Below are 54608 nucleotides of genomic sequence, written 5' to 3' on the forward strand. Positions count from 1 at the left end.
CACAGCCGTCTCGGTCCCGGGCGGTATGTAGAGCGCCTTGCCGCCGCCCGCGTCCGACCAGGTGAACAGCAGGAGATGCCCCTCCCGGGGCAGCCCGTCGTCGAACAGCGTCCGGGGCACCGCCGCGAGGTCGAAGGAGGCGACGAAGACGTCGCCCATTTCCCACTCCATGTCCAGGGGCAGCTCCGGCGCCCCTCCGATGTAACCGATCACCCGGTCATCGGGCCGGACGCTCCCCGTGGCCTTCCAGTCGAAGTACACAGCCGTCTCCATGCTCCACAGCAGGCGGGTGATGGCGTCGTCGGAGACCCCGTGCCGCCGGGCGAAGGCCCGGAAGGCGCTGCTGCGGGACGTCTGCCCCACAGGATCTCCGGAGGGGCCGACGGTGCTGGTCCAGTTGTCCACGAAGTCGCTTTCTGATGAGGGATCGGTGACCGGCACCGTGCGGGCGGGCCCGATGCCTGATCAACACGGTAAGGCACCTCTCCGACAACATCCTTGCAGCCAAGTGCCAGCGGCCCTGCGGCTCTCCACACACAGCGTCCCCTTGGGCCATCGCCGCCCGTGGCCGAGGTCCGCTGTCCCACCAGCCGACCGCGGACCTGTATCAGCCCTGCCGCTGTGAACGCCGAGTCCCACCGCGAACAGTTGACAGTGCCCCCTGTTCTCCAAGCCGGCCATTCGGACTGTTGGGCGGGTCATGGCTGAAGCAGGCCGACGATCTCCCCCTCGGAGAGGGCACGGTCGAAGACCGTGACGTCCTTGATGCTGCCCGGGAAGTGATCGACCGGCCTCCTGCCGTAACGGCCCCGGCCGATGACGAAGGGCCCCTCGGACCAGATCAGGATCCTGTCACGGATCGCACCCTCCTGGACGCCGTTCACGAAGAGGCGCAACTCACCGGCGACGCTGTCGCAGACACCGGTCAGGTGGGTCCACGCACCGGCGACCGGTACGGACATCGACGTGACGCGCAGGTCCGGGCGGGCGAAGGCCCAGCGGCCCTCATCGGAGGAGTACTGGAGGTAGAAGCCGCTGGTTTCCTCGCCGTCCTGGCTGACCGCGGTGACGAAGTGGGGAGGGATCACACCGAGCCGGACCCACGCACCGACGGTGAAGCTGCCGCGTGCCGTGTCGATCACCGCGCCTTCGGTGGCCACTTCGCTGCTGAACCCGTTGAACTCGGCGCCCTCACCGTGGCGCGTTGCCCATCTGACCGCCGTGGCCGTGGCGTGGTGGCGTCCGGCGGCGTCCGTCGCCCGCGTTCCGGAACGTTCGTCGAGCCGCCAGGCCGCGACGGGGCGAGGCACCGCCGACACCGAACCGGGGCCGGGCACGGCTCCCGCGGAGATCGGCGAGTACCCGGACCCCGGACCGAACCCGGATGCGGGAACCGCTTCCTCCGCGTGGACGTCGGTGGCCGGAGCCATCACGTCGCGACCCATGGACCGGCGGGGGTCGCCCGGCGCGGACGCCCGCCCGCCGGACGACCCCGGCGGGGAGAGCGGCGCCCCGGCGTACTGGGTGAACATCTCCGCGAGGGTGGCGGGCCGCGTGGGCCCACCGGTCTCTCCGGTGGTGGCCGGGAGGCCGGACATCGGCATGTGCGGGGCCCAGGGAGCGGCCGGGGCCACCCGGCGGAGAATCTGCTGCGGAGTGGGGCGCAGTGCCGGTTCCTTGGCCAGGCAGTCGGTCAGCAGGGCGCGCAGCTCGGGGTCCGGGACGCCCTGAAGGTCCGGGGGCTCGTAGGCCACGCGGTAGAGCATGGCGGGCGCCGATCCCACGCCGAACGGGCCGGTCCCGGTGGCGGCGAAGGCGAGCACCGCGCCCAGGGAGAAGACGTCGCTGGCCGCGGTGATCTCGCCGCCGGCGACCTGCTCGGGGGACATGAAGCCCGCCGAGCCGATGGTGACCCCGGTCCTGGTGAGCGCGCTGGCATCGAGCGCGCGGGCGATGCCGAAGTCGATGACGCGCGGGCCGTCGTCGGTGAGCAGCACGTTGGAGGGCTTGAGGTCGCGGTGCACCAGGCCGGCCCGGTGGATGGAGACCAGGGCTTCGGCCAGACCCGCGGCCAGAGCGGCCAGCGTCACCGGGGGCAGGACCCCCTGTTCGGCGACCGCCTGGTGGAGCGAGGGGCCGGGGATGTAGCTGGAGACCATCCAGGGCTGTTCGGCCTCCGTGTCGGCGTCGATCACGGGGGCGGTGAAGGCTCCCCCGACCAGACGCGACACCTCCACCTCGCGTCGGAACCGGTCCCGGAACTCCGGCTCGTGCACCAGCGACGCGTGCACCACCTTGATCGCCACGGACCGGCCGCTCGGCGAACGCCCCAGGAAGACCCGCCCCATGCCGCCTTCACCCAGTCGACCCACCACCCGGTAGTCACCCAGGAAGTCTGGATCTCCCTGTTCCAACGGCTGCACCACGACGAACTCCTCCCGTACACACGCATCGAACCTGAGCAGCTTACGAGAGCGCAGTGGTGCCAGCGGCCTCACAACTTCCGGACAGCGACGCGGCGTTGAGCGGCAGCCACCGTCGGAGCAGCTACCGGCCGGCCGTAAGGGAGGTGCCAAAGGTGAGGGCGGCGTACTGAAGGCACTGGCCGACGACGAGACCGTCCAGGACGCGGAACTGGTGGCCGTGCTGCTGGCGTGGGAACCGCGGATCGACGTGAGTGCTCTGGCCGCGGCCTGCGGGCTGACCACCGCGCGGGTCCGGTCGGCGCTGATGCGCCTGGCGACCTCCGGCCGGGTGGGTTACGACACGGCCGAAGCAGCCTATTTCCACCGGCAGCTGCCCTACGATTCCGGTCTCGCCGAGCGCCACAACCCGAGGCTGCGGCATGCCCGTGCCCTGCTGTCGGCCAATGCTGTGACGCTGGACGGCGCGATGGGCACCGTCACGGCCGAGGACGGCCACACCCACCGGGTGCGCGAGGACGCCGGCGTCCTGAGGTGCAGTTGCCTGTGGTGGGCGAGATACGGGGGTGGACGCGGCCCCTGCAAGCACGCGTTGGCGGTACGCATGGCACGACGGGAGAGGAACAGTTGAGCAAGCTGATCGAAGCGGTGCGCGGCGGGCGGACGGACGACGTGGTGACGATCGTGAACGGCATGACGGCCGCCGAACGGCGTGGGGAACTGCCGGCGCTGAAGGCGTTGCGCAAGGAGTTCCGCGACGCCTGGGTGACGCCGCAGCTCCAAGCGGCCTCTCCTGCGCTGCTCGTGGCGGGCCTCGCCTGCCAGAGCGGAGCGGCGGCCGTCGCGTCCTGGCTCACAGCTTCCGGCTGGGAGCGCATGTGGGTGGCGGAGAAGAGATTCCTCCCCATGCTCGAGGAGCGCCCCGCCGGATTGCTGGCGGAGCTGGCGCACCGGATCGCCGACCGCAGGCCCTCCACGGACATCCGGTATCACCTTCTCGAAGCGATCGTGCAGGCGGCCCGATGCCCGATGCCGGTGACCGACGCCTCCGTGCACGCGTGGATACGCAACATCTACGGCAATGGCTGGAACACCGACGTGATCGCCGAGCGGCTGAGGCAGTCGCCCTACCTCAGGCCCATGGTGGCCGGCCTCTTCACGGCAGGGGGGACCGGCCAGGCGCTGAACAGCGGTCACTCCAACAAGGACAACCCTTGGCTTCTCGCTCTCGCGCGGCTCACCGCGGAAGGCACGCTCGACCGCGCCACCATGGTCGACGGATGTCTGGGGCGGCTGTTGCGCGGCGGCACGGCAGTGGACCAGCGGGTGTTCCACCGGCTGCTGCTCGACCTCGGTCTGTCCGCCGAGGAGCACGCCGGCCGTGTCGCCGACTGGCGGGCCCTGGCCGCCGACGCGCTCCAGCCCGTCGCCGTCCACGCCCAGTCCGTCCTCGCCGAGCTCGCCCTGACCGGCTCCCTGCCGACGCATGACCTGGCCGACATGACGCGAGCGGTGCTCACCCGGCCGGAGAAGAACCTGGTCCGAGCTCAGCTGAAACTGCTGGACACAGTGGTCACCCGCGACACCGCCACAGCCGACGCACTGCTCCCGGCCGCGTCCCACGCCCTCACCCACGAGGACACCGAAGCCCAGGAACGGGCCCTGAAGCTGATCGAGCGGCACGGGACACATCTGACCGACGCCCTCTCGCGTGAAGAGATCCTCACCTCGGCCGCGCCCATCGCCCCCGGCCTGCGCACCCGAGTGGCCGAAGCCCTGGGAACCGGAGCGGAAGAAGCTCTGCACGCGGCCGGCGAGGACACGCTGCCGCCCGTTCCGTCCCCGGTCGCGCTCGCGTCGCCGCCGGCCTCAGTGGCGGAGACGGCCGAGGAGACCGGCGCGCTGCTGGCCTCCCACGGCATCCTGCCCGTCGCCGACTTCGAGCGGACCCTGGACGGACTGGTGCGCTGGGCCCATGAGGATCGAGCAGCACTGCTGGAGGCGCTCAAGCCGGTAGCGGCGACGCGGTACTGGTCCCGCACCTGCCGCCGGCCTCTCCCCGACGACTCGGTCCCCTCCGCCTTCGCCCCCTCCCATGTCCGCTTCACCCCGCGACTCGCCCTCGACCTGGTCCTCGCCGGCCTCCACCAGCGGATCACACCGCGCACCGCGAAGGCAGTGCTCGACGGCGGGGACGCGCATGCCGGATGCCTCCCAGACGGCCCCTTCCGGGCCCGCTTCTGGGAGATCGCCCACAGGTTGCTCACCGATCCGCAGCCGTTCCTGCTGTCGACACCGAGCTGGGACAACGGGCTGCTGGAGCCCGGAGAACTGACCGACCGGCTGAAGACGTACCAGCGGCTGGGCGCCCACGTCGGAGCGTGCGACTTCGCACAGGCCCTGCTGCGGGTGCGCACCACGGACCGGGCGGCCGCCGAGGCCGCCGCCGAGCGGGCCGCGGTGCTGGGCACGCCGGAGGGACGGCGGCTCGCCGACTGGCTGCGGACCGGCGGCCTCACCGGCACGGTCCTGCACCGCACGGTGACGGACCAGACGACACCGGTCATCCGGTCCGGCGAGATCACGGCCTTGCACATGTTCCCACTCGCTTTCCGTGAGCTGGGGAGTCCGGCACTCGGTTCCCACCACCGGTGCTGGTGCGCCGCCACCGCGGCCGTCCAGCAGACCCACTGGCCCGCCCTCCTGCCGGAGCACCCCGAACTCATTGCCCTGCGGCTGATACAGCACGTCCTGCCCTGCGCGCAGTACCCCGAGAAAGATCCGGACGTCTGCTCTGTCCTGCCCTTGCTCGCGCAGTCACCCGGCGCGAGCGGGCCCGCGACGTCCCTGGTGGTGGCCGGCGGGCTCAGCGTCCAGCGCCAGGAGGACAGAATCGCCGCGGTCGACGCGCTGCTGCTGTTGGCGGCACAGAAGAAGCTGGATCCCGGTGCGCTCGCCACCGACCTCGGTGCGCTGATGCTCATCGGGATCGTCACTCCGAGCCGCCTGGCGGAGTCCCTGGGAACGGCCGCGTCCACCGGCGCGTACCGCACCGTCTGGACCGTGCTGCGTGACGCGCTGCCACCGCTCCTGTCCAAAGACCTCTCCCCCGCCGAATCCCGTGGCCTCGGCGAACTGCTCACCGTGGCCGCCGAGTGCGCCGAACGCACCGGAGCCCGGGGCGAGATACCCGGACTCGACCCGATAGCCGACCGGCGGGGCAGCTCACGGCTGGTGAGCCAGGCCCGTCGCCTACGCGCAGCACTTGCCGGCACGTAGGTCCGAAGAGGCGCGTCCGCCCGGGAGATTCTGCTGCAGGGGCACGTAACGCGGCAGGAACGGTCCGATGCCGGCCGGCTCGAGCGGGAGGGCCTCGGCGGCACGGAGTGCGGCCGAGGCCGGCGCCAGGACCTCCGAGCGCGACAACTCCTGTCGCTCGGGCAGCGGTCATGCCGAGTCGGTCTAGGGCGACGACGGCGGGGTGAGTCAGGCTGCGTTCGCCGTGGGCCCGTACCGCCGCGATCGACGAGCTCGGCCATCTTCGTTCTCAGCAGTCCCAGCTTCCCCCGCACTGTCACCTCCAGGCCGAGCTGCTGCCCTGCGTGGGCGGGGCCCCACACGCGCGCCGTTCTTCTCTCGCGCGGTTGGGTGTCAAGTGCGCAGGTGAGACGCGCCGTTGAGGTCGACGATGGTTCCCGAGGCCCATGCCGCGGCCGGGGAGGCGAGGAAATGCACCGTGGCGGCGACCTCTTCCGTGGTGCCGACGCGCCCGAAGGGACTCTCGGCGCGCAGACGTTCGCCTTCCGGGCCGGACAACTTCCCCGTCTGCCGTTCGGTGGCCACGAACCCGGGCGCGACGGAAGTGACCGCGATGCCGTGCGGAGCCAGGGCCACGGCCAGTGACTGACCGAGGGCGTGCAGCGCGGCCTTGGTGGCCCCGTAGGCGGGGAAATCGGGTTCGCCCCGGAACGCGCCGCGCGAGCCGATGTTCACGATCGCCCCGCCGGTGCCCCGGCCGACGAGGTGGCGGGCTGTGGCCCAGCACAAGTCGGCCGCGCCCAGCAGGTTGACGTCGACCATCCGCCGCCAGACCTGCTGCCAGTGCTCCAGCGGGGTCTCGGCAATGGGGTGCCGGGTGTCCGCCGCGGGTGCCACGGCCGCGTTGTTCACCAGCACGTCCACAGCGCCGAGCGCGGCCACCGCCTCGGCCACGGTCCGCTCGGCCGCACCTGGCTCGCCCAGGTCGGCCTGCAGCAGTGTGTGCCCGGTGCCGGGAAGCTCGCGCACCGTCCGTTCGGCGCCCGCACGGCGACCGGCGTACTGCACCGCGACACGGTCACCGCCGGCGGCGAAGGCCCTCGCGACGGCGCGGCCGATACCCCGCGATCCACCGGTGACGAGCACGCCCCTCACCGGGCGAACACCATCGACTCGTCACGGAAGGACTTGAACTCCAGGGCGTTGCCCGCGGGGTCGCGGAAGAACATGGTCCACTGTTCGCCGGGTTCACCGGGAAAGCGGCGATGCGGCTCGATGTCGAAGCGAACCCCCGCGGCTCGCAACCGCTCGGCGAACTGGTGGAAGGACTGTTCGGGCAGCAGGAGACCGTAGTGCGGGATCGGCACCCGGTGCTGTCCCACCACGCTGGTACCCGCCGGCTGCGGCACGGTCGGCACCAGGTGGGTCACCAACTGGTGGCCTTCGAGATTCCAGTCCACCCAGTGATCGGCGCTGCGCCCCTCGGGCAGACCCAGCACCTGTCCGTAGAAGCCGCGGGCGGCGACCAGGTCGTCGACCGGGACTGCCAGGTGGAAGGCGGGTCGGTGTGGCATCGGGGTCCCCTCTGGTGGAGTCGGCGGCCAGGGCAGCCTGACCCACCCGATGTCTTAATGTCAACATTAGGACAAGAGTCGGCTGGAAGTCCGGGGCGAGTCGCCTGGCCGGTCTGGTGGTTCCGATTGTCCGGATGTCAACATGGCGGCATGTCATCTGCACTGCCGAAGGCCGCCCGGCGCGGGCTGGCCGACGAAGCCGCCGACCTGGTGCGCGCCGCGATCTTCTCGGGTCACTTTCCGCCCGGAGCCCCACTGCGCGAAGTGGAGTTGGCCGAACGCCTCGGGGTCAGCCGTGGCTCGGTCCGGGAAGGACTGGCCCAGCTGGAGCACGAGGGGTTGGTGCGTGGCGGCTGGCACCGCGGCACCACCGTCATCAGGGTGACGGCCGAGGACGCGCAGGAGGTCTACGCGCTGCGGGCCGCGTTGGACCGCCTGGCCGCGACCACCGCGCGGCGAGCCGCGACCGCGGAGCAGCTGTCCGCGCTGGATCGGCTGGTGGCCGAGATGACGGCCGAGATCGCCGAGGGCGGTGACGCCCCCCGGCTGGTGGCGCTGGACATCGCCTTCCACGACCAGATCTACGCCGCGGCCGGGAACGGCAGGCTCACCTCCGCCTGGAAGGCGATCCGCTCTCAGGTGCACCTGTTCCAGTTGCGCCGCGTCGACGTGGCCTATGACCACTACCGCGCACGCGTGGTCGACGAGCATCGCGAGCTGGCCGCTCTCCTGCGCTCCGGCGACATCCGGACGCTGGCCCGCCGGGCCGAAAAGCATGTGGAATCCGCGCGGCGCAGTCTGCTGGCCGGTCTGCCGACCGCACCGTGACGTCAGGCACCACGTCAGGCACCGAGGCGTCCAGCCGTACCTGAGCGTGCCCGTATGCGCCAGGCAGCCGGAAAGCGGCGAGTGGCTGTGGGTGGGCTCCGGTTCCGGTTCCGGTTCGTCACCACGTCGTACCGGCTCGGATCTCCCGGCGCAGGGCGGACCGGCCAGGCAGACGCATGCCAAGACAGTGCTGAGGAGTCGCGGCGCTTCACCTGCGACGGGTGGGAAGCACTCGGCCTGTGCCGCCCTCGGAGAGCAAGGCCGTCGTCGACTCGGACAGGGGTGTGACTGTCCAGGGTGTGCTGTTCCCAGGGTAAGCGCACCCTCCCTCGCTTCTACGGCAGTGCGTCGCGCCGCTCTAGCCTCGACGTATGGACAGAGAGAAGGAGCTCGTCGACAACACGCTGGGAGGTTTCCTCCGGGCGCGGCGCGCCCGCCTGCGCCCCTGCGACGTGGGGATTCCCACCTCCGGTCGTCGCAGGGTGCCAGGTCTGCGACGTGAGGAGGTGGCCGCCCTCGCGGGGGTGAGTTCCGACTACTACACGCGTCTCGAACAGGGCCGCGAGCGGCATCCGTCCCGGCAGATCCTCGAGGCCGTGGGGCGGGCACTGCAGCTGGACGGCGAAGCGATGGCCCACCTGCACCGCGTGGCCGGCCCGACCACCCGCCGGACACGCCGAGCACCGCGCGTGGAACGAGTCGCCCCACACCTCAGGCGTCTCCTCGACACGTGGCGTGACACGCCTGCCTTCGTCATGAGCCCCGTACTGGACATCCTGGCCCGTAACCGGCTCGCGAGCGTTCTTCACGCCGACTTCACTCACAGTGACAACTTGTTGCGCATGACGTTCCTGGACCCGGTCGCGCGGCGGTTTCACCGGGACTGGGACCGTGCGGCCGAGTCGACGGTGGCCACATTGCGCCGTGCGGCCGGCATCGATCCCGAGGATCCGCGCCTGAGCCAGGTCGTAGGTGAGCTGTCCCTGAGAAGTGCGGACTTCTCCACGCTGTGGGCGCGGCATGACGTGCGCGCCAAGACGCGGGAGGCGAAACGCTTCCACCATGCTCAGGTCGGTGACCTGGAACTGCACTTCGAGTCCTTCACCGTCAACAGCGCCCCGACGCAGCAGCTCGTCGTCTACCAGGCCGAACCAGGCACGGCGTCCGCCGACGCACTGTCCCTGCTCGGCTCCCTCAGTGCCGGCGCAGTGGCCGAGGAGCCGGCGGCCAGCGCCGCGCTCGACTGAGTCGCCGCCGTTCGGGCCGGGTCCACCGGCCAGGCCCGCACGAGAGGGACGAAGGGCGGGCCGGCCTCTCCGTTAGGTTGGAACAATGAGCGACACCACTCCCTTGGGAGACTTTCTGAGAGCACGGCGCGAAGCCCTGAAACCGCTGGACGTGGGGCTTCCGGAGCACGGGCGCCGGCGGGTGCCGGGGCTGCGCCGTGAGGAGGTCGCCATGCTCGCCGGGGTGAGCGCCGACTACTACATGCGCCTGGAACAGGGACGGGAGTCCAGCCCGTCCCCGCAGGTGATCGACGCGGTCGCCGCCGCCCTGCGCCTCAGTGACGAGGCGCACGACCATCTGCGCAGGCTCACCAGGGCGCCCCAGGAACGTCGCGGTGTTCCGGCCGGCGACGACAGGGTCCACCCCCACCTTCTGCGGCTGATCGACGGCTGGCCCGACACCCCCGCCTTCGTTCTGGGCCCGGCCCTGGACATCCTGGCGCGCAATGCGCTCGCCGCGGCCCTGCACAGCGGATTCCAACGGTTCGACAACCTGGCTCGCATGGTCTTCCTCGACCCGGCGGGACGTGCCTTCTACAGGGACTGGGACGACTCCGCCCACTCGTGCGTGGCCGAACTGCGTGCGGCCTTCGGACACGACCCCGAGTCCCCGCGGATCACCGAGGTCGTCGACACGCTCCGCGGGAGGAGTCCCGAGTTCGCCGGGCTGTGGGCACGGCACGAGGTCAGGAGCAAGACGCAGCAGGAGAAGTACCTGTCGCATCCCGAGGTGGGTGCTCTGGAGATCCAGTTCTCGGCCTTCACCGTCGGGGGAGCCCCGCATCAGCAGCTGGTCGTCTACCAGGCAGAGCCGGCGAGCGCCACCGCGGCCGCCTTCGCCGTGCTCCGGTCCGGTGCCGACGGAGAGGCACCGGTGGAGATGGTGCGGGAGGTGTCGCTGTCGTTCGACGGCAGCTGACTGTGGTGTGAGCCCGCTCGTGGAGGGGCCCTGAACGAGAAGGAGGGCCCGTCGGCCGGCGACGGGCCCTCGCTGTGACAGCGGGCATGTCAGAGCCTGTGAGGCCGACGGTGCCCCACACCGTCGGCCGCCCGCTCTCGGAGTCGCAGCCCGAAGCCGACGGCCCGACGGGAGTCCAGGAGGGGGTCCTCAGCCGCGCGACCCCGTACCGTCCCGCCGGATGCGGTGATCGCCCTCACGGTAGAGCACCAGATGCTCATGGAAGAGAACCCCGTCACGAACGTCCCCCGTGGCGGTGAAGCCGGTGTCGTCGACGTAGTCGATGTGGTTGCCGCTGACGGTGTACCGGCCGGTGTAGGCACTCCGGCGCCGTCCACGGGCCTCGTCGTAGCGGCCGTTCGGCAGTAGTTCCTGGCGGATGAATCCGTCCGCGGTCACCCACATCCCGACGTACGGGTGCGGAGCGCGAGGCGTGTCGTTGCTGGTCATGGCCTCACTCTCGGGCCCGTCACGGGAAGTGGCCAGGCCGCCGTACCCCCGGGTACGGGCTTCCTGGGAGCCGTGCACCCAGAATGCGGGCCGGAACGCAGCGGGAGTGCCGTGCCGGGACGGACCGACGTCTCGGACGCGGTGCACCGGGCCTGTGCCGGACTCGCCATCTCTTCGCCGGCCATCGTGCCGGCTCCCCCGCCGCTCTCCTCCGGCCGGGCATGGCTGGGTGCCGTGCACCCGGGTGCACGGCGGCCTGGTTCCGCTTGTCCGGCCGGACGAACCTGGTGGTCGTGCGGCTGCCGTGACGCCGAGCAGCCGCGACCCGCCCGTGAGGAAGCCCGCTTCGTTCGCCGGGCGGACCGAAGAGCCGAACCCCTGAGGAAAACGATGACCACCAACGACACCCACGCCCACACCGGCGCCCTGAGCTGGCACCCGGAGGCGCTCGCCGAGATCCTCTCGAACGACGGGGGCCGCCCCGTCCTGTTCACCAACGCCCGGATCGTGACGATGGACCCGCTGATCGGGACCATGACCGGTGCCGACATCCTGTTCGTCGGCGACCTGATCGTCGGCGTCGGCCCCGGCATCATCACCGCGGCGCAGGACGACAACGCCATCGTCGTCGACTGCACGGGCACGACCATCGTCCCCGCCGTAGTGGACACCGTCGCCCTGGTCGGCGGCCGCGGCCGGCGCTCGGAGTACGTCGCGACGCTGACGCCCGGCAACAACACCGACTTCCTGGTGGTGCCCGACGAACTCGCCGCCGACGTGCCGAGCGCGGTGGCCACCCTCGTGTCCCATCCGGAGCAGGTCCGCGCACTGGTCGCGGCCGGCCGTCCCGTCCGGTGGTCGGGCACGGAGATTCCCGGCGGGCCCACAACCCCCCAGGCCGGTATCCCCGCCGCTCCGGACCTGACCGGCAGCCCGCGGCTCGGCGTCTGGATCGACCGGCAGGACTTCCTGCACCAGGAACTCACCGCGGACGGCCTTTACGACGAGACACGGGGCGGCCGCCCCCACGCCTACCAGGGGCGGTTCTGGATCGACGGCGACCGCATCGACTACCTGGACGACCTCGGCTTCTGGGCCTACGGAGAGTTCAGGGGCGACGAGCTGCACCACGCGGGCTACGTCATGAAGCTGGGCTGAGCCGCCCGGCCGGCAACGGCCGAGCCGCCCGCACACACGGCGACAACACCGGGTCCGGACCGTGCCTCCGCAGCCTTTCGGTCCTGGACGCGCGACGCCCGGGTGAACGGCGCCCTGGCTGCCGGGGCCGGCCCCGCCAGAACCGGAAACCGGGCTGCCGGGCGTTCCCGGCAGCCCTCCCCCTCCCCGAAGTACTGAAAGCAGCTTTTCCATGACCCACGTCAACGCCATCGCCGCCCTCGAACAGCTCCGCCGTCGCCCCGCGGCCGAACGGCGCATCCTGTTCACCGGCGCGACCGTCGTCACCATGGACGCCGACCTCGGTGTCCTGCCCAACGCCGACCTGCTCGTCGAGGGCGACACCATCACCGCCGTCGGTCCCGGTCTCGAGGCCGGTGACGCCGTGGTCGTCGACGCCACCGGCGCCGTCCTCAGTCCCGGCTTCGTCGACACCCACCGGCACGCCTGGGAGGCCCAGCTGCGCCGGATCATGCCGGACGTCGACGACCTCGGCGCCTACGTCATGTCCACCCTGGCCGGCTACGCCACCGTCTACCGGCCTCAGGACATGTACACCGGCACGAAGCTCGCCGCCCTCACCGCGATCGACAGCGGCATCACGACCATGCTCGACTTCTCCCACAACTCCCGCACCCCCGAACACTCCGACGCCGCCGTCGAGGCTCTCCGCGACACCGGCATCCGCGGTGTACACGCCTCCATGGGCCCGCACTTCGGTGACTGGGACAAGCAGTGGCCCGGCGACCTGACACGCCTCAGGGAGAAGTACTTCCACAGTGACGACCAGCTGCTGACCCTGCGCCTGGCGACGCTCGCCACCGACGAGATCGCCGGCACGGCCCTCGCCTACGGCCCCGAACTCGCCCGCGTCGCCAAGGACCTGGGCATCGGGGTGAGCGTGGACGCGGTCTTCGGGACAGCCTCCTCCGAGGTGATTCTGAACTGGGCGAAGGACGGCATCCTCGGCAGCGACGTCACCCTGATCCACGCCACCGGACTGAGCCCCGAAGCATGGAAGGCGATGGGGGAAAGCGGCACCACCGTGGCCCTCGCCCCCACCTCCGACGCCCAGATCGGCCTGGAGACCGCGATCCCCGCCGTCGACGAGGCTTTGTCCGTCGGCATCCGTCCCGGGCTGAGCATCGACGTCGAAGTCGCCCTGGCCAGCGACATGTTCACCCAGATGCGGGCCCTGCACGCCATCCAGCGGATGCGGGCCGTCAACGCCGCCCACGGCACCGGCCGGCAGCCGGTCCGCATCACCACCCACGACGTCCTGGACTTCGCCACCCTCCAGGGCGCCCGCACCAACGGCCTCGCCGGCGTCACCGGCTCACTCACCCCCGGCAAGAAGGCCGACCTGCTGGTCATCCAGGCCGAGGACCTCAACAACATGCCGCTCAACGACCCGATCGGCACCCTCGTACTGGGCTCCGACGCCCGCAACATCAGCACCGTCCTCATCAACGGCGAGCCCCGCAAGTGGGACGGACAGGTCCTCGACGTCGACCTGCCCGCCCTGCGCAGCGAGGTCCGCGCCTCGCGCGAGTACGTGCTGAACACCCACGCAGCCTGATCATCCCGTCACCGCCCCCGGCCGGTCCCTCGCCGGCCGGGGGCGACCCGGTCCCCGGCGCCTGCCATCGGCCGGTCATGCCGCACACGGGGCCACCAGACGTTCCTTCGGAGTCCCCATGTCCCACCCCACCAGCGCACTCGATCGCACGACCGGGAGCGGAACGCCCGGTCGGCCACCAGGCTGGGCCCCGGCCGCCAGGACCACAGCGGCTGCTCACCACGCTGGGCATGCTGATGGTCGGTCAGATGTACACCGTCCTGGCACTGCTGCACCCCATGGCCACCGAGTTCGGCACCACACCCGGTCAGGTCACGTGGACGGCGACGGCGTTCGGTTTCGCCTACGCAGCCGGGTTCCTCTTCGCCGGCCCGCTCTGCGACCGTTACGGACCACGCGCCGTGATCACCGTGAGGCTCGCGGCCGCCACGGCGTCCACCGCGGCGGTCAGCGCGGTCTCCGACCTTCCCACCGCCGTCGTGCTGCGCAGCCTGCAGGGACTGACCGCCGCGACCTTCGCCCCTGCCGCGCTCTCCTACGTCGTCCGGCACATCGCGCCTCGACACCGCGGCACCTCCCTCACCTGCATCACCAGTGGCATGCTCGCCGCCGCCGTCGTTGTTCAGGTCGGCGCGCAGGCCGTTGCGGCCGGAATCGGCTGGCGTGCGGTCTTCTGGATCAGTGCCGTGCTGATGGCCCTGAACCTGTTCCCGGTGCGCCGGGTCCTGCGACCCACTCCGCGTGGAGGCACCGACGGCGGACTGCTGCAGGCGTTCGCGGCGATGCCGCGGCTGCTGCGACAGCCGCGGCTGGGCGCCCTGTGCCTGTCCACCGTCGCCCTGATGACGGCTTTCGTCTCCCTCTACACGGCGGTGGCCATCGCGGGCCCACCGGCCGTCACCGGCGATGCCACCGCGATCCTCGCCCTGCGGGCCAGCGCGCTCCCCGCCCTGATCGCCGTACCCCTGCTGGTCCCCGTGCTCGGGCGGCTGCCCGCGCCCCTGCGCGCGGCCCTCGCCTTCGCTCTGGCCTCTCTCACCGTCGCCACCGGTTCCTTCCTCGGTGGTCACACGGCGCTGCTCGCCCTGGCCCTGCTGCTGTTCGTGGCCGCCGTCGCGGTAGCGGCGCCCGCGGTCGTCGAAACCATCAACGCCAACGCCCCGCAGGCACGTGGTGCGGCGGTCGCCCTCTACGGGTGCAGCATGTTCATCGGCGCCAGCCTGGGCCCACAGCTCGCCGGTGCGCTCACGGGACTGAACTTCGACGGCATTCTGCTCGTCGTCGCCGGGGTGCTCCTTCTGGGCGCCTTCCTGATCGTGCCGGCCATGCGCTACTCCACCCCGTGACCCCCGCCATCGGCCCGGCACACAACGCATCGGCCCCCGCAAGGACCTCCCCCGACAGCCGTACGCCGACCGCTGCTCCCCTGGCGTACCACGGGCCCGCCCGCGAGAGCCGGAACCGCCGCCGGCCGAACGCCCCGGGCTCGGCAGCGGAGTCCGTCCGGTGCGGATGCCGGTCATCGAGGCGCATCGGACGGAGCAGAAGCGTTGTCCGGGCGGTCAGCGGAAACGGTCTGCCGGAACCCGGGGGCGACGATCTCTGGCCCGCTCCCCTCCTGACCGCTGATCAGAAACCCGTCCGTGACGAGACCGTCGTCCTTAGTACGATGGGCGGTCTCCGGACCCGCCGCCTCACCGGACCGGATACCGCCCCTGAACGGCGCCCTCGGGGCCCGAACCCGGTGGTACCGCACCCAGCCGGGTCTCCGTCCGAGCCCCGGCTGTCATCGGCACCGATGTAGTGGTCGGACCGTCGCGTCGCACGGGATGGTCAACGGTGAGCGGACACTGTCCGCGCTGTGCCATCCGCCCCCAACCGTTCAGCGCCTACGGAACCTCGGCAGGGGCGCGCCCACAGCACGAGGAGCACCGGGGCGGGTGGGACGTCGTGGCCGCCGGGGGACCGCGCCGGGCTCCAGGCGGCCCGGTCCCTGAGCCGTGCGGGCGGCGACCCGCCGGACGCAGACCTTGGTGATCCGGCGGGCCTGAGGCCGGGCGGGTTCACCTCACCGTCCACGCCGGCGGGCAGCGGACCTGCCCGCAGCCGGGGACGGTGGCTCCGGGAAGCCTCGGGACGCAACGTCACGAGCAGACGGTGCCATTCGCCGGGACCGTCCCGTCGAGCAGATACGCGTCGACCAGCTCGGTCAGGCAGTCGTTGACAGCGTAGGTGCCGTGCCCCTCACCGTCCACGGTGAGGTGGACGCCGACCTTCTCTCCCAGTTCGTTCGCCATCTTCTTGGCACCCTCGTAGGGAGTGGCCGGATCACCGGTGTTGCCGATGACGAGGACTGGGTTCGCGCCGTCGGCCGACACCTCGACGGTGGATGCGTGGCCGTCAGCGGGCCAGCCGGTGCACTGGAGCAGCCCCCAGGCCATCCAGTCGCCGAACACCGAAGATGCCGTGCGGAATCGGGGCAGGTGGCGGTGTACGTCCTCAAGGGTGAAGCGGTCCTTGTAGTCCGCGCAGTTCACCGCGGTGTTGGCTGCGTTGATGTTGGCGTATCCGTCGTCGTCGATCCGTTCGTTGAGGAGGTCGGAGAGCAGCAGCAGTGCGCTGCCGTCGCCGTCCATGGCGGCGGCCAGTCCGCCCCTGAGCAGCAGCCAGCTCTCCTGGTCGTAGAGGGCGGCGGCGATGCCGTTGAGGGCGTGGCTCTGAGTCAGGGGACGCCCGAACTCCGTGGGCAGGGGGTCGGTGTCCAGGCGCTCGAGCAGCGCGATGATGTCCTTCTCGCCCTGCTGCGGGTTCGTGCCTTCGAAGAAGCAGGAGTCCTGCCGTGCGCAGTCCTCCAGGAAGTTGCGCAGTGCGCCCTGGAACCCCTTCGCCTGGCCGAGGGCACCGTGCAGGGCGTCCTCGGTGGGGTCGACCACGGCGTCGAAGACGAAGCGCCCGACACGCTTCGGGAAGAGATGTGCGTAGACGCCGCCGAGCTGTGTGCCGTAGGAGATGCCGAAGTAGTTGAGTTTCTCGTCGCCCAGGACGTGGCGCATCAGGTCGAGGTCACGTGCGGCCTCCTGGGTGCCGACGTGATCCAGCACCGCGCCCGACTCGCTCTGGCAGGCCCGGGCGAACGCGCGTACCCCACGCTCGCGGGCCTTCTCCTCCGTGGCGTCGTCAGGGGTGGCGTCCGCGGCCAGCCAGGCGTCCATGGCCTTCGTGTCCAGGCAGTGCACGCCGGCACTGTCCCCGACCCCGCGAGGGTCGAAACTGACCAGGTCATAGCGCTTGTGAAGCGTCATGTACTCGTCGCCGGCGGCGAGGGGAAGGGTGAGCACCCCGGAGCCGCCGGGGCCGCCGAAGTTGAAGACCAGGGACCCGAGGCGCTTCTCGCCGGAGTCCGGGGACGCCTTCGCCCGGATCAGGGCCAGATCGATGGTTTCGCCGTCGGGGTCCGCGTAGTCCAGCGGAGCCTTCATGGTGCTGCACTGCCACGTCGTTCCGTCCGGCAGCTTCTCGGGCCTGTCTCCGCCGCCCTGGGCCGTGGACGGAGCGGAGCACGTGCTCCACTTCAGTTCCTGCTCGCTGAGAGCGGTGGGCACCGCGGGTATCGCGGCATCGCCGCGAGCGTCGTCGGCGGTCTCGGGGTTGCAGGCTGTCACCGCGGTGGCCGCCAGCACGGCGAGCGACGCCAGGGCGACAGCGGTCCGGGACATGCGAGGTTGTGCGGGCATGCTTGTGCCGGTCTCCAGTTGGTGTGGGTGATACGGGCGCAGTGGACAGCCGCTCACACGAAGTCGTGGTGGTGGGCGTACCGGTCGGTGCGTGTGCCCTGGAAGGACCTGATCCCCCCGGAGGCTCGACGCGACGACGCGATCCATGTGCCGATCCTTTCGCGCTGAACGTGCCGCCCCGTCGCCCGCCGGAAGGATCGTCGCCTAGTCCGCGGGACATAGAGCGGTGGCGCGACCGCAGGGCCGGCACCGCGTGACCCCTTGAACCCCGCGGTGTCGGGGAGGGCGACGCCCGGCCATACACTTGCGCCAATGGGGAAAGGACGTCGGGTCAGGCCACTGCCGGTACTGTTCATGGGAGCGCAACTGCTGCTGTGGTTCAGTGTCGTTGCGTCTTCGAAGGAGCCGCCGGACACCGTTGAGTGGATCACCGCCTTCTGTGCCACGGCGCTCGCTGTGGTGGCGCTCGATCGGCGTCACCGGGCACCGCTCGCCGCCCTGGGCGTCATCGTCGCGGTGTCCGTGGTGGGACAGATCCTGGCGCCACCTGACCTGCTGGGCCTGGTACCGGGGCTGGCGGTCATGGTGGCGCTGTTCACCGTCACCGTTCTGTGCAGCTGGCCCGTCGGCCTGGGCGCGACCGCGGCTGTCGCCGTCGTCCAGCTCCTGCAGGCGGCCGCACGGCACGGCGTCGGCGGTCTTCTCCTCTCCGACTGGCTCACTGGTGTCGGCCCTTTTCTGCTGGTGTCCGCTCTCGGCACCGGCCGCCGGCACTGGCTGCGGGAACGGCAGGCCACGGCGGAGCGGCTGGCCGGTGCCGAGCAGCAGCAGGCGCAGGCCGCCGAGGCGGAACGGGAACGGCTGGCCGGTGAGTTGCACGACATCAGCGCGCACCACCTCACCTCCGTCGTGGTATCCGTCGAGGCCGCCCGCAGGCTCGGTGACAGCAGGCCCGACCTGGCCGCGGAGGCACTCGCGTTCGCGCGCCGCACCGCACGGGAGACCCAGTCCGCACTGCGGCGTCTCGTAGCGGTCATGCAGGTGGACGACCCACCGGCTCCCCAGGCGATGACCGCTCCGATCGAGACGCTGATCGCCGGATTCGGCAGGCTGGGCCGCCCCGTCTCCGTCTCCCTGCCCGCTGATCTCACCGGACCCGCGGCGGAAGCGGCCCACGGCATCATCCGGGAGGCCCTGACCAACGCCCTTCGCTACGCGCCGGGCGCCGCGGTCAGCGTGCGGGTGCAACGGGCCGGGGACACTTTGCATCTGACCGTCGACAACGGCAGGCCGCCCGGCGGCACGGACACCGGCACGGCGGGGATCGGCTCCGGCCGGGGGGTGGAAGGAATGCATCGGCGTGCCGCCGTCCTCGGCGGGAGGCTGTCCGCGGGACCCCGCCCCGACGGAGGCTGGCGCGTACACGCCGTGCTCCCCGACGCCGCGTCCGGCCCTCGGCCGAGCCCAGGGCGTCGGCGCGACTTTCCTCGCGAACAGCGGATCGCGGACAGGGCGGTCTTCGGCTCGGCCGCCGCGGTGGCGTCGGGCGTCGCCCTGACGAAGGCGGAGGACGCCGGCTACGGGGCCGGCACATGCCTGCTACTCGTGTCGGTGCTGACCCTCCACGCACTGCCGTTGCTGTGGCGCCGCCACGCGCCCTGGGCGGTCCTGGCGGTGACCGGGGCCGCCGCCCTCCTGTGGCCGGTTCTGCTCCGCGGTGGTGCGCTGCCGCCGTCCTCCGCGATCTGCTTCCTCGGCGGCGGCATCGTCGCACCGGCCGCGGTCTACGCGGTCGCGGCGTACGGCCGGGTCCTGAGAACCGCGCCCGTGCCCTCCGGCCGACACGTCCCGCCGCCGACGGCGCATCCACTGACATCTCCGGCGGGCTCACGGCTGTCGTTTCTGTCCGTGCCCGCCGCGGTTCTCCCGTCGGCGATCTCCTTCACGTCCGCCTTCGCCGCCGACGGGACGCTGCTCGGAGACCCGGCCGGGCCTTTTCTCGTGCTGTTTCTCGCCTGCTGGACGCTGTTCCTGTCCGGCCTGGGATGCACGGCCGCCTGGGGGGCGGGATGGCTGATGCACAGGCGTCGCAGGCGGGAACTGGGCCGGGAGGACACGGCCCTCACCACTGTGCTGTCGAGCACGAGGGCCATGGTCCACGGCGAACGGCAGCGAGTCGCCGTCGGTCTGCGGGAGACGGTGCTCCGGCAGACGGACCGGATGATCTCCTCGGCTGAGGAGGGCAGCCTGGAGCAGGTGGCCGCGGCTACGCGGGCGACACTGAGCGCCATGCGCCAGTTGCTCGGAAGCCTGGACGCCGGCAGAGCGCCGAAAGCGCCTCGAAGAGCCGTCGTGACGAACACCCCTCGCATGTAGAAGTGTCCGTGCCGACAGGTCGGCGACTGCGTGGCGGCCTCTGGATGCGCACGCCGACCTGGTGGGTCCCGCGCACCGCCTCCATGGGAGGATGCGGCGCAGACAGTGGCCCGGGTGCGGGCGAAGAGAGGAGCAGGACCATCGGTATCCGTGTGCTGGTCGTGGACGATCAGGCGATCGTCCGCGCGGGTTTCGTGGCGATCCTGACGGCCGAAACCGACATGACCGTGGTCGGCGAGGCAGCGGACGGTGACGCGGCTGTGGCGATGTCGGCACAGCTCGCGCCCGACCTGGTGCTCATGGACATCCGCATGCCGGGTATGGACGGACTGACGGCGACCCGGCTGATCACCAGTCACGGCAGCGGCTCTCGGGTTCTCGTGCTCACCACGTTCGACCTCGACGCCTATGTCTACGAAGCTCTGCGCGCCGGGGCCTCCGGCTTTCTGCTCAAGGATTCCGAGCCGGAGGACCTCCTGGCCGCGATACGGGTGGTCGCCTCCGGTGACGGCGTCCTCGCGCCCGCGGTCACGGGGCGTCTGATAGCAGCCTTCGCTCGGGGGGCCTCCTTCGCTCCGGAGATCACAGGGGCGCTGGAGAGCCTCACCAGCCGCGAACGCGAGATCCTCGTCCTCGTCGCCACGGGCCTGAGCAACGCGGAGATCGGCGCGCGTCTGGAAGTAGCCGTGGGAACGGTGAAGGTGCACGTGAGCTCAGTGCTCAACAAGCTGAGCCTACGGGATCGTGTGCAGGCGACCATTTTCGCCTACGAGAGTGGGCTGGTCCGCCCGTCGGTGACGCCGGCTCTCTGAGCGGCCCTCCGCTTGCCTGCCACCAGAGCGATCAGAGGGAGAGTTGGCCGCGAAGCCGGCAGGCGCTATCGCGGACCCGCGGACGACTGCGCCGGCGCTGCCCTGCGCGGGCCGACTCCGCCCAGCCTTTTTCGCCTGCCGTCCAAGACCCCGAAAGCAAGGCCGCCCAGCGCGGAAGGGCCGGGCCCCGGAACAGTCACCGCCGGGCCTTTGTCCGCTCCCCGTGCGCTGCTGCTCGGCAGGTACGACCACGAAGACCACCGGCAGCGAAGGTCACGAAACCCGCACGGGTCGTTCCGTGATCTCACTGCGACGATCCGTGCCGTCGAGACACGGGGTTCTCGGACGGATGAGACGGCGCGTTGCTCCTGCCGGCGATCGACGAGTCGCGTCGCATCAGTTACTGAAGCAACGCCAAGGTCACTTGTACGGCATCTTCCATGCATGATTCCTGGCTTCTCCTGCCCATGAAGCTCCCCTCACGCCCTTCGCGGAAGTGAACCTCGCCGGCGGTCGAGACAATCGGCACTGCTGGGAGTGCGTCGTTCGACGGTCGGCGAGACGGCCGCCGACCCTGCGGCTCATTCCTCACAAGAGGGACACAAGGCGCCATGTTGCTGTCACTCGTCCAGCCGCCACATCGCGGCATCGTGTGCTCGGATATGTCCCGCAGCCCCGACGAGAGGCTCGATACACGAGGAGGAAGGGACCCACCGTGCCCGCACACACCGTCTGGGAAGGAACCCGCTCGAGGGCGAGCGCGCCGTCGCCTTCGTTTCCTCCGGCATCGGCGAGCAGACGAGCGGCAGCAGGGCTCCCGAGGAGCTGACCGCGGCCGCCCGCTTCTGCCGCTCCTTCATGCTGTTGGCGGACGGACCCACCGAGGCGGGAACTACCCGGCTCCCACGGCGGGCAGACAATTCTCCGGCGACTCCTGGGAGACCACACGCTCCGCAGTCGTCGACGTAACGGGCCGCTCCGGCGAGCCGCCGTCACTGCCCCGGCGACACCCCCGCGACACCCCCGAGAACGCCACGCCCTCCACGAGCGGCGCTGTTCTCGCCACCCGTCCGGCGAGCATCTTCGCCGACCGCTCTTCGACCGTTCCCGGCACCGGATGGGCGCGAGGTGGCGGCCGACGTGCCCGTGGTTCGGGCACAGGCCACGCCTCTTCCCGCAAGCAAGGCGCAACACAGCACTTCCCGCACCCGCAAGAAAGTACGATCCATGTCTTTGCCCCCACTGCACATACCGCCGGACGGCGGCTCCCCGGTGTTCCTCGTAGGGGACACCTACACCACCTTGCTCAGCGCCGCTGACACCGGCGGTGAGCTGTCCCTGGCCGAGGCCGTCGTTCCGGCCGATGCCGGCCCCCCGCCGCACACCCACCATGGCGAGTCCGAGACGTTCGTTCTTCTTGACGGAACACTTCGGGTGACCGTCGGTGACGAGCAGTTCGACGTCGAGCCCGGAGGGGTTGTGTACGTCCCCAAGGGAGTTCGTCACTCTTTCAAGAACACCAGCCCGGGCCACCCCGCCCGCATGTACTTCCTCTATGTGCCTGGCGGCATGGACGGCATGTTCCAGGAGATCGGCCGCCCCGGTGTCCGGGGCCAGGTCGGCCCTCCCCTCGACCCGGCCGATGTGGTCGCCATGGGTGAGGTTGCCGAGAAGTACGGCTACACCCTCGGCTGAACGACCGCCCCTCCGCGACGCCGCCGCAACCGCCGTACCCGGTGCTCGGGCGGACGTTCACCAGACGCATACCGGCCACCGGCCACGGTGCACCGAAACCCGATGCTGCTCCCACCATGTGAAGGAAACCCGTCATGAAGCGTGTCACTCAGCGAACGACGCTGGTCATGGCTGCTGCCGCAGCCGTGGCAGTCCTCATACCCGCAGGCCCTGCCGCTGCCATGAACAGGACCGACTGCGGCAACCGAACCGACTTCGTGAAGGTCTGGTACAACGGCGGCAAGAACACCGCCTGTTTCGCCAACGCGGGTGTCCAGGACGTTGACCTGCCCAACGCGGTAAAGGTCTCGTCCGGCAACAACCGCATCCGCTTCGTCGTGGGCGGGGACATCTACACGATGGACAAGTGGGCGACCAAGGTGGATGTCGAAGGCCAGAGCAAGAAGCTGACTCGCCTGCGGATCTTCTGAACCGCGAGTCCGGGGCGGTGCCTTGACCCCTCTGACCGGCCGCCACCACGACTGAGCCCAGTCAGCCGCTGCGGTAACACAAGGCAGTGTCGGGCAGTTGCCCGACGACGAAGCCGCGAGGGTCGTCGAACACCGCGTCGCGTCAAGCTCGCAGGTGCCTTCCACCCAGGCTGCCTGGGTGCCCAGGCCCTGTTGCAGAGTCCACGAAGTCGTTCGGGAAGCCCGGCGGCGGACGGTGCCCCTGCTGGGCAGGCAATCCGTGGCACACCAAGTTGATCAGCGACCTCCTCAACCGGAAGAGTTGACAGCACAGCCGGACCAACGGCCGACTGATCTTGATGGAAGTGCCTGGCCGTCTGGCTGAACGACCCGCAGACAGGGGCACACGGCGCTGTCAGCCCTCCCCTGTATGTTCGGCCCATGAACTCTGCGAAGCGGACCCGCCTGCACCCCTTCCGGGACAAAGCAATGGCGCGTGGCATTTCGGCGGAAGACGTGGAGCAATGGCTGGGCCTGGCCCGCCCTTGCGCAATGCTGACACCGGCCAAGGAGGGAGCGGGGGCCGTCGTGGGCCGGTTCGGCGGCCCTCTGATGCTTCCCGTCGATGTCTCCGTCCCTGATGATCCCTTCGTTGCTTCCGTCGATCTCTCTGCGTTGCCGGCCGACGCCTCTGACCTGCCGCTGCCGAAGGACGGACGCCTGCTCTTCTTCGCCTGGCCCGAGAGCGACTACCCCAGTCCCGCCGGCCAAGTGATCTACGTTCCTGCAGGCACTACGGTGACGGAGCGGGACAGCCACGCTTGGAACCCAAGGGGCATAGAGCAGTACCGTGCCATGTTCGACAGCTACCCTCAGGGACCCATGCGATGGAGAGCTGACCTGTCGCTCCCCTGCCATTGGGCAATCGAGATTCCCCACGAGCCATGGAGCGCAGCTCTCCCCGGCCATCCCCGCGCCAAGGAACTTGTCCAGGTATGGAGGGAGACACAGGACGACATCGCACCTTCGGAGCTGTTCCAGCTCGGCGGGTACGCGGATGAGGAGGTGGTCCATCTCGATCCGGTCGACATCGCCGTCGCAACGGTCACCGACGCGGTGAAGGCGGGGTCATGGGAGGGCCCGGTCTCGGCCGACTCCGCTGACTGGGTGCTGCTCGCCGACTGGCATGCCGGCCGGGACGTGACGGGTTACGAAGGCTCCACCGTCCACTGGGTGATCCAACGCGACGATCTGGCAGCACGACACTTCGAACGCGCCTTCACGACCGTCTACTGGAACCCCTGACCGAAGCCAGGCCGGGGAACTCTCTCGCGGTAGCCGCGAGGGCAGACATGCGGTGCCGCAGCCTGCCGGTCCGAGGTGCGGTCGGCCGACCAGCGGCGGAAGCGCTCGTAGACCGGTTTCCACGGCCCGCACCGGTCGTACAGCTCCCGCCGTGCGGCGCCGGTGGACATTTCCACAGGACCCCGTTTTCCTTGGCGAACGTCAGGATAAGCGGGAGGGCAGCGAAAATGGGACTGATGAGCGGCGGCGGTGAGACCGACAAAGAGACCCCGGGGCGCTGGCCTCAAGCGTGCCCTGCACAGTGGGGTTTGGGCTTACACGGCGGGAAGCGTGGCTGAGCTCATGGTCAGGACGATTCTGTGGCGGCTCCCGCGGTGCTCCCGGGTGAGTGGCCGCTGGGCGTCAGTCGCACTCCGGCACGTTGAAATCCGTGTGGTGGTTGTCTTCACCGGGTTTGTCGCCGTTCATAAACGAATTGGCGGGTGCGTAGTACTGGCTGTTCCACGGCTGTGAAGCGATGAGGTACCAGTTGCCGTCGGGCAACACACTGTCCATGCTGGGCGCGTGCCTGCGACACACGACGTCAACTTCCTGCCAGGCTCCCACCCTCGGGCCGGTGATCGACAGCCGTGTTGGGTCTTTGAAGGTTCGCGCGCCATTGCTGCCGGCCTGCTCGCTGAAGGTCGTCCCTTCGACGGCGGAGGCAGTCGCCGTGATGCCCGATGACTCGCCTGTCTTAACCGGCGCGCTCGTGACCGTCTTGGTTCCCTTGGAGTCATCCTCGGGGTGATCATCGCCAAGCAGACCGAAGACGCCTGTCACTGCCGCAGCGATGACAGTCGCCACCCCTGCGATCACGGCCGCAACGATGACGACCTGGTTCGCTGTCAGAGACGAGCCCGGCCCTGGCGGCGGCTGTGGGTCGGGAGGAGGGTTCTGACCGGAGCTCGAGGAAGTGCCGATCGGGTTCGCCGGGTACTGGGTCTCATCTGCCGTGAGAATGCTGCCCCGACCGTCGGCCATAACGCCGGACTCGATCTCCTGATTGACCTCGTACCAGAACGAGCTGGCGTCAGTGAATTCAGGCACACGGTCCCTCGGGTATCCTGCCCGTCCGAGTAATTGCCGAGCCTTGCGGGACTCGTAGTAGCGCTGCGCAAGCGCCTGGAGTTCCTCATCGGTGAACCCTGTCAACGTCCCTCCCTCTACGGACAGTCATCGCCGGCGTGCCGCCCTCACTGCACTGCGGGCGATCACCGTGGGCGAACACACGCCTCCGAAAGCAGTGACCAACTTACACGGCGTCAGGGACGGTCACCGACCGTTTACTCGCAAGTCGACATCGGCATCAAACATGCCGGCCTGCCTGGTTGCGCGCGCCTTCGGGCCGTCTGCGTGCCAGGAACACCGGCAGCGCACCATCTCTTCGCCGGCCGGCCTTTTCTTGATGTCGCCGACTGTCCGCTCCAGGTGGGTGTCGGCCAGGTCGCCCATCACGCATACCTCGTCCAGCGTGGGCAGAGGCATTGCGGTGGTGCCCGGCCACCTGTCGGCCGCCCAAGCTGGATCGCCAGGTCGAGCAGGGGCGGACTACGTCGGAGCAGGGCGCCCAGGCAGACGGGTTCGAGGCGGATCTGTGGACGCCGGAACGGGGCGGCGTGGCGGTTGAGCGGGTGACCGAGGTGACACCGGCCCGGGCCTCGGTATGGCGCCTGCTGACCGGGCGGCTGGGATGGAGTCTGCAGCGGTCTAGGCGCCGGCCTCGCGGCCTGTCTGATCAGCCTGATGTACGAAGGCGACCAACAGTTCTGCGGCAGTGCTGCCTTGCGCGGGTGGGGAGGAAGCGGCGCTGCCGCCCCACCCGTCCGGTCAGGACGTGCAACCACAGTCGCAGGTCTGTCGGTTGCCACAAGCATTGGGCCGAGTCCCCGGGCGGCGGCGCATGGTCGGCTGGTGACGCCATGCACGGTGTGCGGCAATAAGCGCGGACCGCTCGTCGGGCGCGGTGCCGCGCAGGATCATGCGCAACGTGATCAGGTCACGGACGATGCCCGCGAGATCGGCAAGCATGTGACGCGGTCGTCGGATGAGGCGGATCAGGAGCCCTACCGCCACAGGGGTGACGATGAACAGGACGTGCTCGGGCATGGCTTCTCTCCTGTGGGTGGTGGCGAATGTGGCAAGAACCCTCGGTGGGCTCATCAGCAGAGATAGCCTCGATTGCCGTTCAAGGGTGTGAAGTGAACAAGATTGAAGGGCCGGTTCAGGAGGTTCGGTGGGGGGCGCGGGCGAGCCTTCGGGCGAAGCGGCGAACACGGAGTTCAGACGGCTGCTCGCCGAGGCAAAAGCCGCGACCGGTATGACACAGAGCCAGCTGGCCAAAGCAGCAGGCGTCTCCAACGCGACCGTCAGCAACGCCTTGAACCGCTCTTCGGGGATGCCCTCGGCAGACACGCTGGACCGGCTCGCCACCGCCTTACGCATCCCAGGTGAGGCCCTGACGGTGTTGCACCGGCTGCGTCAGCAGGCCGACCGGCGCACTCGCCATCTGGACAACTACCTGGATGCGGCCCGTCGATCAGCGCAGGAGCATCCCTACCCCGGCGTCCTGCCGGGGATGATGCCCCCGCTGGCCTCGGTGTACTTGCGGCAGGTGGTCGACGCGAGAGGCGACCAGGCCGACGGGCCCTCTCAGCTGCTGCCCGCAGACCAGGTCCTGCTGGACGGCGAGATGTGCATGGTGCTGGCCGGGCCCGGCGGAGGCAAGTCCAGTCTGCTGCGCACCCGCCTGGCCGCGGGCATTCAACACTGGCAGCAGGGCACCGGAGAGGCAACGGTCCCGGTCCTCGTTCAGGCTGCGGCTCTCACCGGCCGGCGGCCACTGACCGACGCGCTGGCCGCGGCAGTCACGGAGGATCTGTCCACGTACGGCCTGTCTCAAGCTCTGCCCGCGGAGTTCTTTGCCGCTCCGCCGTACAAAGACGTCCCCTGGTTGGTGCTGGTCGACGGGCTCGACGAGGTGGCCGACCCCGCTGCGCGGCGTGCTGTGATCAGCACCATCACAGAGGTGCGTGACGACCACAAAGCCAGTCACTACCGCTTCGCCGTGGCGACGCGTCCCCTGCCTTTCGGCGAGCTCGATGCTTTCGACCGGGCCCCCGGTCCCGAAACCGGCGCTCGCGGCAACACGGAGCGCCCGCGGCGGTACACACTGCAGCCCTTCGCGGCCGATGATCTCCCGCACATCGCCCGTTCATGGTTCGAAGTCTTTCAACTCTCCGACGTCGACTCAGCCGTGGCGCGTTTCCTCGAATCCCTGGCCGGCACCGGACTGAACGATCTGGCACGCACGCCGCTGATGGCCTCCATGTTGTGCCAGCTACACGCCACTCACCCGGACACCCCCCTGCCCACCAACCGGGGAGCGGTCTACCGGGCATTCACCGATCTGCTCAATGAGCGCCAGCACCTCGGCGCCGGAGGCGTCCGCACCCAGACGCGCCTGCTGTTCGACCGCTATGGCAAGACCGCCCTGGCCCACGCCGAAGCAGCCTTGGACCGCATGCCGGCGCTGATCGCACAGCACGCCGCACGGCGTCTGGTGGGCCACTGGTCCGACCCCGTCGACGCCATCTCGACGGATCCCGACGCTCAGCCCGCGCCCGTCGTATCGGCGTCGGTGTGGCGGGCATTCCTCGAGGGAAGCCTGAGGCGCAGCGGTCTCATGACCACCCGTGGCGGCCGGCTGGACTTCCTGCACCAGACCATGCTGGAGTACCAGGCAGCCCAGCACGCGACCCGCACACCCGAAGCGGCGTCACGTTCCTTGCGGACCCTCTTCCGGCCGCAGCATCGCCTTCTGCCCGGATGGGCTACTCGCTACCGGGTCCCCCGGCATGTCGACGCCTCTTACATCGGGTTCCTCCTGGATGCGGCGCCACCCGCTTCCGCCGGAGACATCGCTTCGATCCTCACCCATCTGGTTTCCCGCTCCGACATGGACGGCTGCATCCTCATCTCCGATCTCGCCCTGCTCAGTACGTCACTCCCCGAGCATGCGGTCGGCCTCGCCTCTGCACGGTTCCGCTCGGTGGCCGGCGACCCCACGGCACCTGCGTCCCGGCGAGTCGCAGCCGCCGAGGCCCTCATCGGCCTGGCCGGCCATGTCGGCACAGATCTACTGCACAGCCTGGCAAGCGATCCAGCGCTGCGGAGCAGCGCCCGCACCAACGCCGCGCAAGCGCTGGTCGACCGCAGCGACGATCGGTGCAGCACGCTGCTTGAGACGCTGACCACCAGTCCTGACCTCGAGCCGGACGCCCGCGTGTGGGCCGCGGAGAAGCTCCTGGCCGTGGACAGAACGCGTGGGATCGCCGGACTCGGCGCGCTCGGCCGCGACATCTCTCTTCCCGGACGGACCCGCAGATGGGCAGCCGGAAGGCTGTGCGAGTACGACCGCGCAGGCGGGATTCGCTTGCTGCTGCTCCTGGCGTGTGACCCTGCCCTGGGTCCCGCAGATCGCCTGCACGCCGCAAACGATCTGCTCGAGGTGGACGGCTCGGCCGCCGCGGACCTGCTCGAGGCGTTCGCCCTCGACCCAGCACTCGACCGCACGCACCGCGTCAGCGCAGCCCACTCGTGCGTCCGGCTGCTGGGCTCCGGCGCGGCCGGCCTCCTCCGCGTACTCGCGCTTGACGCCTCGTTGATCGGCTACGACAGAGTGTGGGCCGCCGACACGCTGCTGGCCATCGATGGCGTGACCGGCTCGGAGATCCTCGAAGCTCTCAGTCAGGCCGACGGTCTGCACGAGGATGACCGCAGATGGGTACGGGACAGTCTCAGGCACCTGACCCCTGAAGCCGGCGACACCCCCAGGGGGACGACGCAGGACCCGGACAGTGCCTGTGACGGCGACGGACCGTCGCCGTCAACGGAGGCTCCCCCCTGACCACGTTCCTGGCAGCCTGCCAAGCGCTCAGGCGCCGTCGCCCGAGCTGGAGCGTGTCTCCCTGACCTGCTTGTCGGTCGATCGTGATGTGTCTGTCCGGTGGATGATCACGGATGCGAGGTGCGACCGGAGCGAGCCGTTGACTCCGGCCGAGCCGGTCCGAGGTCGGCATGGCCCGACCACCGGCGAACCTTGGAGGTCTCGCGTGGACGTGCCATGCAGGCTCGCCCTGGCGGACCTGCCGGATGAGTTGGCCTCCTTCCGGACCGCTCACAAGCGGCTGCTCAGACGGGCCATGGACGGCACTGGGGAACGGATCCTCGACGTCCTGGCAGCGGCCGGGCGCTGACGACATCGGCTGGACCGAGTCGGTGGACTCGACTTGTCTGCCGAGTTCACCAGCACGCCGCCGGAGCCAGGAAACAAGGGGGCCGTTTCCGGCCGTCCCGTTGACAGGGCTCGGACTTCCGTCGTCCAGCAGGGGACTCGTCATCCGATGACGGCGTGCGGCTCACGAAGGCTGAGCACGCCGGAATCGGCGCGCTCGGAACTCGTCACACGATCTTGGCTACGCGTCCGGGCGCTTTCCGCAGTAGGCACTCACGGTCCCGGCCGGCTTTCGCTGGAAGGCCCGGAGGATCAGAAGTGTGGCCTCATCGATGAGCCCCGTGGTCGTTAGCCACTCGACGCCCCAGCCGACGAGGTCGAGCAGATCTCGAGCGCCCACAAACCCCATACCGCGGTGAGTTGCTCGCTGCACCGAGCCGGCGCAGCCCCTTCACACGGCGGAGGCTTACCGGCCGTGAGTCGGCACCATGCACCGTCCGGTCGCATCAGTGGAGAGGATGTGCTGCCTCGGTCAGCTCCATCGGGGCTGCTCGACGGAGACTGTGAGGTCGGCGGTCGAGCGGTGAACGGCGGGCCGGGAGGCACCGAGCGTCCTCAGGATTCTCAGCATGCGCACGTTGTCCAAGCCGGTCACGACACTCATGGAGCAGCAGCCGAAGGTGCGGGCCTGCTCCCGGGCGTACTGCGCCAGCGTGGTGCCCAGGCCACGGCTCTGCCACGGGTCCTCGATCATGATGCCGAGTTCGGCGGTGCTGGGCTCGGTCGTGCGGACCAGGTTGGTGGTCGCGATGAGTCGCTGTGGATCGTCCTCCGGGTGGGTGACCCAGGTGAGGCCCAGGCCGGGGCGGGTCAGGTGGTGGAACTCGCCCCGGCGCAGGGAACGCCGGGCGGCCTGGTAGCGCGCGAAGCGCGTCTCGAGCGAGCAGCGGTTGTGCAGCGCGTTCACCGCGTCGAAGTCATCGAGCGTAGCGGGACGGGTGAGGGTGCGGGTCCCGGTGTGCGGCAGGCAGGGGCGATGGGGTGCGGTGGTCGTCGGAGCGGGGGCGGGCATAGTGGTCCTCGGCTTGGAGTCAGGGAAGGCGGGGGCAGGGCACGGTGCAGGAGTGCGGCAACCGCCGACAGCCGTTGCGGGGCCACCGACCGGGGCTCGTCACCGTCAGTTGCAGTGTCGTCCCCCGTGACAGGATCCCGGCCCCTTGGAAGGGAGTCGTTCCCGTGCGGGCCCGGCCGGAGCGGGAGGCTGTCGTCCATGACGAAGCTGACCGTCGAAGCATGGTGCTCAACAGCCGTGTCGGCGACACTGCCGAACGACACGGACTGTTCGGAACACGCGCCCCGCGCCCCGCTCACCGACACGACCTCTCGGTCCGGGGCCGCAGCAGCGTTCCGAACTCAGGGGAACCCCGGGCCGTCACAGATCAAGGTTCACCGGACTACGGGAGAGGGACACTCACGCGTCGGGGTCCTGGTGGTAGGCGTGACGGTCGGTGTGTGGGCCTCGGGAGGACGTGAGGAACCGGAGGGCCGACGCGACGAGCACGGTGATCAGAAGGGCGACGCTGAGCAGGAAGGTCCATTCGACCCACGCACCGCCGGACCGCCCCTCCTCGAACGCTGAGAACAGCCGTGCGCCCACGGGGTAGGAGATCATGCAGACGATGACGAGGGGCCAGAAGGACAACACCTTCAGAGGCTTGGTCCATGCGGTGAGGGCAAGGGCCACAACAGCGACCAGGGCGACGAGAACATGCATGCGATCCATGAGCCGATCCTTTCGCGCGGAATCCGCTGCGATCTCGGCCACCAGGAGGAATTGCACCTAGTCCGCGAAGCATAGACCCGCACGAGGGTGCCGCCCTCGTGCGTCAGCAATCCACGCGGCTCTGTTCCCGGTCGCCCACGGAGGAGGTGTACCCGTCCGGCACACCGGACGCGTACACCTCCTCATGCCACAGACGAGCCGAGACGCGCTCGACCGCAGTCCTGAGATGACGGCGGTAGGTGCTCAGTGACACACCCAGTCGTTCGGCCGCTGCCCGGTGCGTGGTCGTCCCTTCGACGAACGCGGTCACCGCGGCCTGGTGCGGTCCGTGCCCGCCTTGCTCCTCGGCCAGCTCGTAGACGGCCTGTTGAAGCACGGCCGCCAGGTCTTCACCGCCTACGGCAGCCACCCGGCTACGCCGCAACGGATTCAGCGCGAGCTCCGACGGCCGCCGCAACGCCCGCAGTCCCGCGTGCACGGCGTCGGCGAACTCCCGCTCGGACAGTACCCCCGTCGGCGTCCGCGCCTCATCCGTGCGGACGAGGCCGGCACCGTTCACCCGATGACAGGGGTCGCGGCCGTCGCCCTCACCCGACACGGAGCGCAGCAGCCCGCGCCGCCAGTCGGAAGCGGGAAAGACCCGCACGTCACGGGCGAACAGACGCTGGGGAACGCCACCGACGTCCCAGCGGTGCTCCGTGGGAAGCAGCCCGTGCCGGCGCAGCGCCCCGTCCCAGACGCCGTCGTCCCGGAGCACGAAGAACACCCAGGCCGGTCCGCCGGTCCGCACGGTCTCCGCGACGAGGCACCGCAGCGACAGCGCCAAGGCCGATGAGGCGTCCCGTCGCTCTCGCGAGCCGGCGTGGAAGCGGGCCACCGAGATCCGCTCGTCCGCCCGCAGCGGCCCGTGCCGCCGGACGTGGTCCCAGACGGCGGCGACCACGGGATCCGCTGTCTCCCCTTCGTACGCCGTCAGCCTCAGCCAGGCCGAACAGGCTCGCGGTGGGCCGTACGGGACTGGCCGTCGGACCCTGAACGCCTCCGGCTGGTGACGCAGCCAGAACCGTGCGTTCTCCGCGGACTCCGGCCCTTCGCAGTCCGCGATCAGGCCGAGCACGGTGGCCTCGTCCACAGGTCTGCACGCCTCGTCCTCGTGGCTGCCCCGCGCGGTCCACTCATGGGCGGGTGGCAGCACCGTGATGTCCCGGTACAGGCGGTGCAGGGCTGCCGCAGCGTCCAGGGCGCGGTCGAAAGGCACGGTGCGTATCTGCTCCACCAGGTGGTCGTGCAGGCGCTCGTGCAGAGCGGTGAACCCGTCGGGGTCGTTCCATCTGGCGTCGTGCTCGACCGTGTTGCGTACCGCCTCGTCCAGCAGCAGGCCGCATCCGACGGCCGTCACCCAGGGCTGCGCGCGCAGCCACGCGAACGACTGGGCCGCCGCGCCGGCGCCGAGTTCGGCGCGCAGCAACTCCTCCGTGACGGTCCCCGCCCGGGCGGTCACCTGCAGAGTCCGTCGGTGCTGCTCGGTGGGAAGGCCGCCGACGAGACGGTGGAACAGGACCGCGGTCAGCCGTCGGGAGACGCCCCCGTCCATGGACCACCCTGCTTCCCCACCTGTGCGGGCGGCGGCCGCGACCAGGGACAGAGCCAGGGGATTGCCGCCCGCGAACTCCCGCACGGAGACGTTCAAAGGTGGCGGCACGTCCTGGTCGCCCAGGACCCTCTTGGTCTCCTCCGCACTGAGCGCGGGCAACTTCATCGACCGAGCGCAGGCGGCCCAGCCGGGATCGGTTCTCCAGCCGGGCTGCGGCGGGGTCCTGGACGCCATGACCACGACCGCATCACCCGGCACGTCGGGCAGGAAGCTCTCGCGCAGCCACGCCTCCAGCCCGGTGCACCGCTCCAGGCTGTCGACCAACAGGACGGGTGCGGGATCGTCAAGAACATCACGGAACGCATCCAGGCGACCGCAGGCGTCCGCCGGCGTCCTCGCACCGTCCACCCACACCACCGACCGGCCGGCGGCGGTCGCGTCCAAGGACAGGCGGTGCAGCAGGGCGGACTTACCGATACCGCCGGGCCCGTGCACGAAGAGGACGGGACGGGCTTCGGCTTCTCCCGCCAGCGCCGCTCGGAACGCTTTCCGCTCGGCCGCCCTGCCGACGAAGGCCCGGGCACGTGCGGCGGCCACGTGCTCGCCGAGCAGACCGCCACCACAGGAGCCGACGGGGTCCGTGGCGTTGCTGCCGCTCACCGGGTCGGCTCGGGTAGGGACTGGTCCCGGACTCACCGGAACTCCTCTGCGAAGGGATCGGTCAACCCCTCCAGTCCAACCGTCCCGGTCGTCCGCGAGCTCCGCATTCGAGGCGAACTCGGGGATCAGCCGACCGGACGAGGTCGCTCTCCTGCTCGTCCTGGAGAACGAGTACGTGCACCCGGAAGCTCCTGCACAGACATCGGACTGTCCGCGCTCGCGCTGACCCACGGACGAGGGGTACGCCGTCTTCCGGTGTCCCGGCGGGCCGCTGTCGGCCGGCGCGGTCTACCGTGGACCGTCATGAGCGCACTGAACTCGTGGCCGCGCCGCCGTCTGCCCCCCGCCCTGACCGACCTGGCCCTGGGCGTTCTCCTGACGGGCTGGTGCCTGGCCCTGCCCTCCCTGGTCCCTGCGAGCGAGGCCCTGCACAACGCGCCGGGCGGCTGGTGGGTCGCGCTCATCCTGGTCTGCGGTGCGCCCATTACCGTTCATCACCGGTTCCCGCTGGCGAGCCTCGTGGTTGTCGCGGTCACCTGCAGCATCCTCCAGGCGTTGGGTTACGTCCCTCACCTCGTGGGGCCGCAGGGGACCGCGATCAGCCCCACCTACCTGTGCGCCGCGACTGCCCTGTTCCTGACCGCCGTGCGGACCGAGCGCCGCACCGCCGCTCTTGTGGCGCTCCTCCACGTTCCGGCACTGTCCGTGACGGAAGCCGTGCTGGCGCCCGCGGGTCACTGGCTTGCCGCGGGCATGACCGAGGCGGTGCTGACGGCCGCGGCCTGGTCCCTCGGCCGGCTGGTACGAACCCGGACCGCCATGCAGGATCAGGCGCTGGAGCGCGCCAAGGCGCTGGAGGGTGAACAGCTCGCCAAAGCCCGTGCCGCCGTCATGGAGGAACGCGCGCGCATCGCCCGGGAACTGCACGACATCGTCGCCCACAACGTCAGCCTCATGATCGTGCAGACCATCGCCGCCGACCGGGTCCAGGCCCGCGACCCGGAGAAGGCCCACGAACTGCACCGCACCATCGAGGAGACCGGCCGGGCCACCGTCGCCGAGCTACGGCAACTGCTGGACGTGCTCCGCACCGACGACGAGGACGACACCGACCCCAGCAAGCAGCCACCGCAGCCCACCATCGACGCCATCCCGGCGCTGCTGGAGTCGGTACGTGCCGCCGGTCTCCAGGTCCACTGCGCCATCAGCGGGGAACCGGCCGACCTGTCGGCCGGATCGCAACTGGCGGTCTACCGGATCGTGCAGGAAGCCCTCACCAACACGCTCAAGCACGCGGGCCGCACCCGCACCGCCGTCACGCTGGCGTGGGAGCACGACCGTCGCATGCTCTCCTTGAGGATCTGCGACGCGGGCCCCGGCGAGCAGGCCGCGCCTTCACCGGCCCACGTCTTCGACCGGGGGGCGGGGCACGGGCTGGTCGGGATCCGGGAACGGGTCGCGGCCATGGGCGGCACACTGCACACCGGTCACCGGCCCGGAGGCGGTTACTGTGTGCATGCCGCCCTCCCCCTTCCGTCCGTGTACGGCCCGCCCCCGCCGGACGACCGGAGCTCCTGCGTCCTCGCCGATCCCGTTGGCCACGAGGACGGCACCGGGTCCCACGACGACGGCACCGGGTCCCACGACGACGAGGCCGGGACCGTCCTCGCTCTCCCGGTCACCTGAGTCAACGCCGCGGCCGGTCCGCGGGTGACAGCAGCGGGGTTCCGGACAGTTCGTGCTCCCACATGATCCGCGTGATCCGGTGTGTCGCCCACGCCAGGTGGCGGCGGTAGGTGCTGAGGGGAAGCCCCAGGCGCCGAGCGGCGGCCGCCTGCGTCGAGGCCCCTTCGACGTAGGCGGCGGTCGCCGCCCGGTAGCCCTTGTCACCACCGCGCTCGAGCGGCAGGCTGCCGATCGCGCTGGTGACCACGTCCTTGAGACCCATGCCGTGCGCCAGGACGAGACGACTGCGCTGGAGCGGGTTGAGCGCCAGCTCACGTGGCCGGTGCAAGGCTCGCAGAGCGGCCTTCACGGCGACGGCGAACTCCTCCTCGCCCAGCACCAGGATCTCCGCCGCCGTGCACGATTCCTTCCCGGAGCGGGCTGGACCAGGAGCGGCGCCGGTGAGCAAGGGAGCGTTCGCCGCACCCCCCAACACCGCGGGCAGGGCACGCCGGTCGCAGGCGAAGAGACGGTGACGGTGGCCGTCGACGGTCACCGTGCCGGCCGTCGGTTCCATGGCGTGGTGGCGCAGATGAGAGTCCCAGAAGCCGTCGTCGCGCAGGACGGCGAACGCCCAGGCCAGTCTGTCGTCGCGGATGATGTCCCCCACCATGCGCCCGAGGGACGCGTCCATCACGGGGGAGGGACGGTGATCGCCGTACTCGCCGACGTGGAACCGCGCCAGCGCGATGTGCTCGCCGGCCCGCACCGGACCGTGCTTCCTGGTGTGCGCCCAGGCGGCGGCGACGACCGGGTCCTCCGCCTCCCCTTCGAAGGGCATGAGCCTCAACCACGCCGAACCTCCGACGTCCTCCTCACCAGGTCCGAGGCGTTGCAGAAGGAAGGACTCGGGCTGCTTGCGCAGCCAGTGCGCGGCCATGCGCGCCGACTCCGGTCCCTCCTGGCGGCGTATCCGGCGGATCAGCGTCGCCTCGTGCCCGACCGCGCGGGGCAGCTCTTCGGCCCGGCCGCCCGACGCCCGGCCGTGCGCATCTGCCAGAAAGCGCCCGGAGCGGTGGAGGAACCGCAGGTCCCCCACGGTCTCGAGGACGCGGGAAGCGGGCCCGAGCCTCGTCCGTTCGAGCAGGTGGCCCCGGATCCTCCGGTGCAGTTCTGCGAATCCGGCCGGATCACGCCAGCGTAGATCGGCTCTCAGCGCCTCGCGTACGACGGCGTGGGGGGCCACACCGAGCCGGGTGGTCTGGACGAACGGCTGGTCGCGCAGCCAGAGGAAGAGATCCTCGCCCTGGTCACCGAGGACCGCCCGCAGCAACGCCACCGAAGTGACACGGGCCTGGGCGCACACGTCCAGGGCTGCCTGGTGAGCCTCGTCGGGCGGGGTACCGACGAGGCGGCGCAGCAGAGTGGCGACGGCGTCCTGGCCCAGCGGAGGATCCGCGTGATCGGCACCGCCATCGGTCTCCGTGCGCACCGCCGCCTCCGCAGCCAGGGCGAGAGCCAGGGGGTGCCCTCCGGTGAACTCCAGCAGGGCGTCGTGCAGGTGAGGGAGCACGCCTCGCTGCCGGAGGAACGCCGCTGCGTCGGGCTTGCTCAGACCGCCGAGGGGCAGTACACGCAGCAGCCCCGTCCAGCCCGGGTCGGCCGGCCAGTGAGGGTCAGGCTCGTGGCGGCTCGCCACGACGACCACGGTGCCCCAGGGGAGGCGGGGTAGGCACTCCTCACGCAACCAGTCCTCCAAGGACCGGCAGTGCTCGAAGGAATCGACGAGCAGAACGGCTCCAGGCTCCCGCGTGACGGGACGTACGGCACGCGTGAACGCATCGGCGGTCGCCGGCGTGGTCCGCCCGTCGACCCGTACGACGGTGCGGCCTGCGGCACGGGCCTCCAGCGCGAACCGGCGCAAGAGCATCGACTTGCCCGTGCCCTCCGGACCGTGCAGGTAGAGAACGCAGGCGGCGCCGGATGCTCCGTGCAACGCTGCGCGGAAGAAGTGGAGCTCATGCCTGCGTCCGAGGAATGAACGCTCCCGGACTCGTTCCAACCGCCGGCCCAGGCTGCCGCCGCGCGTGCTCACTCACTCCGCCTCTCCGTCTCGCCCGACGCGCCCGGGCCGCTGACCGCGACAGCGCGGAGCGCGGCCGCGACGGGAGTACTCCGAGAGGAGCATATGCGTCCGTGGATCACCAAGAGCGGCCGCCCACGAGGGGCGGAGAGTTCGTCGCCCCTGCACCCTCGGCGGCCGCCGTTGAGCACAGGTGAGCACATGACGACCACCGCTTGAGCAGCCGGTGGCGCGCGGGGGTGCCGAGCATGGAACGGACCCGCCACACGAGTACCACCCCCCGCCACACGAGTACCACCCCCACCCCACCCCCATGCCCATGCCCATGCCCACAACTGCGATGTCCTCCTCCTGCCCCGTCGATGTCGTCCTCTCACTGCGCCGGCAGAAGACAGCCCGTCTGCTGCGCACCATGCGCCCGTACCACGTGCTGCCGGCCCTGTCCCACTCATGGGGTTCCGCACCGGCCTACATGTCGCTGCTGCGCAGGCCCGACGGACTGACCGTCCTCGATGTGTCAGAGGACGGCGGAACGGACCGACTTGAGCAGCGCGTGCGCGTGCTCAGCACGATCTCCTCGGTCGTGGTGCTGGCCCCCCGGGACGTGGACGTGGTCGCCACGCTGCGTGCGGGGGCCGTCAACGTGCTCCCCCGGGACACCCCTCCTAGGGAGTTGGCCGGACGGATCGTCGCCGAACGCAGGTGGATCGATCTCTCTTCGAGGCGTCAACGCCTGCGGGCACCGTCCCGGAGTCGTCCGCAGGTCGTGCCTCACCAGGCTTCTCAACAGGTGTTGTTGGAACTTCTGAGCCTGCCTTCCCGTGAGTGGTGTTGTCACGATCTGGGTCTGCTGCTCGGCACCGCCGGGGAGCCGGTGAGCAAACGGGCGCTGCAAGCCCGTGTGATGCGTCTGAACGGACGTCTGACGCCGTACGGGGTCTCTGTCGACGCCGTACATCGGTGGGGCCGGACCAGGTACACGGGTATGCGCGAGGTCGTTCCGTACGAAGTGCCGCCCGCGCAGTTGCCGTTGCGCCTCTGATCTCGCGCCCCGCGCTGACGACTCGTTCGTGGGAGGCCGTCAGGGAGGAGCAGCCTGTCAGCGGACGGTGGAAGCGTGCCCGACCGGTGTGACCAGGCCGGCGTCGTAGGCCAGGATCACCGCTTGCACCCGGTCACGCAGGTGGTACTTCTCCAGGATATGAGCGATGTGTGTCCTGACCGTGTTCTTGCTGACGTCCAACTCCTGAGCGATCTCCTCGTTGGACAGCCCCCGACTCAGCGCACGCAACACGTCGACCTCGCGGGCCGTGAGATGCTCCAGCCGCCTGGACGCGGCCCCGACGGCCGGCTGAGGCAGACGGGCGAAGCGGTCCAGAAGCCGCCGAGTGACACGGGGGGACAGGACCGCGTCACCGGCGGCCACCATCCTTACCGCCTCCACCAGAGACTGTGCGGGCCCGTCCTTGAGCAGGAAACCGACGGCCCCAGCCCTGAGAGCGTCCAGGACGTGCCGATCCAGGTCGAAGGTGGTCAACATCACGACCTGGGCTTCCGCACCGGACTCCACGATGCGCCGGGTGGCCTCGACACCGTCCGTGCCGGGCATGCGGACGTCCATCAGGACGACGTCCGGCCGCACGGCGAAGACCTGCTCAACAGCGGAGTCGCCGTCGGACGCCTCGCCGACAACGGCGATGTCCGGTTCGCATTCGAGGATGAGACGGAAACCGGTGCGGATCATCTGCTGGTCGTCGACCAGCAGAACGCGGACGGACTCCATGGAAGAGGCTTCCTTCGTGCGGTGCACCGGCGTGCGGTGCGGGTGAAACGGGCGGCCGTCGACTGCCGCCCCGAGCAATGCGCCGATGACGAGCATGTGTACCGGCTCTCGATGACGACAGATCACGATATCTGCACGGGTCGTCCGGGACGCGCTGGGTCGATGCGTGCAGCGTGACGCAGCCGACGTGGAGAGACGAGATGGCACGCTGCTCCGGCCTGGCGACTGATCAAGCCGACCCGAGAGGGTTGCTCCAGCAACTGAGGAATCATCTGTCGGAGCTCTTACCATTCTCCTTACTGCCTCACATGCCCCTACAGCATGCAGTACACGCTTACGCAGAAGTAAACCACGATCAACTTCGTGAAGCGTGCCGCCCGGGCGAGGGCCTGCGTTCGCGGGCGGTGCTGACACCGCACGACCGCCGGTATCGCCGTGGGACACCGTGCCGCCGTGCCACGTCCTCCTGTGATCCGATGGGCTCGCTGCCCCGATCAGGGGCCGAAGGCTCAACGAAGGGAACCACCGTGGCAACCACGCGCTCCGCGCACACCGTCTGGGAAGGCAACCTGCTCGAGGGCAACGGCGTCGTCACCTTCGACTCGTCCGGCATCGGCGAGCAGCCGGTGTCGTGGCCGTCGCGCGCCGAGCAGGCGAACGGCGGGACCAGCCCGGAGGAGCTGATCGCCGCCGCCCACTCCAGTTGCTTCTCCATGGCACTGTCGCACGGCCTGACCGGCGCCGGCACCCCGCCCACCAAGCTCACGACCTCCGCCGACGTCACCTTCCAGCCCGGCGAGGGCATCAAGGGCATCCACCTCACGGTGGAGGGCACCGTCCCCGGCCTCGGCAACGACACCTTCGTCGCCGCCGCCGAGGACGCCAAGAAGAACTGCCCGGTCAGCCAGGCCCTGACCGGCACGACCATCACCCTGACCGCGAAGCTGGCCTGAAACAGGGGCGGGGACCGGCCACATGACGCGTCGGGCGGAGCCGGTTCTGCAACGGAACTGCGGTGCAGTCCCCCAGAGGTCTGACTCACGCACCCGCTGAAGACGCGTAGTGGCGATTCGAAGTGGGCAGGCCACGGCGTTGCCACCGGAAGCCGGCGCGGCCTCGCCGGCCTGCCACCCTCACGGGCGGCGGGCCGGCCCCGTCTTATCGTCCCTTGTCTGCTCGGCGCAGGGGACGTGCCGTCTTCCGGCCGTATGCTCGTGCCGAGGTCGTCCAGCGGGCCGTCGGCGGTCATCACCACGATCGCAGCCGTCACCGTGGCCAACCCGACCGGCAGCATGACCACACGCGGCCAGCTCAGCGGCCCACGACGCGGTCGGCACCAACGGGCTCGACATCCTGCCTGCCCTCGCGGCAATCACCGCTGACGTCGTCCAACCAGTAGGCGCCCGTCAGTTGAGCGAACGTCACACCATCTCCGTCATCTCCCAGAAGGCTCATACCTGAGACAACGACGCACCCCCACATGGGCTACCGCCCTCCACGACTCGGCTGACCGTGACCACACAGACCAGCGACCTCGAGCTCGCGATCCCGACACTGCGGGCCGGAAGCTTCCTCCCCAGCCTGCTGGAACGCCGGCGGCGCATCGACCAGGCCCTCTACGCGGTCATCATGGCGGCCTACGTTCACGGCGTCTCCACTCGCTCGGTCGACGACCTGGTCAAAACCCTCGGCTCCGATACCGGGATATCGAAAGACGAGGTCTCCAGAATCTGCGTCGAGCTCGGCAAACAGCTCGACGCCTTCCACACCCGGCCGCTGGACCCCATCCGGTTCCCCTACCTGTTCCTCGACGCCACCTACGTCAAGGCCCGCGTCGACCACCGCATCGTCTTCCAGGCCGTCGTCATCGCCACCGGCGTCACCCCGGACGGCGGCCGCGAAGTCGTCGGCGTCACGGTCGGCGACAGCGAGAGCGAAGATTTCTGGGCCCAGTTCCTGCGTCACCTGCAAGAACGCCGCGTGAGTGGCGTCCGCCTGGTCATCTCCGACAGCGACAGCGGTCTGGTCAAAGCGATCCGCAAGGTCATGCTCGGCGCCGCCTGGCAGCGCTGCCGGGTCCACTTCGTCCGCAACGTCTTCGCCGTCATACCGAAAGGCTCGGCGGAGATGGTCGCCGCGTGCGATCCGCACAATCTTCGCCCAGCCCACTGCGGACGCCGGCCGCACCCAGCTCGCCACCGTCGCCGACATGCTCCGCCGACCGTTCCCCAAAGTCAGAGAGATGCTGCTGGAGGCCAAGGCAGATCTGACCGCGTTTGCAGACTTTCCCGCGCTCTTCGACGAGCCGTAGGCGGCGAGCGGACACTGCGACTCGACCCGCCCCGGGTCGTGGGTCAGCGTGAACGACCCCAGACCGCTGGTGACGTTGACGACGGACGGGGTAATTGCCTTACGCAGCAGGGGCAGCAATGCGTGCGTGACGCGCACCAGGCCGAAGCCGTTGGTTTCGTAGACGTGGCGGACTGGTCGGCCGTCATGTCCTTGGGCGTGGTCACTTCGCCGAGGCTCCCGGCGTTGTTGACGAGCATATCCAGGTGGCCCCGCCCGAGCGCGCAGCGCCTCGACCGCCGCGCCGAGCCGGTCGGCGGGCTAGCGTCCGTTTCCGGCGTCCCGGGCGCCGATCCAGACCCTCTGGCCCGCCTGTACGAGTCGGCGCGCGATCTCGTGGCCGAGGCCCCTGTTGCCGCCGGTGATCAATGTGGTGGTCGCGTCGTGTCCCTCCTGTGCGTGTCGTCGGAGCGGGTGCTCCCGGTAAGCGGTCACCGGAAACACCCGAGGGATTGGTTCCGCGGCGGTGTGCTCCGGCGGCGTCGATCCCGACCTCGGCCGGCGCCCTGCTCTAGTGGGCGGGGCGGAACGGGCGCAGCAGGCGGATGCCGTCCTCGATGGATCCGTCGATGAGTTCGAGCATCTGCGGGACGAGTTCCTGCATCCGGGGCGCGGCGAGGTGGGCGTCGAGGTGGGCGCGGGTCTCCCAGCGTTCGTAGATGACGAATTCGCCAAGTCGGCCCTCGACTTCGTGGGCTTCGTAGTCGATGTTGCCGGGGTCGTTGCGCGAGGGGGTGACGGCGGCGGTGATGAACGCCTTGAGGTCGTCCTCCCTGCCCGCCTTCGCCTTCGCGTCCCAGACGACGGTCACGTAGCCGGTGGGTGTTGCGGTCATGGTGATTCCTTCTCTGTTCCGTGTTGTGTTCCGTGCTGACGGGCTGTGTGTCGGTACCGGGCCGGGTCAGCTCTCGATGAAGTCGAGGAGGTCGGCGTTGACGGTGTCGGCATTGACGGTGCATATGCCGTGCGACAGCCCCGGGTAGACCTTCAGGCGTGCGTTCTTGACCAACGTGACCGCCACCTCGGCGGAGTTGGCGATCGGGACGATCTGGTCGTCGTCGCCGTGCACGATGAGCGTGGGCACGTCGATCGCCCGGAGGTCGTCGGTGAAGTCGGTCTCCGAGAACGCCTTGACCCCCTCGTGGTGCGCCTGCGCACTGCCGGTCATTCCCTGGCGCCACCAGTTCTGGATGACGCCCTGGGAGATGTCCGCGCCCGGGCGATTGAACCCGTAGAACGGCCCGGAGGCGAGGTCGAGGTAGAACTGGGAGCGGTTGGTGGCCACGGCCTCGCGGAAGCCGTCGAAGACCTCGACCGGCAGCCCTCCCGGGTTCGATTCCGTCTGGACCATGAGCGGCGGGACCGCTCCGACGAGGACGGCCTTGGCGACCCGCCCGGCACCGTGCCTGGCGACGTACCGGACGACCTCTCCCCCACCGGTGGAGTGACCGATGTGGACGACGTCGCGCAGGCCGAGGTGCGCCACCACGGCGGCGGCGTCCGCCGCGTAGTGGTCCATGTCGTGCCCGTGGCCGACCTGGGCGGAACGCCCGTGCCCTCGGCGGTCGTGGGCGATGACACGGTAGCCCCGCTGGACGAGGAACAGCATCTGCGCGTCCCAGTCGTCCGAGCTCAACGGCCAGCCGTGGTGGAACATGACCGGCCGGCCCGAGCCCCAGTCCTTGTAGAAGATCTCGGTTCCGTCGCCGGCGGTGACGAACGGCATGGTCTGCTCCTCGTGGTCTCGCCCGGGTAGCGGGCGGTTTCGATGTCTCCACGAGAATGGCTCGGGCACCATACCGACAGCCTCCGTCAGCTGACTGACATCCGGCCGACGGCTCGCCTACGTCAGTACCGGGGCAGTGCTGGGGACCCGACCGGCAGCTCTCACAGCCGGGTGGCCGAAGGCTCGGAAGGCAGCGCCTCCAGAGCGTCGCGGAGCTCGGCCCGCGACGTGATCCCCAGCTTCGGGAACACACGGTAGAGATGCGACGACACGGTCCGCGGCGAAAGGAACAGACGCGACGCGATCTGCGGGTTGGACAGCCCCGTCGCCGCCAGCCTGGCGACCTCCAGCTCCTGCGGGGTGAGGGCCTCACCGGCCTTGCCCCGCCCGGTCCGCGTCATGCCGGTGGCGCGAAGCTCCGCAGCGGCCCGGGCCTCCCACGAACGGGCCCCGAGCTCCTCGAAGCGGTCGCGGGCGGCGGCCAGCTGCACCCGGGCCTCGCGGTTGAGTCCTTGCCGGCGAAGCGCTTCGCCGTACGCCAGACGAGCACGGCCCACCTCGAAGGGCCACTGCTCGACGCCCGGCAGTCCGAGCGCCTCCTCGAAGCACCGGACCATGTCCTCGGCAGCCGATGTCATCGCCGTGACCGTGGCCGAGCTCAGCGCGAGCCGCGACGAGAGGCGGCCGACACCGGCGTCGCGCAGCGCGTCCGCGTGCCGTCGCGCCTCCGCGTGCCGCCCGGTGCGCACGGCGGCCTCGACGAGGTCCGGCGCGGACCACACGGCCTCGGGGTTGAACGCCGGCAGCACACCCGGGGCGCAGATCGCCGTGGCATGCCGGAACGCCGTCTCGAAGTCGGCGGCGCCCACGGCCGCCCGGGCCGCCGCCTGGTGGGCGCAGTTCTCCAGCCGCCGCAGCCCCCTGGGCCCCGACCACACCCAGACGGCCTCACAGTGGCGGCGGCACGCGTCGAGATCGCCGCGCTGGGCCGCGGCCATCGCGGCGACGTAGTGCCCCACCCGGGCGAACAAGTGGTATCCCGTCTCCTCGGACAGTGCGATGAGCTCGTCCGCGGCGCCGGCCGACGCCTGCCACCGGCCGGCGTGCACGTCGTCCAGGGCGACGAACATCAGGGCCGGCATGCTCGACCCCACCGCGCCGCCGTCGCGTATGACCCGGGACACGGCCTCGCGACAGCCCGGAAGCCGGTCGAGGTACGAGGCGGTCAGGGCGGTGCGGATGACCACGTCGGCGTCACTCTGGTCCCTCAGCCGCGCGATCTCCTCGTCCAGGCGGCGCAGCATCCCGTCGGTGACGGAGCCGAGGTCATGGTGGACGCGCCCCAGCGACGCCGCGGCGGCGGGCGCCGCCTCGGGGAACCGGTCGAGCAAATCGACCAGAGGCTGCCAGTGCTCGGGCCGACCCGAGTACTGGCTGGCGAGGGTGAGGGTGAACAGCGCGGTCTCCAGCTCGCCGGACGGCGAACCGGGCGTCACCGACGCCTGCCCGACCGCCTCCGTCAGCAGCGCGTGGGCGGTGTCGGCGTCGCCTTCCGTGACGAGTACGAGGAAGCCGGCCGTCGCGGCGGCCGAGAGCGAGCGGGCCGCCGGATCGCCCTTGACCTCACGCATGATCTCGTGGCTGACCTCAAGATGGCCCGCAACCCAGGCGGCGGCGTAGGCGGCCTGCGACAGGCGGCGCCTGCGGTCCGCGCGGTCGGTGCTCAGCTCGGCCGCGCGCCGCAGCCTCGCGATGGCGCCGTCGGTGTCACCGCGCCGCAGGCTGCTGCGGGCCGCCGACTCCACGACGGCGGCGACCGCCTCGTCGGGCGCTGTCGTCGCTCTCGCGAGGTGATCACCGCGGCGCTCGGGCTGGTCGGCCAGCGCGTCGGCCAGTCGGCGGTGGGCGCCGCGCCGCTGTTCGCCGGTGGAACCGTCGACCACCGCGGACCTGACCAGCGGATGCCTGAAGCGCAGCGCGCGGCCGTTCTCCGTGACCATGACCAGGTGGTCACGCTCCGCGGGAGCGAGTTCCTCGAGGCTGCCCGGCCCGCCGGCCGCCTCGAGGACGCCGATGTCGCCGGAGCCCTCGAGCGCCGCGAGCAGCAGTACCTCGCGCGTTTTCCGCGGCAGTCTTCCGACACGGGCGCCGTACAGGGCGCGCACGTTCCGCCCCGGGCCGCTCGACTGCCCCGCCCCTGAGCCGTGCTGGTCGCCGGACGTCCCGGTGGAACCGGCGAACTCGAGCAGCGCCAGGGGATTTCCCTGTGCCTCGTGGGCCACGGTCGACAGGACCCGGCGGGGAAGGTGGGCGAAGCGCCGGGACAGCAGCCGCAGGGCGTCCGCGTCGCCCAGCGGTGCGACGTCGAGCTCCGGCAGTCCGGTGGACGGGAAAGGCGCGACGGACTCCGCCCGCTGCGCTCCGAGCAGCCCGATGCGGCGGCCCCCCAGTCTTCTGGCGACGAAACCCACCGCGGCCCGGCTCGCCTGGTCGACGACGTGCAGGTCGTCGACCACGAGGAGCAGCGGCCGGTCCTTCGCGGCCTCGTCGAACAGGGACAGTGCCGCGTTCAGGACGGCGATCCGGCTCGGCGCGGGACCGACGCCGAGACCGAGGGCGACCTCGAGGGCCTCCCGCAGGGCACGCGGCAGACGACCGAGCTCGTCCGGCAGCGAGCCGACGAGCTGATGGAGTCCCGCGAAGCTGATGTCCGTCTCGTACTCGACACCGCTCCCGCGGACGACCCGTACCCCCTTCGCCACCGCCAGTTCGGCGGTCGCGTCGAGGAGCGCCGTCTTCCCCACCCCCGGATCACCGGTGAGCAGCAGGACGGCTCCGTCCGTCCCGGCCGTGTCCAGGAACGCCGCGAGCTCGGTGAGCTCGCCCTCCCGGCCGACCAGCCCGGTCGGGCCGACACCCGTGCCTGTATGTGACTTCGCCCACATCCGCCGCGTCCCTCGCCGTACCTCGCGAGGCAGTCGAACCACCAGCCACGCGCTTGACCAGCGATTGTCGCACTTCGTCTCAGGTTGCCTGCCCGGCCAGCCTGCGCAAGGCCCGCACGGCGGGTGATCCCGGGTCGGCCGTCATCAGGACGACCTCCTGGTCGTCCTCGGGCACGAGCAGGACGTCGCAGTTCACCCGCAGCCTGCCGGCCTCTGGATGGTCCAGGGTCTTGGTGCGGTGCCCGGGGGCGTGGACCGGATGTGTCTGCCAGATCTGCCGGAACTCCTCACTGCCGTCGTGCAGTTCGGCCAGCAGGGCGGCCAGCCGCGGGTCGTGCGGGTAGCGGTCGGCGGCCCGGCGCAGCCGCGCCACCGCGATGTGCCCGAATTCCTCGGCGCCGGAGCTCTCGTACATCCGCCCTTGGTCCAGGAAGCGGCGGCGGGCCAGGTTCGTCGTCCCGTCTCCGAGGTCGGCGCCGAGCAGTGCCTGGGCCAAAGAATTCCAGGCGACGACGTGGTACGCCGCGTCGGTGACGACGGCACCGGTCTCCGGCAGCCGGTCCAGCATCCGGGCCACGTGCGGGCGCACCCGCCGCACGGCGCTGGTGCCGGGCGGCGCGCTCGAACCCGCCAGGCGGAACAGGTGGCTGCGTTCGGCCGGCGTGAGCCGCAGCGTGCGGGCCAGCGCGTCCAGGATCCGGGCCGACGGCCGCGGTCCCCGCGCTTGCTCCAGCCGCGTGTAGTAGTCGACCGACATGTGGGCGAGCTCCGCCACCTCTTCGCGGCGCAGGCCCGGTGTGCGGCGGGCGGTGCCCGTCTCCGTCAGGCCGATCTCGTGCGGACGCAGGGCCGCCCGGCGGGCCCGCAGGTAGTGGGCCAGCTCCTGCCGTGCCATACCGCCTCCTGTCCTCCCCCTGCCTGGTACGGACTGTCCCTGGCCTGGCGCCCGCGACCAGGGAAGCGTGGTTGCCATGAACGAACGCACAGCTCTGGTCACCGGTGCCAACAAGGGCATCGGCAAGCATATTGCCCGGCTGCTCGCCGCCGAGGGCCTCACCGTGTACGCGGGCTCCCGCGACCCCGGGCGCGGGCGGCGGGCCGTCGAGGAGATCGGCGCCGGGGCCCGCCTGCTGGTCCTCGACGTGAGTGATCCCGAAGGCATCGCCCAGGCCGCGGCTCAGGTGGACCGCTTGGACGTGCTGGTCAACAATGCCGGCGTCTCCTTGTCACTCGACCCGCCGGCCGGCACCGGCGTCGAGGAGTTCCGGCGCACGTACGAGACCAATGTGTTCGGGGTGGTGGCGGTGACCAATGCCTTCCTGCCCGCCCTGCGCCGGTCGCCGCGCCCGCGTATCGTCAACGTCTCCAGCGGCACGGCGTCGCTGACCTGGAGCACGAACCCCAACCCCCAGTTCACCCCGGGGAACGGCGGCGCCGCGGCCTACCGGTCGTCCAAGGCCGCCCTCAACGCCCTCACCGTCCTGTACGCCCAGACGCTGGCCGACGACGGCTTCAAGGTGAACGCGCTCGCTCCCGGCCTGCGGGCCACTGATCTCACTCCCGGGGCCGCCGCTGCCGGCGGCGACCCTGCCGAGGCCGCCCGGGGTGCCCTCCGCCTGGCCCTGCTGCCGGACGACGGCCCCACCGGCGGGTTCTTCTCCTGGGACGGAACTCCCGTGCCCTGGTGAGGAGTCGGGGGAGGCGTCGGGGACGGGTGCACCGGGCGCTCCGCACGGGCGCCGTCGTACGCCGTGCCGGCCGGGTTCCCGGGGCGGCGAGGGGCGTTCACGGAACTGCCACCGCGGCGCCTTCCCCGCCCGTCCCGCGCTCCGGGCTCGCCCCGAGCGCCGTCAGCGTCACCCCGGCCGCCACCGCCAGCGCCGCCACCAGCCCTGCCGCGAGCACCGCCCAGTGGCCCAGGAACGTGCAGACGACCACCAGCAGCGCCGTGACCGGCAGTACCGACTGCTGGGCGATCCCCACCTTGTAGAAGCGCGAGTGCAGCGCCCAGACCATGAGCAGGAACAGCGCTGTCGGCAGCGTCACCGCCGCCGACGCCGACAGCGCCGAAAGGTGCGCCTTGCCCACCGCCTGCTCCACCGCCACCTCCAGGCCGGCCCCGATCGCGGCACCCGAGACGAGGATCAGGTAATGGCCGTAGCCCCAGAGGAAGGACTGCCGGTTGGACCGGAGGTGCCCGTGGATGGGGACCGCGAAGTACACCCACCAGGCGGCGAAGATGATCAGCAGTCCGCCGGCGGCGATGGGCAGCAACTCACCCAGGGCCTCGTGCTCGTCGATCCCCGACTTCACGGCGACGGTGGCCGCTGCGATGGTCTCGCCGAGCACGATGAGCGTGAGCAGCCCGTACCGTTCGGCGATGTGGTGGGGGTGCCAGGGCGTGGGGTGGGCCCGCTCCGCATACAGCGGTACGGCCATCTCCAGTAGCGCCATCACCAGGAAGACCCACGGGCGGCCGGCCTCCGGCAGAGCCAGTAGCCCCAGCCAGCCGATCTGGCACAGCCCGATGGCGTACCGCAGCGCCATCGTCCGCTCGGGGCCCCAGCTCGACCGCGCCACGCGCAGCCACTGCGCCGTCATGGCGAGCCGCATGATCACATAGCCCAGGATGACGACCAGGTACGCGTGTTCCTCGAACGCCGGGGAGACGCCTGCCGTCAGGACGAGCACGCCGGCTATCTGGATCAGCGTGACGATCCGGTACAGCACGTCGTCGTTGTCGTAGGCCGAGGCGAACCACGTGAAGTTCATCCACGCCCACCAGATGGCGAAGAAGATCATCAAGTAGTTGAGGATCCCCTCGCCCGTGTGTCCCTCGACCATGGCGTGCACCAACTGGGCGCCTGCCTGGGCTATGGCCACGATGAAGCACAGGTCGAAGAAGAGCTCCAGTGAGGAGACGCCGCGGTGGGTCTCGTCGCGGTCTCGCGCCGTGAGCCTGCGCAGTGGTCTGTGGTGTGCGGGCGCCGCGGAGCACACCGGCGGCGGAGCCGGGCTGCTTGTCATCTGGTGAGCCAAGCTCCGAAATGCCGCTGCAGTCGGGGATTGATCTGCCAGACCATCGCTGCTGCCGCCGCCGGGACGAGTACAGCGAGTCGCACCGGCAGGTACAGATCCTCCAGAACGGGGTTCGTGGCCAGGCCCAGCAGGACGATGGTGGGGTAGATGGCGCACACGGTGAGGAGCCACAGTTTCCAACGCCGGACGGCGGCCGGAACGGTGGGGCCGAGCCGGGGCTCGGCGTTCGCGGACGCGTCCCGGCTCTGCTCCCGGAGCGTGTGCCGGATGTCTGTCACTGCCGGTGGGCTTGGCAGTCCAGGATCGTCGGCACCGTAGGCATGGGAAACAATTCTCTCGTTCATGGACCACTCCAAATCGAAATGCTGCGTGTCGTTGTGATTCCATCGGTTCCTGCTCGACCGAGGCGATGTTGGCGCTGCGTGATGGGCTGCCCGCGCAACAGCGGCAGCAGTTGCCGTGAGCAGCACAGGGCTCAGATGGTTTCGCTGGGTCTCGGCCAGAGCGGACAGGTCGGCGATGTATTGCCCGGCCCCGAAACGCTGCGCGATCGGCACCGGTCGCTGCGGGGCACGACCGTGCAGAAGTAACTGGCGCACGACTTCCGCAAGCTCCTCAGCCAGAGCGAGACCAAGACCGTTCGTCGCTCCGGTGATCAGAATCGACGCCTGGTGCAACCTTCCCGTGCAGGGGTCAAGGCCGACGGCCCGGCGCCCAGGTGGGCGCCGGGCCAGGTCATGATCTGGTCAGTGAGCAGACTGGGCGTGGTCCTGCTCCACGTACACCTTGAGGGCCTGGAACTCCTCGATCGCTCGCGGGCCGCACAGATAGCCGTAACCGCTTCCCTTGACGCCGCCCTCCTCGAAGTCCTCGCTGATGGCGCCCCAGGTGTTGATCCACACAGTGCCGGTGCGGATGCGTCGGGCGATCCGGCGGGCCTTCATCGAGTCCGAGCTGAACACCGAGGCGGCCAGGCCGTAGATGGTGGCGTTCGCCTTGGTCACCGCGTCGTCCTCGTCGTCGAAGATCTCGAACGTCTGGACCGGGCCGAAGACCTCTTCCTGCACGATCCGGACGTCGGTGCGGTCCACCTCGATCAAGCTCGGCCGGTAGAACGCACCGGCGGCCAGGGGGCCGTCGGTGACCACACCGCCGCGCAGCAGCACCGTGCCGTACGAGGCGGCTTCCTCGACGATCGCGTCCACCCGCTGGGCGGACGCCCGGTCGATCACCGGGCCGAGCTGGGCCTTCTCGTCGTCGCCCGAGCCCAGCCGCACCTGCGCGAGCGCGCTGGTGAGCCGGGTACGCACCTGGTCGGCGATGTCCCGGTGAACCAGTACGCGGGAGCCGGTGCAGCAGAACTGCCCGTTCATCAGCACCAGCGACTGCACCACAGTCGGGATCACCATGTCCAGATCGGCGTCGGGAAAGATCACCATCGGCGCCTTGCCGCCCAGTTCCAGACCGAGCCGCTTGAGCGTGGCGGAGGCCGCGGCCGCGATGCTGCGCCCGACCGGCGTACTGCCGGTGTAGTTGATCACGGCGACCTTGTCCGAGGAGACCAGGAACGGGGCCCCGGTGTTGCCGGACTCGGTGAACACGCTCACCACGCCCGCCGGGATCTCCGAGACCGAGGCCAGGACCTGCGCGAAAAGCTCATTGGTCAGCGCCGTCTGAGCCGGAAGCTTGACCACGACGGTGCAGCCGGCGGCCAGCGCCGGGCCCAGTGCCCGCACGGTCAGCATGATGGGGGAGTTCCAGGGAGAAATGATCCCGGCGACACCGAGCGGCTCGGGCACCGAGTGGGTGTACTGGCCGGGTGCCGTCTCGGCGGCGCGCCCGGCGGTCTGGGTGCGCACAGAGGCCGCCGCGTACCGCAGCCACCCGACCGCACCGCTGACCTCCCACGTGGTCTCACCCAGCAGCTTGCCGTTCTCCCGGGACAACATGGCCGCAACCTCCGGTACCCGGGCCTCGAGGGCGTCGGCCAGCCGGCTGAGCGCGGTCGCCCGGAGCGAGGGAGTGCGCGCCCATTCGGTGGTCTCGAACGCGGCGGCGGCGGCGTCCACGGCGGCCGAAGCCTCCACCTCGCCACCGTCGTAGAACGAGCCGACGACGGTGCCGTCGGCCGGATTGATCGATTCCAGGACCGAGCCGGAGCCGGTCCACTGTCCGTTGATCCAGTGCTGCGCGATGGTGTTCATGGTCCGCTCCTCGTGGTCTCGCCCGGGTACCGGGCGGTTTCGATGTCTCCACGAGAATGGCTCGGCCACCGTACCGACAGCCTCCGTCAGCTGACTGACATCCGGCCGACGACTCGCTCACGTCAGTACCGGGACAGTGCTGAGACCCGACCGGTGGCTCTCAGTGGACGCCAAGTCCGCTTCTGGTAGCGGCCTCGTCCCGGCTGCTCGAGGAATCCTTGGCGAGCGAGTCGTCCCAGGCGGGAGCAGGTGACGTTGATCGAGGGCTCGTCGGTGGGCAGGTCAAGGTACTCGTGCAGATCGCGGACACGGAACATTCCGGGGTGCTCGTTGAACATGGTCACGATGCCCTGGTAGACGGTGGCAGTGGCGGTCTCCGCGGGGGCCGTTGTGTGGTGGGGAGGGGTGAGGCCGTCGATGACTTTGCGGGTGGCGGCGAGCTCGGCCAGGCGGGCTTCTGTCTCGGCAAGGTCGGTGGTAAGCCACTCGATCTACTCGCGCAGGTGGTCAGCGCGAGCTGCGGTTTCATCGTGTTCGGTCTGCAGCAGCCGCAGGAGTTCGCAGACGTTCACGCGGCCAGCTCCACGTCGTCCCGCCAGGTGGAAGTAGGGGCGGTGAGGCGGCGGAGCATGCCGGCGGTGGAGGCCCAGTAGACGCGGGAGGTCGCGTTGTCGGGCCGGTGATCGTAGTTTCGGGCCAGGCGCCGCTGCAGTATGAGGGTGCCGTTGACCTGCTCGACCACCCACCGCTTCGGTTGCGGGACGAAGCCTTTCCCCTCGTCGTCGAGGTTGCGGCGAACCACCTCGACGGTGATGCCCTTCACCGCCCCGTGGATGATCACGGCGTCCTTGAAACCCTGGTCGACCAGGACCTTCTCCAGGCGCATCCCGCACCGCTCGGCCGCTTGGTCCAGCAGGGCGATGCCGGCCTCGTTGTCGTGTGCGCTCGCGGCCAGGACCACCACGCTGATGATCAGGCCCAGCACGTCGACGGCGAGCCCCCGCTTCCTGCCGGGCGTCTTCTTGTTCGCGTCCAGTCCCGTCGTCTCCTTCGGCACCCCGGCCGCCACGCGGACGGACTGGGTGTCGATGATCACCAGGGACGGGTCCTCTAATCGTCTGGGCCGCTCCCGCACCTGGCAGCGCAGGATCTCCTGGATCCGCTGGGCGAGGCCGTCCTGGCGCCACAGGGTGAAGTAGTAGAACACCGCCGACCAGGCCGGGAGGTCGTGCGGCAGTAGCCGCCACTGGCAGCCCGTCCGGTTCTGGTAGAGCAGCGCGTTCACGACCTCGCGCAGGTCGCAGGAGCCCGGGTTCCCGGTCGCCGACCGTGCCACCCGCTCCTGCTTCCACGCGGTGACCAGCGGCTCGATCAGCGCCCACTGCTCGTCGGACAAGTCGGTTGCGTACGGCATCCGCTCCATGCCCGAGACCCCACCATGTACACGCCATGGCACGAGGACGGTACCGCCCCATCACCCACGAACGGGCGACACCACATCATCAGGAACGGGACTTAACGCCCTCTGAGTACGTGTTCGCGGCCGTCGCTGACTTCGATGAGGCGGATGACCACGCTGTCCTGGCTGCCGTACAGCCCGACCCAGCCGCGGTACGTGCGCAGGGCGGGGGCATCGTCGGTCCATTCGCCGATGACGGCCGGGCCGCCCTCTTCGAACCGGAGGACCGCGAGGTACCGGGTGGGCTCCGACTGGTCCGCCGTACGCGGGGCGGGAACGTCCCTGGCCTTCAGGGCGGCGAAGTCGGCGTGCGCGGCCTCGACGGCTTCGGGGTACGCCTCGCGCTTGGCGTGTTCGGCGAGCGCCCGGTAGATGCTGGTGACGGAGGAGTTGTGTCCCTTGCGCTTGCTGGTGGGGGTGATCAGGTCGGGCTGGATCTGCTCGACGGACTCGCCGCCCGCGCGGCACCGGAACACGGTGTGGAGCATGTCGGCGGTGATGACCGGGGGTCGGCCGCCGTGCTTGCCTTTGCGGGCCGCGGTGTCGAGCCCCTCCAGCGTCGACTCCGGGATGTTCTCCCGTTCGGTCTCCGCCATCGCCGCGAAGAACGCGAACAGCAGCTTGCCGGGGCCGGTGGGGTCGTAGATGCCGGGCGGGGGCCCGGCGAGCATCTCCAGGACCAGGCCGTGGGCGGTGAGGTGGTCGGCGAGCACGGTGAGTTCGGCGGCGTCGCGGCCGAGCCGCTTCATCTCGTACACGGTAAAGATGACGCGGCAGTGCGGGGCGTGGGCCTTGACCTCCCGCGCCGTACGAGCGCCTCCTCGAACTGGGCCCTCCGCGGACGCGGGTGCTGATCTTCTCGCTGAAGATCTTGTCCCTCGGGATGCCGTGGCCCGCAAGGCGTCGAGCTGGGAGTCGTCGTCCTGCCCAAGGGCGGAGCAAGGGGCGCGGGTGGTGCCGTCTCTTACGCCGGCCTCCGCGCCGGTTCTCGTGATCGTCACGGACTCATGGCAGGCCGAGCCCTCCACGGTCCGCGCACGCGTGGAACTCGTCCACGATCAGCGTCGGATGCGCAGGGCTTGACGGCATGGGGAAGGGCAGTCCGGCACCGCGTACCTCGATGATCTTCGGGATGGGGTCTCGTCGCAGCCGTGTGTCTCGTGGAGGCGGGCCCGGAGAACGTCACTCGATGCGGGTCGTTGCCCTACCTGCCGGCCAGGCTGCTGATACTCGATGAGTCGGCCTGCCGGGTCGTGTCGGCGGTTGGGTGCGAACAACAACTTTGTCCAAGAAGCAGCGCCGGGTATGCGGCCCGAAGAAGGGAGTGTCTTGTCGCATACTCGGCGCTGACCGGCAGAGTTACGCCGTCGTGGCTGCTGTCTCGGTGGCTTCGACTGCGGACTTGAAGTCAGGGTGAACCCCGATTTGATCAAGCCACACGCTCATCGAGTTGTAGCAATTGAACCTTTCGATCTTTCCGTCACGGAGGTACCAGAGGTCCGCCGCCGGCACGTCGATCCGGTTCCCGGTCGGTGGGATCTCGCCGACCGGAGTCGGAAACCCTCCGAGATGCGTGCCCTGGATTCGCAACTCGACGGCGACGACATCACCGAACGCATGTACCTCGAGCAGCTCACGGTGTACATCGGGGAACGAGCGGGCGAGGCCCGCGATCACCTGAGGAATCTGCTCTCCGCGGAAACTCTGCGAGGTCGACATGTCGTTGAACGACCCGTCCTCGGTGAACAAGGCCAGGAAACCGTCACCGTCGAGAACGCTCCCTTCCGCGAGCCGGTAAGCCTCGCGAATGGTCTTTTCGTTACTTTCCATTCCTGTTCTCCTTTGAGTTCGCAACACGCTCACGATCCGCGCTTGTCTTTGATTGACCCTTCCCGGCTGTCGTAACGGTAATCGTTACGACAGATTGTCGCAACCTTCCCTGTTGCGACTGAGCTGTCGTAACATGAAGCGTTGCGGCCGGAGGAGGGAGCATGAGCGCCAACAGCAGGCTGACCATTGCCGCCCATGCGCTGGCCTGGATCGGCCTCTACCAGCGCCAGGGCCATGAGGTCGCCACCTCCGAGCAGATCGCGACCAGCGCGAACACCAACCCCGTGGTGATCAGGCGGCTGCTCGGCGA

The 54608-nt window shown here is 70.1% G+C and carries 40 protein-coding genes and 6 pseudogenes; 21 read left to right on the forward strand and 25 right to left on the reverse strand.

From position 1 onward, the window contains the following. Positions 1–363, reverse strand: a pseudogene (locus tag IE172_RS14450) (hypothetical protein); the annotation flags it as partial. Positions 364–698: 335 nt separating this feature from the next. After that, positions 699–2426, reverse strand: coding sequence for a protein kinase domain-containing protein (locus tag IE172_RS14455; protein ID WP_306432790.1), 1728 nt, complete (start codon positions 2424–2426; stop codon positions 699–701). A 142-nt stretch (positions 2427–2568) separates the two neighbouring features. On the opposite strand from IE172_RS14455, the pseudogene IE172_RS14460 reads away from it, so the two are divergent. Further along, positions 2569–3054, forward strand: a pseudogene (locus IE172_RS14460) (SWIM zinc finger family protein); the annotation flags it as partial. Then, entirely contained in the window at positions 3051–5702 is a 2652-nt protein-coding gene (locus tag IE172_RS14465) for a DUF7825 domain-containing protein (protein ID WP_190097632.1), read from the forward strand. The pseudogene IE172_RS14460 and the gene IE172_RS14465, both read left to right, overlap by 4 nt. A gap of 372 nt (positions 5703–6074) precedes the next feature. On the opposite strand, the gene IE172_RS14470 is transcribed toward IE172_RS14465, so the two are convergent. Both IE172_RS14470 and IE172_RS14475 read right to left on the reverse strand, forming a co-directional pair. Further along, positions 6075–6836, reverse strand: a complete 762-nt coding sequence (locus IE172_RS14470) for an SDR family NAD(P)-dependent oxidoreductase (protein ID WP_190097633.1) — start codon at positions 6834–6836, stop codon at positions 6075–6077. Continuing rightward, positions 6833–7255 (reverse strand): VOC family protein, encoded by a 423-nt coding sequence (locus IE172_RS14475; RefSeq protein ID WP_055469143.1) that lies wholly within the window; start codon positions 7253–7255, stop codon positions 6833–6835. Before IE172_RS14475 ends, IE172_RS14470 begins: the two co-directional genes overlap by 4 nt. Before the next feature lie 150 nt (positions 7256–7405). On the opposite strand from IE172_RS14475, the gene IE172_RS14480 reads away from it, so the two are divergent. From IE172_RS14480 to IE172_RS14490, 3 genes are all read left to right on the forward strand, one after another. Beyond that, complete coding sequence (locus IE172_RS14480; protein WP_190097634.1) at positions 7406–8083, forward strand: GntR family transcriptional regulator; 678 nt, start codon at positions 7406–7408, stop codon at positions 8081–8083. Positions 8084–8454: 371 nt separating this feature from the next. Further along, positions 8455–9330 carry a helix-turn-helix transcriptional regulator gene (locus IE172_RS14485; RefSeq protein WP_190097635.1) on the forward strand — a complete coding sequence of 292 codons (876 nt, stop codon included), beginning with the start codon at positions 8455–8457 and terminating at the stop codon, positions 9328–9330. Positions 9331–9415: 85 nt separating this feature from the next. Next, entirely contained in the window at positions 9416–10288 is an 873-nt protein-coding gene (locus IE172_RS14490) for a helix-turn-helix transcriptional regulator (protein ID WP_190097636.1), read from the forward strand. 189 nt (positions 10289–10477) lie between these two features. On the opposite strand, the gene IE172_RS14495 is transcribed toward IE172_RS14490, so the two are convergent. Then, positions 10478–10777: an Atu4866 domain-containing protein gene (locus IE172_RS14495; RefSeq protein ID WP_190097637.1), complete on the reverse strand. Its 300-nt coding sequence runs from the start codon at positions 10775–10777 to the stop codon at positions 10478–10480. Positions 10778–11167: 390 nt separating this feature from the next. On the opposite strand from IE172_RS14495, the gene IE172_RS14500 reads away from it, so the two are divergent. The 3 genes from IE172_RS14500 to IE172_RS14510 all read left to right on the forward strand — a co-directional run bounded on the left by IE172_RS14500 (position 11168) and on the right by IE172_RS14510 (position 14878). After that, a complete protein-coding gene (locus IE172_RS14500) occupies positions 11168–11935 on the forward strand; it encodes an Atu4866 domain-containing protein (RefSeq protein ID WP_190097638.1) in 768 nt (255 codons plus the stop codon). 211 nt (positions 11936–12146) lie between these two features. Then, entirely contained in the window at positions 12147–13532 is a 1386-nt protein-coding gene (locus IE172_RS14505; RefSeq protein ID WP_190097639.1) for an amidohydrolase family protein, read from the forward strand. 230 nt (positions 13533–13762) lie between these two features. Next, positions 13763–14878, forward strand: a complete 1116-nt coding sequence (locus IE172_RS14510; protein WP_229886063.1) for an MFS transporter — start codon at positions 13763–13765, stop codon at positions 14876–14878. Positions 14879–15676: 798 nt separating this feature from the next. Here the strand turns inward: IE172_RS14510 and IE172_RS14515 are convergent. Further along, on the reverse strand, positions 15677–17266 hold the full coding sequence (locus IE172_RS14515) for an alpha/beta hydrolase (RefSeq protein ID WP_190097640.1): 1590 nt from the start codon (positions 17264–17266) through the stop codon (positions 15677–15679). Positions 17267–17578: 312 nt separating this feature from the next. Here IE172_RS14515 and IE172_RS14520 point away from each other — a divergent pair, with 312 nt between their 5' ends. The 5 genes from IE172_RS14520 to IE172_RS14540 all read left to right on the forward strand — a co-directional run bounded on the left by IE172_RS14520 (position 17579) and on the right by IE172_RS14540 (position 23903). Further along, on the forward strand, positions 17579–19642 hold the full coding sequence (locus IE172_RS14520) for a sensor histidine kinase (protein WP_190097641.1): 2064 nt from the start codon (positions 17579–17581) through the stop codon (positions 19640–19642). Positions 19643–19782: 140 nt separating this feature from the next. Further along, positions 19783–20454 carry a response regulator gene (locus IE172_RS14525; protein ID WP_190097911.1) on the forward strand — a complete coding sequence of 224 codons (672 nt, stop codon included), beginning with the start codon at positions 19783–19785 and terminating at the stop codon, positions 20452–20454. A 1227-nt stretch (positions 20455–21681) separates the two neighbouring features. Then, the gene (locus IE172_RS14530) at positions 21682–22149 is read left to right on the forward strand and encodes a cupin domain-containing protein (protein WP_190097642.1); all 468 of its coding nucleotides are present in this window, start codon (positions 21682–21684) and stop codon (positions 22147–22149) included. Positions 22150–22283: 134 nt separating this feature from the next. Beyond that, the gene (locus IE172_RS14535) at positions 22284–22619 is read left to right on the forward strand and encodes a beta/gamma crystallin domain-containing protein (protein ID WP_190097643.1); all 336 of its coding nucleotides are present in this window, start codon (positions 22284–22286) and stop codon (positions 22617–22619) included. Between the two features lie 420 nt (positions 22620–23039). After that, positions 23040–23903 carry a DUF1963 domain-containing protein gene (locus IE172_RS14540; protein WP_190097644.1) on the forward strand — a complete coding sequence of 288 codons (864 nt, stop codon included), beginning with the start codon at positions 23040–23042 and terminating at the stop codon, positions 23901–23903. Between the two features lie 56 nt (positions 23904–23959). Here the strand turns inward: IE172_RS14540 and IE172_RS34500 are convergent. From IE172_RS34500 to IE172_RS14560, 4 genes and pseudogenes are all read right to left on the reverse strand, one after another. Further along, a pseudogene (locus tag IE172_RS34500) lies at positions 23960–24090 on the reverse strand (transposase); the annotation flags it as partial. Positions 24091–24305: 215 nt separating this feature from the next. Next, entirely contained in the window at positions 24306–25097 is a 792-nt protein-coding gene (locus IE172_RS14545) for an effector-associated domain EAD1-containing protein (RefSeq protein WP_190097645.1), read from the reverse strand. A gap of 120 nt (positions 25098–25217) precedes the next feature. Further along, complete coding sequence (locus tag IE172_RS14550) at positions 25218–25397, reverse strand: hypothetical protein (protein ID WP_190097646.1); 180 nt, start codon at positions 25395–25397, stop codon at positions 25218–25220. Between the two features lie 375 nt (positions 25398–25772). Continuing rightward, on the reverse strand, positions 25773–26051 hold the full coding sequence (locus tag IE172_RS14560) for a hypothetical protein (RefSeq protein WP_190097930.1): 279 nt from the start codon (positions 26049–26051) through the stop codon (positions 25773–25775). A gap of 127 nt (positions 26052–26178) precedes the next feature. Here IE172_RS14560 and IE172_RS14565 point away from each other — a divergent pair, with 127 nt between their 5' ends. Next, a complete protein-coding gene (locus IE172_RS14565) occupies positions 26179–28851 on the forward strand; it encodes an NACHT domain-containing protein (RefSeq protein ID WP_190097648.1) in 2673 nt (890 codons plus the stop codon). Between the two features lie 88 nt (positions 28852–28939). Next, a pseudogene (locus IE172_RS34505) lies at positions 28940–29280 on the forward strand (transposase); the annotation flags it as partial. A 430-nt stretch (positions 29281–29710) separates the two neighbouring features. Here the strand turns inward: IE172_RS34505 and IE172_RS14570 are convergent. The 3 genes from IE172_RS14570 to IE172_RS14580 all read right to left on the reverse strand — a co-directional run bounded on the left by IE172_RS14570 (position 29711) and on the right by IE172_RS14580 (position 33215). After that, the gene (locus IE172_RS14570) at positions 29711–30250 is read right to left on the reverse strand and encodes a GNAT family N-acetyltransferase (RefSeq protein WP_190097649.1); all 540 of its coding nucleotides are present in this window, start codon (positions 30248–30250) and stop codon (positions 29711–29713) included. A gap of 399 nt (positions 30251–30649) precedes the next feature. Continuing rightward, positions 30650–31003 (reverse strand): hypothetical protein, encoded by a 354-nt coding sequence (locus tag IE172_RS14575; RefSeq protein ID WP_125537126.1) that lies wholly within the window; start codon positions 31001–31003, stop codon positions 30650–30652. A gap of 61 nt (positions 31004–31064) precedes the next feature. Continuing rightward, a complete protein-coding gene (locus IE172_RS14580; protein ID WP_190097650.1) occupies positions 31065–33215 on the reverse strand; it encodes an AAA family ATPase in 2151 nt (716 codons plus the stop codon). Between the two features lie 303 nt (positions 33216–33518). On the opposite strand from IE172_RS14580, the gene IE172_RS14585 reads away from it, so the two are divergent. Further along, complete coding sequence (locus IE172_RS14585; protein WP_190097651.1) at positions 33519–34901, forward strand: sensor histidine kinase; 1383 nt, start codon at positions 33519–33521, stop codon at positions 34899–34901. A gap of 1 nt (position 34902) precedes the next feature. Here the strand turns inward: IE172_RS14585 and IE172_RS14590 are convergent, their stop codons facing one another. After that, complete coding sequence (locus IE172_RS14590; protein ID WP_190097652.1) at positions 34903–36876, reverse strand: P-loop NTPase family protein; 1974 nt, start codon at positions 36874–36876, stop codon at positions 34903–34905. Positions 36877–37282: 406 nt separating this feature from the next. On the opposite strand from IE172_RS14590, the gene IE172_RS14595 reads away from it, so the two are divergent. Beyond that, positions 37283–38005, forward strand: coding sequence for a hypothetical protein (locus IE172_RS14595; RefSeq protein WP_229886065.1), 723 nt, complete (start codon positions 37283–37285; stop codon positions 38003–38005). A 57-nt stretch (positions 38006–38062) separates the two neighbouring features. Here the strand turns inward: IE172_RS14595 and IE172_RS14600 are convergent, their stop codons facing one another. After that, complete coding sequence (locus IE172_RS14600; protein ID WP_190097654.1) at positions 38063–38746, reverse strand: response regulator; 684 nt, start codon at positions 38744–38746, stop codon at positions 38063–38065. Between the two features lie 527 nt (positions 38747–39273). On the opposite strand from IE172_RS14600, the gene IE172_RS14605 reads away from it, so the two are divergent. Both IE172_RS14605 and IE172_RS14610 read left to right on the forward strand, forming a co-directional pair. Beyond that, positions 39274–39699 carry an OsmC family protein gene (locus IE172_RS14605; protein WP_190097655.1) on the forward strand — a complete coding sequence of 142 codons (426 nt, stop codon included), beginning with the start codon at positions 39274–39276 and terminating at the stop codon, positions 39697–39699. Between the two features lie 559 nt (positions 39700–40258). Continuing rightward, positions 40259–41036, forward strand: a pseudogene (locus IE172_RS14610) (IS256 family transposase); the annotation flags it as partial. Between the two features lie 570 nt (positions 41037–41606). Here IE172_RS14610 and IE172_RS14620 read toward each other — a convergent pair. From IE172_RS14620 to IE172_RS14635, 4 genes are all read right to left on the reverse strand, one after another. Further along, entirely contained in the window at positions 41607–41930 is a 324-nt protein-coding gene (locus tag IE172_RS14620; protein ID WP_190097656.1) for a putative quinol monooxygenase, read from the reverse strand. Positions 41931–41996: 66 nt separating this feature from the next. Then, positions 41997–42821: an alpha/beta fold hydrolase gene (locus IE172_RS14625; RefSeq protein ID WP_190097657.1), complete on the reverse strand. Its 825-nt coding sequence runs from the start codon at positions 42819–42821 to the stop codon at positions 41997–41999. Between the two features lie 161 nt (positions 42822–42982). Next, positions 42983–45766: an ATP-binding protein gene (locus tag IE172_RS14630; RefSeq protein WP_190097658.1), complete on the reverse strand. Its 2784-nt coding sequence runs from the start codon at positions 45764–45766 to the stop codon at positions 42983–42985. 79 nt (positions 45767–45845) lie between these two features. Next, the gene (locus tag IE172_RS14635) at positions 45846–46661 is read right to left on the reverse strand and encodes a helix-turn-helix transcriptional regulator (protein WP_190097659.1); all 816 of its coding nucleotides are present in this window, start codon (positions 46659–46661) and stop codon (positions 45846–45848) included. 76 nt (positions 46662–46737) lie between these two features. Between IE172_RS14635 and IE172_RS14640 the strand changes: the two genes are divergently transcribed. After that, positions 46738–47454 carry an SDR family oxidoreductase gene (locus tag IE172_RS14640; RefSeq protein ID WP_190097660.1) on the forward strand — a complete coding sequence of 239 codons (717 nt, stop codon included), beginning with the start codon at positions 46738–46740 and terminating at the stop codon, positions 47452–47454. Positions 47455–47551: 97 nt separating this feature from the next. Here the strand turns inward: IE172_RS14640 and IE172_RS14645 are convergent, their stop codons facing one another. The 6 genes from IE172_RS14645 to IE172_RS14675 form a co-directional block, all read right to left on the reverse strand. Beyond that, positions 47552–48793 (reverse strand): low temperature requirement protein A, encoded by a 1242-nt coding sequence (locus IE172_RS14645; RefSeq protein WP_190097661.1) that lies wholly within the window; start codon positions 48791–48793, stop codon positions 47552–47554. Continuing rightward, positions 48790–49482, reverse strand: coding sequence for a hypothetical protein (locus IE172_RS34515; protein WP_202306303.1), 693 nt, complete (start codon positions 49480–49482; stop codon positions 48790–48792). The genes IE172_RS14645 and IE172_RS34515 overlap by 4 nt, the downstream gene beginning before the upstream one ends. Positions 49483–49551: 69 nt before the next feature. Then, positions 49552–51009, reverse strand: coding sequence for an aldehyde dehydrogenase family protein (locus IE172_RS14660; protein ID WP_190097663.1), 1458 nt, complete (start codon positions 51007–51009; stop codon positions 49552–49554). Between the two features lie 568 nt (positions 51010–51577). Continuing rightward, positions 51578–52432 carry an IS5 family transposase gene (locus tag IE172_RS14665; RefSeq protein WP_190097664.1) on the reverse strand — a complete coding sequence of 285 codons (855 nt, stop codon included), beginning with the start codon at positions 52430–52432 and terminating at the stop codon, positions 51578–51580. Between the two features lie 92 nt (positions 52433–52524). Then, positions 52525–53496, reverse strand: a complete 972-nt coding sequence (locus IE172_RS14670; RefSeq protein WP_306432791.1) for a recombinase family protein — start codon at positions 53494–53496, stop codon at positions 52525–52527. A 331-nt stretch (positions 53497–53827) separates the two neighbouring features. Further along, positions 53828–54298: a nuclear transport factor 2 family protein gene (locus tag IE172_RS14675; protein WP_164420001.1), complete on the reverse strand. Its 471-nt coding sequence runs from the start codon at positions 54296–54298 to the stop codon at positions 53828–53830. A gap of 161 nt (positions 54299–54459) precedes the next feature. Here IE172_RS14675 and IE172_RS34520 point away from each other — a divergent pair. Continuing rightward, positions 54460–54608: pseudogene (locus IE172_RS34520) on the forward strand (Rrf2 family transcriptional regulator); the annotation flags it as partial.

The organism is Streptomyces griseoflavus (genome assembly GCF_014649995.1).
Lineage (GTDB): Bacteria > Actinomycetota > Actinomycetes > Streptomycetales > Streptomycetaceae > Streptomyces > Streptomyces griseoflavus.

What these genes read in the sequence shown, in the direction of transcription:
- IE172_RS14475 (WP_055469143.1), bottom strand. Translation starts at nt 7,255, where the DNA reads ATGCCACACCGACCCGCCTTCCACCTGGCAGTCCCGGTCGACGACCTG.
- IE172_RS14480 (WP_190097634.1), top strand. Translation starts at nt 7,406, where the DNA reads ATGTCATCTGCACTGCCGAAGGCCGCCCGGCGCGGGCTGGCCGACGAA.
- IE172_RS14485 (WP_190097635.1), top strand. Translation starts at nt 8,455, where the DNA reads ATGGACAGAGAGAAGGAGCTCGTCGACAACACGCTGGGAGGTTTCCTC.
- IE172_RS14490 (WP_190097636.1), top strand. Translation starts at nt 9,416, where the DNA reads ATGAGCGACACCACTCCCTTGGGAGACTTTCTGAGAGCACGGCGCGAA.
- IE172_RS14495 (WP_190097637.1), bottom strand. Translation starts at nt 10,777, where the DNA reads ATGACCAGCAACGACACGCCTCGCGCTCCGCACCCGTACGTCGGGATG.
- IE172_RS14500 (WP_190097638.1), top strand. Translation starts at nt 11,168, where the DNA reads ATGACCACCAACGACACCCACGCCCACACCGGCGCCCTGAGCTGGCAC.
- IE172_RS14505 (WP_190097639.1), top strand. Translation starts at nt 12,147, where the DNA reads ATGACCCACGTCAACGCCATCGCCGCCCTCGAACAGCTCCGCCGTCGC.
- IE172_RS14510 (WP_229886063.1), top strand. Translation starts at nt 13,763, where the DNA reads ATGCTGATGGTCGGTCAGATGTACACCGTCCTGGCACTGCTGCACCCC.
- IE172_RS14515 (WP_190097640.1), bottom strand. Translation starts at nt 17,266, where the DNA reads ATGCCCGCACAACCTCGCATGTCCCGGACCGCTGTCGCCCTGGCGTCG.
- IE172_RS14520 (WP_190097641.1), top strand. Translation starts at nt 17,579, where the DNA reads ATGGGGAAAGGACGTCGGGTCAGGCCACTGCCGGTACTGTTCATGGGA.
- IE172_RS14530 (WP_190097642.1), top strand. Translation starts at nt 21,682, where the DNA reads ATGTCTTTGCCCCCACTGCACATACCGCCGGACGGCGGCTCCCCGGTG.
- IE172_RS14535 (WP_190097643.1), top strand. Translation starts at nt 22,284, where the DNA reads ATGAAGCGTGTCACTCAGCGAACGACGCTGGTCATGGCTGCTGCCGCA.
- IE172_RS14540 (WP_190097644.1), top strand. Translation starts at nt 23,040, where the DNA reads ATGAACTCTGCGAAGCGGACCCGCCTGCACCCCTTCCGGGACAAAGCA.
- IE172_RS14550 (WP_190097646.1), bottom strand. Translation starts at nt 25,397, where the DNA reads ATGGGCGACCTGGCCGACACCCACCTGGAGCGGACAGTCGGCGACATC.
- IE172_RS14560 (WP_190097930.1), bottom strand. Translation starts at nt 26,051, where the DNA reads ATGCCCGAGCACGTCCTGTTCATCGTCACCCCTGTGGCGGTAGGGCTC.
- IE172_RS14570 (WP_190097649.1), bottom strand. Translation starts at nt 30,250, where the DNA reads ATGCCCGCCCCCGCTCCGACGACCACCGCACCCCATCGCCCCTGCCTG.
- IE172_RS14585 (WP_190097651.1), top strand. Translation starts at nt 33,519, where the DNA reads ATGAGCGCACTGAACTCGTGGCCGCGCCGCCGTCTGCCCCCCGCCCTG.
- IE172_RS14595 (WP_229886065.1), top strand. Translation starts at nt 37,283, where the DNA reads ATGCCCATGCCCACAACTGCGATGTCCTCCTCCTGCCCCGTCGATGTC.
- IE172_RS14600 (WP_190097654.1), bottom strand. Translation starts at nt 38,746, where the DNA reads ATGGAGTCCGTCCGCGTTCTGCTGGTCGACGACCAGCAGATGATCCGC.
- IE172_RS14620 (WP_190097656.1), bottom strand. Translation starts at nt 41,930, where the DNA reads ATGACCGCAACACCCACCGGCTACGTGACCGTCGTCTGGGACGCGAAG.
- IE172_RS14625 (WP_190097657.1), bottom strand. Translation starts at nt 42,821, where the DNA reads ATGCCGTTCGTCACCGCCGGCGACGGAACCGAGATCTTCTACAAGGAC.
- IE172_RS14630 (WP_190097658.1), bottom strand. Translation starts at nt 45,766, where the DNA reads ATGTGGGCGAAGTCACATACAGGCACGGGTGTCGGCCCGACCGGGCTG.
- IE172_RS14635 (WP_190097659.1), bottom strand. Translation starts at nt 46,661, where the DNA reads ATGGCACGGCAGGAGCTGGCCCACTACCTGCGGGCCCGCCGGGCGGCC.
- IE172_RS14640 (WP_190097660.1), top strand. Translation starts at nt 46,738, where the DNA reads ATGAACGAACGCACAGCTCTGGTCACCGGTGCCAACAAGGGCATCGGC.
- IE172_RS14645 (WP_190097661.1), bottom strand. Translation starts at nt 48,793, where the DNA reads ATGACAAGCAGCCCGGCTCCGCCGCCGGTGTGCTCCGCGGCGCCCGCA.
- IE172_RS14660 (WP_190097663.1), bottom strand. Translation starts at nt 51,009, where the DNA reads ATGAACACCATCGCGCAGCACTGGATCAACGGACAGTGGACCGGCTCC.
- IE172_RS14665 (WP_190097664.1), bottom strand. Translation starts at nt 52,432, where the DNA reads ATGGAGCGGATGCCGTACGCAACCGACTTGTCCGACGAGCAGTGGGCG.
- IE172_RS14675 (WP_164420001.1), bottom strand. Translation starts at nt 54,298, where the DNA reads ATGGAAAGTAACGAAAAGACCATTCGCGAGGCTTACCGGCTCGCGGAA.